This is a genomic window from Sinorhizobium sp. KGO-5, from assembly GCF_036245905.1.
GTDB lineage: Bacteria > Pseudomonadota > Alphaproteobacteria > Rhizobiales > Rhizobiaceae > Sinorhizobium > Sinorhizobium meliloti_A.
Genome location: NZ_BDIZ01000005.1, coordinates 223,900 through 278,545, shown reverse-complemented (window position 1 = coordinate 278,545; position 54,646 = coordinate 223,900). Strand labels below are relative to the sequence as shown.

The window sequence follows — 54,646 nt, the reverse complement described above, 5'->3', positions numbered from 1 at the left end:
TCCATCGTCTGATCACCGCACTCGAAGAGCGCGGGTTCATTCGCCGGCTACCGAATCGCGCTCGAGCCCTCGAAGTCATCAAGCTGCCGGAGGCCTATGCCGGTGTTTCGCAGGTCCGCCGCGGCTTTTCGCCGAGCGTGATCGAAGGCAGTCTGGGCAAGCCTGCGGCCCCGCCCCCCGCACCGAAACCGGCGCCCCCGGCCGAGATCGCATCGGTCGCTGTCCCGGTCATGGGCCGCATTGCCGCCGGCGTGCCGATTTCCGCAATCCAGAACAACATGCACGATATTTCCGTACCGGTCGAAATGATCGGCAGCGGCGAGCACTACGCTCTCGAGATCAAGGGTGATTCGATGATCGAGGCCGGCATCCTCGATGGCGATACGGTGATCATCCGGAACGGAAGCACTGCCACCCCCGGGGATATCGTCGTCGCCCTGATCGACGACGAGGAAGCAACTCTGAAGCGTTTCCGTCGCAAGGGCGCCTCTATTGCGCTCGAAGCCGCCAATCCGGCTTACGAGACACGGATATTCGGTCCGGATCGGGTCAAGATCCAAGGCAGGCTTGTCGGCCTCATCCGGCGGTACCACTAGCCTCCCGACGAGGTGTGCAGGCGTTTCCCACGGAAGTACGCAATTTCAAAGCGTTAGAAGTGGGCGCATTGCGCCTTGGGGCGCTATGGCCACGCCTCCACAGAACCGAAGCCATATTTATACAGAATAAAAAAGACCCTATTCCAAATGTACCCTCTTGCGGATTGCGGGCAATCATTCTAAATCCGCGCCACGATTTGAAAATCGCAGATCGTAGAGGCCTCGTGGCGGAGTGGTGACGCAGAGGACTGCAAATCCTTGTACCCCGGTTCAATTCCGGGCGAGGCCTCCAAAAAACCACCCCTATTCAGCTTTGTTACCGACAAATCTTACCTGCGTCAGACGAAGGCGAACTCCGCGCCCGCAAAGACGAAGTTGGCAGCGCTGAGGTCGGCAGCGTGGATGCCGATCAGAGTGACCTGATCGACCGTGCCATTCAACTGCAGGACAGCGTTCCCGTCAGCATCGTTGCCGATGTTGGGCAAAAAATCAGCGAAGTCGTCGTAGCCATAGCCAGCGATTTGGATGACGTCCTTGTCCAATTCGAAGTCGAAGATCTCATCCCGACCACTGTTTCGTGAAAACAGGAACTGATCGGCACCGGTCTCGACCGCGAAGCCTGCGGTCAGTCGACCATCACCCCAGAGCTGATCGTTACCGGTGCCGCCGATCAAGAGGTCGTTCCCACCCGCGGTGTCCACGCCGACCTCTGCATCGCCATACAGGACATCATTGCCTTTGCCTCCGTCGAGCAGGTCGTCGCCGCCACTGCCGCCACGTGAGAAAAGAACGTCTCCAACGAGAAAGTCATTGCCCGAACCACCATACAGGTGGTCGTTGCCGCCAATGCCGGATTCCACGACGCCCTGGTCGAGGCCATCCCCGTAGAGCTTGTCATGGCCCTCTCCGCCCTGGAGGCGATCGTTCCCGCCAACGAAAAAATCGCCCAGGGAGAAAGCGTCGCCCGAGAGAGTATCGTCTCCGGCGCCGCCGTCGAGCCAGTCGTCTCCACCACGTCCGCTGAGGCAATCGTAGCCATCGCCATAGAGTGTATCGTTGCCTTTGCCGCCCGAGAGACGATCATTCCCTCCGGCGACGGTAGCGGAATCAATCGCATCGATCTGGAAGGCATCGCCGTACAGCGTGTCGTCGCCGGCGCCGCCGTCGAGCTGGTCGTCGCCACCACGCCCCTGATTGGAGATCGTCCAAGCGTCGCCGAAGAGCGTGTCGTTGCCCCCAAGGCCGTCAAGGCTGTCGCGGCCACCCTGCCCCGAAGACAGGAAGCCGCCGATTTCGGAGACTCCTAGGCTATTGCCGGTCGTGAACGGGTCTCCGAAGATAATATCCGGATCGTTCGTTCCGAAGATGTGGTTGTCCAGCCCGAGCCAAGGGGCGATGCCACCGATCAGATGCGCCATTTTTCTCTCCACAGTGCTGTAAAGTAGGCGATGCTCGTCTTGGGAAACCCGGACGGCCTTCGCGGCGCCGACTTCGTCGGGCTCCGTCGGAGTGACGAGCTAACGCTATGAAAATACCGACTTCCTACGGAAGACCGTTACACCCTTTTCCTGAAAGCGCTCCAATGTTGCCGAACGTGATGTTCCTGTCTATTGACCACTTTGGATTAACTACAAGTTGTACTTTGCGACCACACTCAGCGTCCGGATACTGGAAGAAGGACGAGCTCGCCCACGCTCCCGAAGACGTCCGCGAAGGGCGAAACCTCGAGGATCGTGTGGTCTCGTGATCGGCGGTTGTGATATAGCGGTCCGTCGGCCGGCCTCATCGGGAGGGCGGCACTCGAAGCGCGACGTGATGGATATTCCTTGGGGCTACATTCAGCGCCACTTCGATTGGCTCGGGCATGTGGTCGAGGGCTTCTGTATTGCAGCAGTCGTCGCCCTCCTGTTCATGGCGATTGCACCGAGAAGGCTGGCGCTGATCATCGGCCTCGCCTTCGCCATCGGACACTTCCACGGCCGCGAGAAACGTGATTTCGAGATCAGCGCAAAGCTGCCGCCGCCTCACCTGGAGGGCTATGAAATGTGGAGGTGGAGTTGGGACCAGGCGACCGATTTCTGGCCGGTCGCTTTGGTCCTCGCCTGCGTCATTGTCGCCCTCCTGCCCAAACGACGTCGAAAGCCGCGCAATTCCGACGACTGAAATGCGTGCATCCGGATGCTGGCGGAACTCTTGGCAAGGCCCACCTCTCAGGATCTGCCGGACGAGTTCGGCTTGCTGCGCCATCGGGCCCACCATACGGCCAGCTTGCGCCGCCGTCGGCGCATCGAGGGAATATCGTGCGAAAGCACGAGCAGGCCCAGAGGAACCATCCAGAAGCCCAGGATGGGCAGAAAACCGAGCAGACCGCCGAAGACGAGCAGAACGCCGATGAGCACGCGCAATGCCGGCGAATTGGGCAGGCTCATCCGCCATTTGCCGAGTACGATCTCACGCGTCTTGGGATCGATGCCAAAATGCTTCTTCGCCATCACTCTTCTTCCGTACCAATGACCCCACAGTTGGTGCCTTCTCCACAGGGCGGCAACCGCCTGCCGACATTTTTTTTGAAAAACCGCTTGGCAAATCGGAAAAGCATTTGTATTAGCAGCCTCACTTCTGCGGCGCAGATGATCCCTGGTAGCTCAGCGGTAGAGCACTCGACTGTTAATCGATAGGTCGCCGGTTCGAATCCGGCCCGGGGAGCCAGTTTTCAAAGCCCTGCACCTCGCGGTGCGGGGCTTTTTCTTCGAGTATTTTCAAGCGCTTAACCGATCATGTAAATGCACCAAGCCTCTAAGGGTTCGGTGCTGGCGTGCTTTTTGGTTACATTTTGGCTGCTTTTCGGACCTCACAGGCCGGCAAACGGGGAATTCATAGGGTCCGAAGCTATTGCGCGTTACGCAATGAGAAACGCCGCAAGCGGCATCTATCGCTATCATCGCCGCGTGCCGAGCTGCACACGAACTATCACGCCGCATGGGAGAAGGCGCGGATCAGGAGACGAACGCCACGAAAGGCGGGACGCGACCGCCATTTGAGCCGGAGACAAAGGAGGTCCAGCAGGTGACGCTCTTTTGAGCGTTATTTCTTGCCGAGATATTCCATCACTTTTTCGCGGTTCGGCCCAGCTTCACGGATCGCCTTCAACGCCTTCTGCCGCGTCACCTTCGCCGTTCTCATGAGGTAGGCCACCTCGTGCTCCTGTTCGGAAACGAGCTCGCGGTCGCGGCCTTTCTTCTTCGGATTATCTGCCATGCTTTCCTCTCATCGACGGTCTACCACGAGCCGCCGGACAACCATCTATTGCTGAGATAGTCCTTCGCTTTCACCCCGGCAGGGTTTCCTTCACGGAGGGCCTCCTGCACCATCCTTCTCCTATAGGCCGCATTTTTCTCATCACTTGCGACCCCATGCCCCTCGGTGGAAACGAGATCGCGGTCACGATCCGGCTCCTTGTCCTTATCTGCCACTCTTTTCCTCCATGTACTTGGATGAAGAATAGGAGCGGATCACGCTTCGGCAAGGGCGGGCTTATGACGCGTCAATGGGTGATGTCGTTGTCCGGGACGCGCCGTCGACCGGTAAGGATTTCACCGTATCAGGGACGTCCACGGCTCAATCAGTGCCTCGATGTTCTCAGCTTCAGATTTCCTCTTTGCTCAATTCAACTCGAGGTCCGGCGCGGCATTCCTGCTGCGCCGGGCTTTTGCATTCGAAGAGCCCCGCATCAACGCCGCAACTGAGCGCGGTCTCGCCGGCTGGCCTCGTGCTGGCCGGACATGTCGCCGCTTACTTCAAGCGCTTGAGGAGTTCCTGCGCCACGGCGGGGGCCGAGGCCGGATTTTGGCCCGTGATCAGTTCCCGATCGGTGACGACATGCGCGCTGAAGGGCGCATCGGACTGACGATAGCGAGCACCTGCTTGCGTGAGGGCATCCTGCGGATAGAACTTCATCGCGCCGCCGCCGAGCAATCCCTTTGCCAGTTCCTCTTCCTCATTGCTGATCACAGTCAGGTTGTAGCCGGCATAGATCCATTCACGGTCTGCTTTCGCTGCGCCTTCGGTTTCCAGCTGTGTGGTGAAAGCCTTCGGGTCCCGCAGGGTCGAGATGAGCGCGATGGGGCCATGGCAGGCGAGCGCGGTCGCCTTGCCCTGTTCATGGAAATGCGTCAGCACCTTGCCGAGCTCCGGGCTGACAAGAAGATCCTGCATCGGGGCATGGCCGCCAGGGACATAGACCGCGTCGAAATGGTCGTAGCCGATCTGCTCGACCCGCGCGAGGCTGATTACGGGCGAGGCAGTGTCAGACAGCAAGCCGATTTCCTCAAGCTGCGCTTCGCTCGCCTTCATCGCAGCTTCGTCTCCGCCGAAATACATCTTGTCGATAGAGGTCTTGTCGATGGACGGCGCCGTGCCCTTGGGGGTGGCGAAGGTGATCTCGTGACCGGCATCGAGCAGCGCCTCGACCGGCTGCATCAGTTCGTTGAGGTAAAAGCCGGTCTGGAAGACCTTGCCGTCCTTCAGGTCGAGATGGTCTGAATCGGAAAGAACCACCAGCACGTTTGCTGCATGGGCGCTGGCGGCGCTGAAACCGAGGGCAAGGGTGATGGCGAGGCGACGCAGGTATTTCATCGTCTGTCTCCGGATGCTTGAAAATTGCGTGGTCAGGAGTGTGTTGCGGCTGTGTCAGCCGGCGATCTTCGCCAGCCGATGCAGCGAGAAATCGGCGAAATAGTCGCCGACGCCGCTGGCCAGAAACCGCTGCATGGCAGCGCCTTCCATGTGGGCACGCCATTGTGCTTCGCTCTCCCAGCTTTCGACGAAGATGCGAATGCGGCCGTCATCGAGGGACTGGTGCAGTTCGTAGCGCAGGCAGCCGTCCTCCATGAGAGTCTCGGCAACGAGCTTTTCCTGGGCAGCCCCAAGGGCCGCCTCCTTGCCGGCTTTGGCGGTAGTCATGGCAATGATGGTGAGCGGAGAATTTGACATCGAACGCGCTCTCTCAGGCAATCGTGTTGACGAGGCCGCCTTCGGCGCGCAGTGCTGCGCCGTTGGTGGCTGACGAACGCGGGCTGGCGAGATAGGTGATGAGGTTTGCCACTTCTTCTGCCTCCACCATCCGCTGCAGGATCGAAGCGGAGCGCGCAGTGGCGAAGAATTCGGCTTCGATCTCTTTGATCGGAGCGGAAGGATCGGTCGCCTGGCTGCGCAGGAAGGTCTCGATGCCTTCCGAACGGGTCGGCCCCGGCAGCACCGCGTTCACCGTGACGTTGGTGCCGCGCGTCAGTTGCGCCAGACCGCGCGAGACGGAGAGTTGCGCCGTCTTGGTGGTCGCGTAATGGATCATGTCGGGCGGGATGGCGAGGCCGGACTCGCTTGAGATGAAGATGATCCGACCCCAGTTCTGCTCCAGCATGCCAGGCAGGTAAGCGCGCGACAGGCGTACGCCGCTCATCACGTTCACCTCGAAGAGATGGTTCCAGTCAGCGTCGGTGATGGCGCCGAAGTCCTTGCTTTCGTAAATGCCAAGATTATTGACCAGGATGTCGACCGACGGCGCGGCCTTGGCGATGGTCGCTGCGCCATCAGCGGTGGCAGCGTCTGCGAGAACGCCGGCAACGGATTCCCCGCCGGACGTCTTGATGTCGGTGATGGCTATGTCGAGCTTCGGCCGGTCGCGGCCGGTGATGATCACATTCGCGCCTTCGCGGGCGAGCGCGCGGGCGATTTCGAGCCCGATACCAGCGGTGGCGCCGGTAACGAGCGCGGTTTTATCGGTCAGTTGCAAATCCATGACGTGGCTCCTGATTGTGTCCGAACGCAATCTATGATCTGAGAGCCCGAGGAACTATTGCCGCCACTGGATATGCACCTGTGAATGGAGATCATCAGTGCCGCGCATTTTGATGGAACGCTCTGGCGAGATGGAGGTGTTTGCGCGAGTGGTGCAGGAGGGCGGCTTCTCGGCGGCCGCGCGCAGCCTCGACATCACGCCATCGGCGGTCAGCAAGCTGATCGCGCGTCTGGAGGCAAGACTTGGCACGCGCCTTCTGATGCGCACGACCCGCGCGCTAACGCTGACCGAAGAAGGCGAGGCTTATCATCACGCCGCGCTCAAGATCTTGCAGGCTCTGAACGATGCTGATCGGGAAGCGTCGGGCGGCGCCGTTCGTGGCCGGCTTCGGGTGAACGCCACCATTCCGTTCGGCACCATGTTCGTGGCGCCTGCGATGCCCGCCTTCATCGCGCGGAACCCCGATTTGATCGTTGATCTCAGCTTCGCAGACGGTATCGTCGATCTCGTCGCGGAAAAGACCGACGTCGCCATTCGCATGGGCAACCTGCCGGACAGCGGCCTGATCGCGCGAAAGCTCGGTCAGAGCAGGCGAGTGGTGTGCGCCGCGCCTTCGTACCTGGAACGCAAAGGAAAGCCCCAAACGCCCGCCGACCTTGAGCGTCATGACTGCCTGACCTTCAACTTTCGCCGCGAGCGGCCCTCATGGCCCTTCCGGTGGGACGGCCGGGAGATCGCCCAGGCGGTCACCGGAAGCCTGGTCGTCAACAACGGTGAGACGATGAAGCAGATGGTGCTGGCCGGAGTCGGCGTTGCACGGCTCGGGCTGTTTCACGTCGCCGCCGACATCGCCGCCGGAAGGCTCGTGCCTCTGCTCGAGGACTGCAATCCAGGTGACCTCGAACTGATCCACGCCATTTACGTGGGCGGTGGGCCACTGCCGCATCGGGTTCGAGCCTTCATTGAATACATGATCGAGGCATTGGAAGAGTCACCCCTCCTCAAGGGCGGATCGTAACCATCTGAGCGGCCCACCATGCGGCCATGATGTCGCCTATCTGTGCGCGCTGCCGGACAAGTGCTCTTCTACGAAGGATGCCATAGCGCTCTGCGGCTGATGGTGTTCGATACCGAGCGATCGAAATATTCCGCCAATCTGTGAGCAGCACATCGCTGACCGTGAGCGGCATGACCCGAAGAATGCAGGATGGAAGGTTCGGCGACATGGGCCAGCCTCCAAGGCCCAACTTTCCACCCTGCTGCGACGTCATCTGAACTGGAATGAACGACCCGAAGCGGACTACTCAAAAGCGGAGTCTTATTGGCAGCCTTGCGCGCCCATGTCGGTCATACAGGTCGTCATCATGCCTCCCTGAAAGCAGACATCGTTCTTGGCGGCGACCTCATGTCGTTAGTGCGCCGGAAGCTGAAATCAGCTTTCGAACTGCCGCCGGGGCCGAGCATCACCTCCTCGCCGGCGCCCCGTTTGGCGTGTCAGCCGCGATCGGCGGACTGAGCGATCTCCTCTCGGAACCTGTCGACCTTCTCACGGGCCCACTGCTTGGCGTCGTCGCCAAAGATGAGACGCGCCGGCGCCTCGTCTTGGGAAGCGAGCTCCACAATTCGTGCGGCAAGCAGCCTCGGATCGTTCGGCTGGTTGCCGTTCGCCCCGTCCACGAACGATTGATACTGCGCGACCGCCTCAGCGTAGTCTGGAATGTCGATGCTGCCGAAGCTCGCCGACTTCCGATCCATAAAGTCGGTGCGCAGCATCCCCGGTTCGACCAGGAGCGAGCGGAGGCCAAACGGTGCAAGCTCCTGCGCAAAGCCCTCCATCCAGCCCTCGACCGCGAATTTCGACGCAGAGTACACCGACCCCCCGCCGTTGGAGACCAGTCCGCTGACCGATGAGATTGTGATGATGAGGCCTGAGCGACGCTTGCGCATATGGGGGACGACTGCGCGCGCGACGTTCATCGTGCCGAACAGGTTCACCTCGAACTGACGCCGCACAGCGCCATCCGTGAAGGTCTCGAAGAAACCCAGCTCGGCATATCCGGCATTGTTGACCAGCACGTCGATCGCACCAAACCGTTTAACGGCCTCGGCGGCGACCGACTTTGCGGCTTCGGCGTCGGTGATATCGAGCGCGAAGGCGTGCAGGCGATCCTGGTCGCCCCCAAAGGCGTTGCGCACTGCATCAGCGGACCGCGCCGTTGCCACAACCGTTTCGCCCGCATCCAGCGCCGCGCGCGTGATCTCGCGTCCCAGCCCGCGGCTTGCGCCCGTCACCAACCAAACCTTCGCCATAGTCTGTTCCTCGCGTTCTCGCTGACTTGGACTATGTAGCCATGGTAATGTATCGAAATAACCCTCTAATAGGTGATAGGCCCCAGTAGCAGGGATTATCAATGCGGCCGGATCAGTTCAGCGACCTTGCGGTTTTCGCGGCTATCGCCTCGGATCGCAGCTTCACGCGCGCCGCGAGGCGGCTCGGTGTCACGCAATCAGCGTTGAGCCAGACCATGAAGCGCCTGGAGGGCCAACTGGGTTTTCGCCTGCTCTCTCGCACGACACGCAGCGTCGCCCCGACTGCTGCTGGCGAGCGGCTGCTCGCGACCCTGTCGCCGGCCTTGGCGGGGTTGGATGACGAGATCAAGGAGCTGTCGCAGGCACGCGGAGCGGCGATCGGCACCGTGCGGATCACGACGGGCAAACACGCGGCCGACACAGTGCTGTGGCCGATGCTCCCGTCCTTCATGCGTAGCCACCCCGGCATCGAAGTTGAGGTGTGCGTGGAGAGCGGGATGATAGATATCGTTGCGGGCCGCTACGATGCAGGCATTCGGCTCGGCGAGCGATTGGAGAAGGACATGATCGCGCTGCCGATCGGGCCTCCACTTCGCGTCGCGGTGGTGGCCGCTCCCAGCTATCTGAGCGACTATCCGGCGCCGATGGAGCCTTCGGACCTCACGGCGCATCGCTGCATCGCCCATGGCGACCTGTCTCGCTGGTTGTTCGAGCGCGACGGCCATGCGGTGACGGTCGTGCCAGGCCGCGGGCCGGTGTTCAACGACGGCGACCTGCTGGTGGCCGCCGCCCTTGAGGGGTTCGGTATCCTCTACATCCTGGAAGATCTCGTGGCGGCGCCAATTGCCGATGGCCGTCTCATCCGCCTGATGGAGCCGTGGTGCGAGCCGTTCGCAGGCTACCACCTGTATTACCCCGATCGGCAAGGCACGACGGCATTCGAGTTGTTCAAGGAGACGCTTCGATCATGCCGGGGCAAATCAGGGCTTGGTTAGGAGTCGGCGTAGCTTTTCCAAATTTGGCCCCTGCTGAACGGTAGCCCCGCTATTGCCAGCCCCGCTCGTATTCGGATCTTCTAACGGTGCTGCGCAGATGGTGGCTCTCGCCGATGACGCCCCGGAAGCTTGCTAACCGATCTTTCCCCGTCCGCGTCTCAATTGGATGCCACCTGCGACGATTGCTGCAGCATGCCCGCTACCTGCGCACGGTTCTGATTGCCCCATTTGCAGAGCGGAACCAGCGCCTGAACGAGCGTCTCGCCGAACGGTGTCAGCGCATAGTCGACCACCGGAGGCACCTGTTGGTGATCGTGGCGTACAAGAACCTTCATTGCGACCAACTCCCGTAGCTGCTGGATCAGCACTTTTTCGCTGATGCCTCCCACGCGCCGTCTGATCTCGGAAAATCGCGTAGGGCCATCCTGGAGATGGTAAAGGACCAACGGCTTCCACTTGCCGCCGATGACTGACAGCGAAACGTCCAGGCCACATTGGTTTTTTGGTCTATCCATAAGAAAAGCTCACACTTACCTTTTTGTATGTTCTACCCATGGAGACAGTGAGCGTCTACATGTCTTCCATCCTTTGGCCGGAAGAGTCGGGATACCCGGAAGTTCGAACGAGGAGCTGTCAATGAGAGAAAACATCCATACGATCAAAGACCTGTATGCTGCAGCAGAGGGAGACGGACTGGATGTCGGCAAGTTCGTCTCCTTCTTCTCTGAAGATGCCTATGTGCGGGATGTCCCGACCGATATGGAGTTCCGCGGCAAGGACATCGCCATGGTTGCGGGCGGCATGGCTCAGGCCTTTCCGGATATCCACCGAGAACTCTTCAACATCTACGCGGTGGAAGATGTCATCGTTGTCGAGCTTGCCATTCGCGGCACCCATAGAGGAGCACTGGAGACGCCAGCGGGCACAGTCCCCCCGACCGGCAGGACCATCGATGTTCCTTGCTGCGATGTCTTTCACCTGCGGGATGGGAAGGTGGTCTCCTTTCACTGCTACAATGCGGCATCCATCCTGCAGCGCCAATTGGGTCTTGCCGGTAGCGTAACCGCTGCTTGACAGGCAGAGACCCCGAGCGGGTGACGCTCCCGGCCGCTTCAATTTGTTCGGCAGGGCGAGTCCTGGCGCAGCCGCGGTTCCCACGTCACGAACTGCTAAAGACTGTACGGTGCGATGCGAAAGACAAGATTGACGAGCCTGCCAGCCCCATACCTGAAGCGCCTCTGCATGCGGGAGGATGCGAGCTTGGACGAGCAGTATCCCTTCAACCTGCCATGGATGGACAAGGATTTCACTCTCGATTTCCCGACACCGGTGACAATCATCGTGGGTGAGAACGGCACGGGGAAATCCACTCTGATCGAAGCTGTGGCCGCCTTGTGCGGGTTCGATGAGGCCGGGGGCGGCAAGGGTTACATGCCGGTCGATCATTCCCGTGCCGTCGACCGCAGCGGTGCCCATCTCGCCAGCGCCTTGCGAGCATCCTGGTTGCCCAAGGTGACCGCTGGCTGGTTCTTTCGTGCCGAATCCTTCTTCTCGGTCGCACGCTTCCTCGACGAAGCCGCGCGGGACGCCAATGCTGCCCCTCCGGACTTTCTGTCCTGGAGCCATGGCGAAGGCTTCGTTCGCTTTTTCGAGGAGCGCATGTCCAGACAGGGGATATACCTTCTGGACGAGCCGGAAAGCGCGCTTTCTCCGAAGCGACAACTGGAACTGCTTCGCCTTCTTCATGCCATTCAGGGATCGGCCAATGCGCAGATCATCATGGCCACGCATTCGCCCATCCTGATGGGCGTTCCTGGTGCCCGGCTGCTGGAGATCACCCGCGCGGGCCTTGCCGAAATCGAGCTACGGGAGACGCGGCACTTCAAGCTCTATCAAGACTTTACGAGCGATCCAGACGATTTTGTGGATCGTGCCTTGCGCGCCGAGATGTAACCGCAGACGGGTGCGTCAGCAGTCCGGTTCCTGCGTGGGCGTGAGGACTACCGGCCTGGCACCGACGGCGGTGAGATCTCGCGTTCGAACGATGCCTCGTTCTCGCGCCAAAGCGACAGCTCGCTCTCTGAGTGCTGGTTTCGGGCGTCTTTGGCGTTGACACGGTTAGTGGAATCGAGAATTCGTAATTCGCGCTTTCATTCTGCCCGGTGAGCCAGCTTTCATCTTTTCGGGCTGATTTTTCTCGTAGGTTTCCTCATGCGTATCGCATGGCTTTTCCTGGTCCTTGCGATCGCGACCGAGGTCGTCGGCCTGACCGTGATGAAGGCGGCATCCGGCTCCGGCACCTATTGGGGGCATATCGTCATGTATGCCTCGATCGCGCTCTCCTACGTCTTCCTGGCGCGAGCGGTGAAGACCATTCCGGTCGGCGTCGCCTATGCGGTCTGGGAAGGATCGGGCGTCGCCGTGATCACGCTCGTCTCTGTTTTCGTTTTCGGCCATGCGCTTTCCGGTCGCGAGATGCTGGGCCTTGCGATGGCCGTCGCGGGAATACTTCTCCTCAATGCCGGCAGGAGCGATGCCGCGGAAACCGCCGCATGAGCGCGTCGGGTCTCTCCTTCGCATTCGCGGTCGCCGCCGGTGTGCTCGATGTGGCAGCGAATCTCGCCTCGACGAAGTCGAACGGCTTTGCCCGCCGCGGCTGGGGTGCCCTTTCGATCGTCCTGGTGCTTGCGGCCTTCGCGCTCCTGGCGGAAGCGATCAAGGACATGGACCTGGCGATCGCCTATGCCATTCTCGGCGCAACCGGAATCTTCGGTACGGCCATCTGCGGCCGCCTTTTCTTCGGTCAGAGGCTGAAACCGATCGGCTGGCTTGGACTGTCACTGATTTTCAGCGCGGTGCTGGTGCTTCACACCGCCTGACGCGGCTGTCCATCTGAGCCTGAGCGCTTCTTCCTCAGGGGCGAAGCGACGGGCTGCCTGCCCGGCACCAGCAGCTGGTCATCGCTTTACGAGGCGCACTCCGGCATGATCGGCTGCCGGCTTGTCGAAGGTCAGCGTTTCGGCGCAGCCTGCCAAGCGCCCGCCGTGGGCGATCAGCGCATCGGAGAAGTCCGCCTTCGTCGTGCGGTAGGTGGCAAGCGCCAGATAACCGGCATCCGCTCGATCAACCACGATCTCACGCGCTCGCAACAAAGTTTCTATAACGCGAGCAACGGCTTCGCGTGGCATCCTATATAAGCGCGTTAAGACCCGGACGGTTCGACAAGAACCACCTGCGAGATGTAGCCCGGCGCCTCGGATGTGAAGCCGTCAATGATTTGCGAAGCCAACGGTGACTGGATCGTATCGTCCTGCGCCAGGTAGCGCACGAGCAGGTTCGTATCGATGCCGATCATTCGCCGGTGGATCCAGCGGCTATCGCTTTCTGCATATCCTCGAGACTGACTGGCCTGTCCGGACGAGGAACGATCCCCTTGAGCGATCTGATCGAATGGGAAGCGGGCACAACGGCGTAGTGGCCGTCCTCCATACGGATGAAGTCCACACGATCCCCGGCGGAAAGACCCATATCGGCGCGGACCTTGGCCGGGCATGGGATGTCGGGTCAAGATTGCAGGGGTCGAGGGCGGTGCTGATGCTTGACAGCGCCTGACGGCTGTCCGTCGGATCCTGAGCGCTTGTTCTTCGGAGGCGCGGCGACGGCTGCCCTCCCCGGTACCAGCCGATCGAGAAGCGCGAAATAAAGCCCATAGGGCAGGATCCGCAGCAATTTGACCAAGTACGTAAATCGTTTCGGGAAGGTGATCTCGAAACGCGAAGACTTCAGCCCCGCGCATATCCGCTCTGCCGCCTCCTCCGTGCTCACCAGCGCGGGTCTCGGGAATCCGCCTTTCGGCACGGCCTTCGTATCCACGAAGCCGGGACAGATGACTTGCAGGCGGATGCCGATACGATCGAGATCGAATTTCAGGCTCTCCGCCATGTTGATGAGTGCCGCCTTGCTCGCACCATAGGCGGCGCCCATCGGCAGCCCCCCATAGCCGGCCACCGACGACATGATCGCGATTTGTCCATGCCCCTTGGCCTTCATATGTTCGACAAGCGGAACGAGGCAGTTGACGACCCCGTTGAGATTGACCGCGAAGCTTCTGTCGAAGGCGTCTCGCTGCAGGTCGTCGCCACGGACCGGCAGGACGACGCCGGCGTTGAGCACGGCGAGTGCCACCTGCCCGTGCTCGTATTCGATTTTTGCCAAGAGCCGCTCCATGTCCTTCGGATCGGTGACGTCTCCATCGAGAACGATCATCCGCCCTGCTCCGGCCGCTTCGTGCTGAAGGTCTACCAACTTCTCGTGACTTCGCGCCGTGACCACCACCGAATAGCCTTCCTCGGCCAATCGAAGCGCCACGGCTCGACCGATTCCGGAACTCGCGCCGGTGACCCATGCCAATCCATGTTCGGGGCGGGCGGTGAATACGGCTGTCATCTTTTCCTCGCTCGTCGACGGGGGTTCTCACCGGGGCCACCGCATAAGCGGCCGGTCCCATACCTCTCCGGACGGCAAGCGCCTGCCCCGCAATCTCCGCTTCCCGCCCGTCGATTGACGGCAGAGACGTTTTTTGCCCGGGACAGGAAAGCTGCGAAACGCTATTCCTTGCCTGTAAGACAGAGTGAGCCGAAAACACGCCAATATTTCGGCAATCCTACCCATGAAACCAAATGTTTATCGGCTTGCCGTCGACCGAGGTTAGTGCTTGGCTAAGGCCGGCACCCGTTCCGTCTAGCGCGAGGTTTTCAAAATGCCTGTTCTTCCGTCCGTGCTCGAAGCAATCGGCAACACGCCGCTGATCCGGCTAAAGGCCGTTTCCGAAGCGACCGGCTGCAACATTCTCGGCAAAGCGGAGTTCCTCAATCCCGGACAGTCCGTGAAGGACCGGGCGGCGCTCTGGATCATCCGCCAGGCCGAGAAGGCCGGGCAGTTGCGACCGGGCGGCGTGATTGTCGAAGGTACGGCCGGCAATACGGGGATCGGCCTTGCCGTTGTGGGCAGCGCACTCGGATACCGCACCGTCATCGTCATCCCCGAAACCCAGAGCCAGGAAAAGAAGGACGCGCTGCGCCTGCTTGGGGCCGAACTGGTCGAAGTTCCGGCTGTGCCTTACAAGAATCCCAACAACTACGTGAAGATCTCCGGCCGGTTGGCGGCCCAACTCGCCGAAACAGAGCCCAACGGCGCCATCTGGGCGAACCAGTTCGACAATGTCGCCAACCGGCAAGCGCATGTCGACACGACGGCGCCTGAAATCTGGCGGGACACCGACGGCAAGGTCGACGGCTTCATCTGCGCCGTCGGCTCCGGCGGCACGCTTGCCGGTGTGGCGGAAGGTCTGCGCGCCCGCAATGCGGCGATCAAGATCGGCATCGCCGACCCGGAAGGGGCGGCACTCTACAATTTTTATGCCCATGGCGAGCTCAAGTCGAGCGGCAGCTCGATCACCGAAGGCATCGGTCAGGGCCGAATCACCGCCAACCTCGAAGGCTTCACGCCGGACTTCGCCTACCAGATTCCCGATGCTGAAGCGGTACCCTACGTGTTCGATCTCATCGAACAGGAAGGTATCTGCGTCGGCGGCTCGACCGGCATCAACATCGCCGGAGCCGTGCGGCTTGCTCGTGACCTCGGGCCGGGACACACGGTCGTGACGATCCTTTGCGACTATGGTAACCGCTATCAGTCGAAGCTCTTCAATCCGGACTTCCTGACCTCCAAGGGTTTGCCGGTTCCGGACTGGCTGAAGACGACCTCGAACATAGCAGTGCCATACGAACCCGCTGGATAGGATTGCCATGACCGGAACCGTCACCGCCCTCTTCCGAGACGAGTTTTACCTCTCGACCTGCGAAGCACGTGTGACGGCAATCCTGGAAGGCGGCGGCATCCAGCTGGATCAGACCTGCTTTTATGCGACATCCGGCGGGCAGCCGGGAGACACGGGTTTCCTCGAGCGCGAAGACGGCAGCCGCATCGACATCGTCGAAACCCGGCACGGCGCGACCAAGGACGTCATCGCTCACATGCCTGCCGGCGGCGCGCCCACGCCGGCGGTCGGCGAGAAGCTCGTGCTGCACATCGACTGGCCGCGCCGCTACCGGCTGATGCGCATGCACACGGCCTGCCACCTGCTGTCGGTCGTCTGCCCCTTCCCGATCACCGGCGCAGCCGTGGGAGAGGAGGAAAGCCGCGTGGACTTCGACATGAGCGAAACGATCGACAAGGACGAGGTCACGGCAGCGCTGATGAAACTCGTCGAAGAGAACCATCCGGTCTACGTGCAGTGGATCACCGACGAGGAGCTGGCCGCCAATCCGGGCATTGTCAAGTCGAAGAACGTCCGCCCGCCGATGGGGCTTGGCCGGGTCAGTCTCGTCTGCATCGGCGAGAATTCATCGATCGACAGCCAGCCCTGCGGCGGAACGCATGTTTCCGAGACCCAGGAAGTGGGTGCGATCCACATCGCCAAGATCGAGAAGAAGGGCAAGGAAAACAGACGTTTCCGTATACGCTTCGCGACGCCCGAAGATGGGGTTGCGGTCTAGTGTGCGCAGGGAAATTGTTCTTTCGCATGAGAAAGCCAGTGGAGTGACGACGATGGATGGTGATAACGAAAACAAGAGCCGCTTTGTCGTTTCTGCGGATTGGCTTGAACAGCGCCTCGATGATCCGTCGGTCAAGATAATCGATGCCTCCTGGTATCTGCCGGCGCAGAACCGCGACGGGCAAGCCGAATACGCCGCCGCGCACATTCCCGGGGCGGTCTTCTTCGATCAGGACGCGATCGCCGATCGGTCGAGCGCGCTGCCGCACACCCTGCCCTCCCCCGTGGCATTCGCCAACGCCGTGGGCGCAATGGGAATCAGCGAGAACGACACGATCGTCGTCTACGACGGCCCGGGGATTTTCACCGCTCCGAGAGTCTGGTGGATGTTCCGAATCATGGGCGCCAAAAACGTCTTCGTTCTCGATGGCGGGATGGACGGCTGGAAAGCGGACGGCCGGCCGACGACGACCGAGGTTCCGAAATTCAGCCCGCAGGTTTTCAACGCAGTCTTCAACCCGAACGCCGTCACCTCGTTCGAGCGCATGAGAGATGTCGTCGAGCACCGGCTCTCGCAGATTGCCGATGCGCGCAGCGCCGGGCGCTTTGCCGGAGAGGAACCGGAACCGCGGGCCGGCATGCGGTCGGGCCATATGCCGGGCGCAAGGAGCCTGCCGTCGGGCGTATTCTCCGAAAAGGGCAGGTTCAAGGATCTCGATGCGCTGCGCCGGACTTTCGCGGATGCCGGCATCGATCTGACGAAGCCGGTCGTCACGAGCTGCGGCTCCGGCATTACCGCCGCCATCATCACGCTTGCGCTTCAATCCTTGGGACACGAGGAGAATACGCTTTATGATGGCTCCTGGTCGGAATGGGGTAGCCGGCCGGATACTCCGGTTGCAATCGGTAAAGAGTGAGAGCCATGCCAAGGTCAAAGCCTGCCGCGATCACGGCGCACGTGACCGAACTCGAAATGACGTCGCCGCCGAAGCAAAGTCTGCCGATGCCGATCAACATCCATACGGCGATCCTGCGCGTCTCGGATATTCCGCTCGCCTATTACCGCTTTCTGTATCTGCGTGTCGGAAAGCGCTGGCACTGGGCGGAGCGCCTGCGCATGAGCGACGACGATCTGGCGGCTATCCTCCACGACAAGCGAACGACGGTCATGGTCCTCTATGTGGACGGTGCGCCGGCCGGTTTCTTCGAATTCCGGCAACTCGACGATGACGTCATCGACCTCACCCATTTCGGGCTCATGGAGCACGCGCTCGGCCTGGGACTCGGTAAGTGGTTCTTGCTGCAGACATTGTTTGCGGCCTGGGCCATGAACCCGCGCAAGGTCACGGTCACGACGAACAATCTCGATCACCCCCGGGCGCTGCAGCTTTACCAGCAGTTCGGCTTTTCTCCGGTCGCGACGCGGGAGACGGTGGTCGAGCCGCTGAGCGACGAGGAACTTCTCACCTTCGCGAAGAAGCTCTGAACGGCTTCAGGATCTTAGATCTAAGTTCGGCAAGTATCGGGTGTCGTTCCCTGACGCCAGTGCGCATCTTTCTCCTGAATTCAGCCAAACGGGAGAAGCGCCATGAAACTCAATTACGTTGCAATGCCCGTCGAAGAGGCGGAACGGCTAAGGCAAGGCGGGCGGGATGCCTATGGCCACCGGCCCGAGCGGCGCATTTCGGACGGCGACGGCGTGCCGTGCCGGCACTGTCTTCGTAATGTCGATGAAGGCCAGCCTTATCTCGTTCTGGCCTACCGGCCGTTTTCGTCGGTCCAGGCCTATGCCGAAACGGGACCGATCTTCATGCATGCCGAAAATTGCGCGGTTCACGACGGAGCCTCCGTGCCGCCGATTCTCGCGTCCAGCAAGAGCTATCTTCTGCGTGGCTACGGGAGTGATGAGTGCATCGTCTACGGTACCGGCGGGGCCGTCGATGCCGAGTACCTCGAGCAGCGGGCCGAGGAATTGCTGGCACGGCCGGACGTCGCCTTCGTGCATGTTCGCTCGGGAAAATACAACTGCTACCAGTGCCGCATCGAAGCGGCCTGAGTGGGAGCCCGGCGCTTGACGGCGCCGGGCGATTCAGCGGGTCAGGCGACGTGAAGGACGGCCTCGGGAGCGTGGGCGTCATAGCCGAGCGCTTCGGCCACGGCCGCGTTCGTTACGCGGCCTCGGTGGACATTGAGGCCGGCGCGCAGATGCCGGTCCTCGGCGATCGCCTTGAGGCCGCGGTCGGCGAGCTGAAGTCCGTATTGGAGCGTCGCATTGTTGAGTGCGTGCGCCGACGTGATCGGCACGGCCCCCGGCATGTTCGCGACGCAGTAATGCACGATGCCGTCGACCTCGTAGGTTGGTTCGGAGTGCGTCGTCGCATGCGACGTCTCGAAGCAGCCGCCCTGGTCGATCGCGACATCGACAATGACAGCGCCTTTTTTCATGGCGGACAGCATTTCGCGCGTGACGAGCTTCGGCGCAGCAGCGCCGGGAATGAGCACGGCTCCGATGACCATGTCGGCGGAGAAGACTTCCTCTTCCAAGGCATCGATCGTCGAATAGCGCGTATGGACACGGCCGTTGAAGATATCGTCGAGTTGGCGCAGACGCGGCAGGGACCGGTCCAGGATCGAAACGTCGGCCCCGAGACCCGCAGCCATCTTGGCAGCATGCAGGCCGACGACGCCGCCACCGATGATCGCGACCTTGGCCGGAAGGACGCCCGGTACGCCGCCGAGCAGGATTCCGCGGCCTCCATTTGCCTTCTGGAGCGAGGTCGCGCCCGCCTGGATCGCCAGCCGTCCCGCGACCTCGGACATCGGCGCAAGCAGCGGCAACCCGCCGCGCTCATCCGTCACGGTCTCGTAGGCAATCGCCGTGACGCCGGACTTGAGAAGTCCCTGGGTCTGTTCCGGGTCCGGTGCGAGATGAAGATAGGTATAGAGAATTTGGCCTTCGCGCAGTTGCGCCCATTCGGAGGGCTGCGGCTCCTTGACCTTGACGATCATATCCGCCTTTTCGAAGACTTCCCTGGCTGTCGGTACGATCCTCGCACCGGCTGCGCGATAGGAGTCGTCATCCGCCCCGATCCCCGCCCCGGCCTTTGTTTCCACGATGACCTCGTGGCCGTGGGCTACATATTCCCGTACTGACCCGGGCGTAAGGCCGACACGGTATTCATGGTTTTTGATTTCCTTCGGGCAACCGACACGCATCTTTGCGTTCCTCTCCTATCTGTGGGCTTTTTTGCCGCGCTGATGAGGGGTCCAGCAAAGCAGATGGCATTCCGAATGTCCTTGCAAAGACGTGCTCATCCATGCATTGCTTTCGGGAGTTATTGCGCAAAACAACGACTATTCGAAAGAAGATGCGAATGGCTGGCTTGGATGCTATCGATCGTTCGATTCTGCGCATTCTGCAGCAGGATGGCCGAATCTCGAACGCCGACCTCGCAGTGAGGGTCGGCCTCTCGCCGTCCGCCTGTTCGCGGCGGGTCGATATCCTCGAAAAGTCCGGGACGATCGCCGGTTACCATGCGCGTATCGCCCACAAGGCGCTCGACTACAAGATCATGGTCATCGTGCATATTTCGCTCTCCGGGCAGTTCGCCAAGACGCTTGCGGAGTTCGAAGCCGCGGTGAAGCTCTGCCCCAATGTGCTCGTTTGTTACCTAATGTCCGGGGAATACGACTATATCCTGCGCGTGGCAGCGAAGGATCTGGAGGACTATGAACGCATCCACCGCGACTGGCTTTCGGCGCTGCCGCATGTGGTAAAGATCAATTCGAGTTTTTCGCTGCGCGAGGTCATCGACCGCCCCAATGTCGGCATCTGAGACCGTGATCCGCCGAGACGCGGCGGTAACCCCGTCTGCAAAAATCAGCCGCTTTGCGTAGCCGGGCCATTCCGCCATAGTTGCGCTTATCTGAACGCGCTTTCGAGGGGAGATCATCGATGACCGTTTTGCATCCCATTTCGCGCCGGACCCTGCTCGGCGGTCTTGCCGCCACGTCGGCATGTGTCGTGCTGCATCCCTTCGCGACCCGCGCGGCTGCGAACCAGGCGCATCTCAGGATCATGGAAACCACGGACCTGCACGTCCATGTCTTTCCCTACGATTACTATGCCGACAAGCCGAACGACACGCTCGGCCTGGCGCGCACCGCTTCGATCGTCGACGCCATCCGCGCCGAGGCGACGAACGCGATCCTCGTCGACAATGGCGATTTTCTTCAGGGCAATCCGATGGGCGATTACATCGCCTACAAGCGCGGCATGAAGGAAGGCGACATGCATCCGGTCATCGCCGCGATGAACGTACTCGGCTACGACTGCGGCACGCTGGGCAATCACGAGTTCAATTACGGCCTGGACTTCATGTTCAATGTGATCAACGGCGCGAACTTTCCGATCGTCTGCGCCAATCTGATCAATGGCGCCATGGCCGCCGCCCCGCGCCAGGACAAGCTCTTCCTGAAGCCCTACGTGATCCTCGACCGGAAAGTGAAGGACGGGGCCGGTGAGGAACACCCGATCCGCATCGGCCTCATCGGGTTCGTGCCGCCGCAGATCATGACCTGGGACGCCAAGAACCTGGAAGGCAAGGCGAATGCGCGCGACATCGTCAAGACCGCGCAAGCCTGGGTGCCGCAAATGCGCGAGGAAGGTGCCGACATCGTCATCGCTCTGTCCCATTCCGGCATAGGGCAGCAGGCCTATGCCGAAAATCTCGAAAACGCGTCCGTACCCCTGGCGGCAATCGAGGGTATCGACGCCATCGTCACCGGCCACAGCCACCTCGATTTTCCGGGGCCCAAGTTCGACGGAACTCCGGGCGTCGACAATGCCAAAGGGTTGATTTCCGGAAAGCCCGGCGTCATGGGCGGCTTCTGGGGATCGCATCTCGGCCTCATCGATCTCCTGCTCGAACGCGACGGGGGTGAGTGGCGTGTGATCGGTTCGACAAGCGAGGCGCGGCCCATCTTTCGCCGGGAAGAAAAGAAGGTGATCGCCGAGGTCGGCGACAAGCCGGAAGTGCTGGCAGCCGCGCAGAAGGACCACGAAGCGACGCTCGCCTATGTCCGCACCCCCGTCGGCAAAACGTCGGCCCCGCTCTACTCCTATTTCGCGCTCGTCGCGGACGATCCGTCGGTGCAGATCGTGAGCCAGGCCCAGACCTGGTATATCCGCGACATGCTCAAGGACACCGAGCACCGCGACCTGCCGGTCCTCTCCGCCGCGGCGCCGTTCAAGGCCGGCGGGCGCGGCGGCGCCGTGTACTATACGGACGTTCCAGCGGGCGACATCGCCATCAAGAACGTTGCCGACCTCTACCTCTATCCGAATACGGTGCAGGCGGTCGTCATCACCGGCGACGAGGTGCGCAACTGGCTCGAAATGTCCGCCGGCATCTTCAACCGGATTGCGCCGGGATCAGCCGATGCAAGCCTGATCAATGGCGACTTCCCTTCCTATAATTTCGACGTGATCGACGGGGTCACCTACCAGATCGACCTCTCGCAGCCCGCGAAATACGACAAGGACGGCAACGTGGCGAACCCGGCGGCCAGCCGAATCCGCGACCTGAAATTCGATGGCAAGCCGATAGATCCCAAGCAGAGATTTGTCGTAGCGACCAACAACTACCGTGCCGGCGGCGGCGGCAATTTTCCGGGCATCGCCGGCGACAAGGTCGTCTTCGTCGCGCCCGACACCAACCGTGACGTCATCGTGCGCTACATCGTCGAGCAGGGAACGATCAACCCCTCCGCGGACGCCAACTGGACATTCGCGCCGCAGAAGGACACGAGCGTGCTGTTCGATAGCGGCCCGAAGGCGCGTCGATTCCTGGCGGAGGTCAAGGCGGTGAAGATCGAGGATGCAGGCGACGGCAGCGACGGTTTCGCCCGGTTCAGGATCAAGCTTTGACTCCCGATGCGGGCGGAGAGCCGAACATGCTTTTCCGCATCCGGCTCGGCTTGTTTGATTGCCTGGTCCCTGTGCTCGTCACAGGTACCGGACGTCAGACTGGCCGGGACTGAGCGTCGTCGGCAAAAAGGGCCGCGCGCTGCTCGTCGATGATCTGCCGTCCCTTGCGCAACGCCGAGTCGATGGCGTCCTGCTCGGAGGTGAAGAGATCTGCCCGGATGAAGCTGCGGACTTTCGTTGCACCGTCAGGCATCGACTTTTCGATACTGCCGGCAAGCCGGTACTGCGACCCCTCCCGCTGAGGCGTCGCGCGGATTACGCAATCCGCATAGTTCTCGGACTTGCCTGCCGCAGGCTGCGCCTGCGTTTCAGAGCCGCCGGAGCGACCGAATAATTTCGAGAAAAACGATGCCATGTCTCACAGTTAGCTGTGCTCGCCGGCCCTGTCAAAGCGAAAATTGGTGAACCGGCGCCGGTCACGTGCCGCCTTCTCAAATGACGAAGTTGGCCAGCATCTCGTTCTCGGTGATATCCTGGTAGCGCAGTCCCGCTGCATCGAAACGCTGTTTGAGGACCGGAAAATTCTCGGCGTGCTTCGTCTCGATACCGATAAGCACGGAGCCGAAGTTTCGGGCCGATTTTTTCAGATATTCGAACCGGGCGATGTCGTCCTCCTCGCCTAGGAGACCGAGGAAATCCCGAAGCGCGCCCGGGCGCTGCGCCATCCGCAGGATAAAGTATTTCTTGAGCCCCGCATGGCGCATGGCCCGCTCCTTCACGTCCGGCAGACGCTCGAAGTCGAAATTGCCTCCGGAAACGACCGCTACGACGATCTTGCCTTCGAGACTGTCGCGGCCAAGCGCTTCCAGTGCGGTGACTGAAAGCGCGCCGGCGGGTTCGAGAACCACGCCCTCGACATTCAGCATTTCGGTGATCGTCAGGCAGATCGCATTCTCCGGCAGCAGCAACACCTGCTCCGGCGAAAATCTCCGGAGCGCAGCAAAGTTCAGGTCGCCGATCCGTGCGACTGCCGCGCCGTCGACGAAATTGTCCACCTGGTCGAGCGTAACGACGCTGCCGAGTTCCAGGCTGCGCCTGAAGCTCGGCGCCCCCTCCGGTTCACAGAACAGAAAGCGATCGGCCGAGAGGCTGTCGCCCAAATAGCCGGTCACGCCCGCGGCCAGGCCGCCCCCGCCGACGGGCAGGACGACGAGATCGGCGACGAGGCCGGCAGGCAATTGTTCGGCTATCTCCGCTGCAACCGTGGCCTGGCCTTCGATGATATCCTCATGGTCGAAGGGCGGCACCATGACGCCGCCGATCGCTTCCACATGCTCGCGCGCCGCCTTGTAGCATTGATCGAATATATCGCCGACGAGGCGGATCGTGATGAATTCGGCCCCGAACATTCGCGTCTTGTCGATCTTCTGCTGGGGCGTCGTCACGGGCATGAAGACGACGCCGGGAACGCCGAAGTGACGGCAGACGAAGGCAAAGCCCTGAGCGTGATTGCCTGCGGACGCGCAAACGAAGGTCTTCCCGGCCGCTCCGGAGCCGAGCGACTTGCGGAAGAAATTGAAGGCGCCGCGGATCTTGTAGGAGCGCACCGGCGAAAGGTCCTCGCGCTTCAGGAAGACGGTCGCCCCATAGCGCGCGCTCAGGTGCTCGTTGAGCTGAAGCGGCGTCGGCGGAAAGATTTCGCGCATTGCCGCTGCCGCTTTTTCAACATCCTGCTTCATCACGTGACTTCACCCGTTGAGTTTGCCGATTGCAGTCGCTATTGCACATTGCCGCGCCGGAGACCATCGATTTGACACGAATCAGTCACGCACGGCACTATCGCGCCCGCTTCGGGCGATCGCCGGCCCACCGACAAACCGCTTGCAGGAAATCAAGAGCTTGAACGCGAATCTGATCCGGCATGCTGTCCATCTCGCGGCGATCCTGGGGCTCTATCTCTCCGGCGCGATGCTGATTCCGGCTCTGGTCGATCTCTATTACGGCCACGCGGACTGGCAGGTCTTCGCCGTGACGGCCTTCATGACGGGCGCAATCTCGTCGACGACGTTCATGGCGACACGCGCAGGTCCTCCGCCCTTCTCGAAGAAATTCGGCTTCCTGGTGGTGAACATCCTGTGGATCGTGTTTTCGATCGTCGGCGCCATTCCACTCTGGCTTTCCTCGGTGAATCTGGATTTCGCCCAGGCCCTGTTCGAGTCCGTGTCGGCGGTAACGACGACCGGCTCGACCGTAATCGTCGGGCTCGATGACGCGCCGCCCGGCCTCCTGCTCTGGCGGTCGCTCCTGAGCTGGTTCGGCGGCATAGGCATCGTCGTTCTCGGCCTGTTCATCATTCCCTATCTGCGTGTCGGCGGCATGTCCTTCTTCAAGATGGAATCCTCCGACACCAGCGACAAACCCTTTGCCCGGCTCGCAAGCTTCGGCCGCGCCTTCCTCGTCGTGTACGTATCGATAACTCTGCTGTGCGCGATCAGCTACGCCATGCTCGGGATGAACAGGTTCGACGCGATCAACCACGCGATGACGACCGTCGCGACAGGCGGCTTTTCGACTCACGATGCGTCATTCGGCTACTTTTCCAGCATTCCCCTGCTCTGGGTCAGCACGTTCTTCATGACGCTCTGCAGCCTGCCCTTCTCCATCCTGATCGTGCTCGTCGTGCGCGGACGGCTGGACGCCCTCCGCGATCCTCAGATCATCGTATTTCTGGGCTATCTCACGGCATTCTCGGTTGCGGTTGCCGCCTATCACCGGCTCGCCAACGGTGTCGAGTTCCACCTGGCGCTTACCTATGCCTTCTTCAATATCACGTCGATACTGTCGACCACGGGCTATGCGAGCGAAGACTACAGCCTTTGGGGACCGTTCGCGGTGATGGTCGCGTTCATATGCACCTTCATCGGCGGTTGTTCGGGCTCGACGGCGGGCGGCATGAAGGCCTATAGGTTCGTCGTGCTCTTCAACGCCATTCGGTCTGCCCTGAACAAGCTCGTCTACCCGAATGCGATTTATGCGGTCCGGTACGGGAAGAATACGGTCGACGCGGACGTGCAGCGCGCCATCCTGCTGTTCTTCATCACCTATATCCTGCTCTGGGTCTTCGGCAGCCTGGTCATGGGCGCCCTCGGCTATGATCTCGTCACGGCCGTGTCGGCCGTGATCACGTGCCTCTCCAATGTCGGCCCCGGCCTCGGCAGCCTTATCGGCCCTGCGGGCAATTTCTCGACACTCCAGGATCCCGAGCTCTATCTGCTGTCGCTGATGATGCTGCTCGGGCGTCTGGAGGTCCTGACCGTCCTCGTCGTGCTCACTCCGATCTTCTGGAAGCAGTAACGGCCGCCGCCCGCTTCAGCCTTGCCTTGACTTGGGGTGCCAAATACCGAAAGCTCAGAGCGATCGGGCATTCTGGAAAAGCGCGATGCCGAAATACCTGCTCCTGCTGGCGGCCCTCACGAACGCCACCGTCATGCTTGCCGACACGCAGGCAGAGGCGGGTCCGCTTGCCGACGCTGCGGCGAAGGCCGAACAGCAGGCGAGCTCCGGCGATGCCGCCGGCGCGCAGGAAACCTTGCGCAAGGCCGTGGGCGACTTTTCGCAGACCCTTCCCTTCGCCATCGGCAAGGCGGTCTTCGTCACAGAAGCACCGGCGGGCTTTGCAATGTACGAGCCCCGGCCCGACCCGGTATTCGAAGCCGGCGAAACGCTCATATCCTATGTCGAGCCCGTGGGACTTACCTGGAAGGAAGCAAGCGACGAGGGCAAGCTCGAGACACGCTTCACGGTCGACTTCGACATCCTGAACCCGAAGGGAGAGGTGCTCGCCAGCCAGAAGGCGTTCGGCGACTTCACCTTCAAGGGCTATCAGCGCAACCAGGAAATCTATGCGACGCTGAGGATCGACGTCGCCGGGGCGCCATCCGGGAATTATGTGCTGCGCTACCGCTTCAACGACACCAACAGCGGCAGGAGCGCAAGCGTCGATCAGCCGTTCGAGATCTCCGGCTCTTGAGAGTTGCCGATCTCAGCCGGTAGCATGCCGGAATCGAAAGGCGGAGCACTTGGCTGGTGGGAGAATCTGGCGGTTCTGGTGCGGACGACGGTAATCGAACCCGTACGGTTTCGCGAGGGATTTTAAGTCAACCTAGATTATGCGACATAATGTTACTTGTCATGCTTCGCAACCCATTGAAATCGCGACACTATCCTCCTGACCAGTCCTGTTGAGACCTTTTGCGCCCGAGTCGGTGCCGGGTCCGAGGCCAGGTCTCGAATGAGAAATGCTCACTCGGGCCCCGATGGTGCTAACGGCTGGGCGACTATTATTTTGACCGAGAATCAGAAAAAACTTGCTATGGACGCGCATTTAGAACATAACAAGAACATCCTTAGGCAGGTGATATGGCGCATCAACGCATTCGCGACCCGCTGCTTGATCTCGTAGAGTTTTCCACCTCTGAGCTGGAACGTACGCTCTGGAAGGTTTTGCAGACCCGGCCGTTTCAAAGGCTCCGCCGTGTCAAGCAGTTGGGGTTTTCCGATTTGGTCTATCCGGGGGCTAGTCACTCTCGTTTCGCGCACAGCGTAGGCGTTTTTTATACTGCCCGCCAACTGATGGAGGTGGTCCACCGCCATGTGTCTGAGGATCAGTCCAGTAAAGAATGGAAAGCACTTGCGGCGTCACTAGTCCATGACCTTGGACACGGGCCATTCAGTCACGCCTTTGAAAAGGTGGGGAAGCGGCTTGGGCTGAAGCTTGCCGACCATGAGACGATGAGCGACACGCTGATCCGACAGGGCGAGGTCGCCGAAGTCTTCCAGGAACAGTTCGGCCGGGGATTTGCCGACGATGTCGCCGATATCATCAAAAAGGACGGGGTTAAGACGGTCCAGCACGCGGTTGTCTCCAGCCAGTTCGATGCTGATCGTCTCGATTACATGAGGCGGGATAGGCTGATGACCGGCACACAACACGCCGCAATCGACTTTCCATGGCTGATTGCCAACCTTGAGATTGGCTCTGTGGCCATCGGCGTGGACGATACGCCACTGGGAACGATCGAGACGTTTGTGTTGGGCCCTAAAGCGATCCATGCCGCCGAGGCGTTCATTCTCGGCTTATTTCAGCTGTATCCGACTGTCTACTTCCATAAGGCCACCCGCGGAGCAGAAAAGATTTTCACGGAGCTGTTAGTCAGGATAGTGACGCTCGTTCGTGAGGAAAATCTCGCGGCGACGGGGCTGCCTAGAAATCATCCGCTCGTACGCTTCGCGCAAAGTCCAGTAGATATTGATGTGGCTCTGACACTCGACGATACGGTGGTGTGGGGTGCGTTGACACAGATGTCCGAGGCCGGACCCCTTAGTTTCAGAGTTCTCGGCTCGGCTCAGAGATCGTAATCTCTACAAGTGTTGTGACATCCGGATGCAAGTAACTCATGTTTTCGATCCTAAAAGTAGCAATACAGATGAAGTTATCGAGAAAATAGACAGATGCTGCGCAAGTATAGAGATGAAGTTAATCGAGTGGACCGAGCGAAACTTCAAGGATCGGCCAAGGATTCTGGTCGATAATGATGAACGTTCGCCATACAAGTCCGTTAACGAATCGAAGGGTCCGCTTGATCGCATCAACATCCGGACGGAGGGGGGCGCGCTTGTCGACCTCAAGGAGCGGTCGAGCGTTGTTGCTGCATTGAAAGCGTACAAGCTGTTCCGTGCGTATTCCGATCGCTCGGACACGGAGGCGCAGGACGCCATGGTGCGCATCATCAAAGGGGAGATTGGAACATGTCATACGTAAACGCCATGAAAGTTGCGAGATTGGTGCGAGATGCTGGCGGTCGTATCGTGGGGCGAACAAAGCTCCAAAAGACCGCCTACCTGCTGTGTGTTGCGGGCCTTGAGGAAGGATTACCCTTTGCCTACAAGCATTACGGACCTTACAGCGAGGATCTAGCTGCCGCGGCCCGCGATGCTGACCTGTTGGGGCTTCTCAACGAGACTGAGCAGCAGACCACTTGGGGCGGTACTTACTCGACCTACGTCGTTAATGAGCAGCCTGATCCGGGCACTAATGCCGCTCGCCGCCGTTTGGCAGCGGAGGCAGCGTCGGCGGATGCCGTCGAGCTTGAACTTGCCGCAACGGCCGTATTTCTGGCGTTTGAGGGGCATACCGATCCATGGGCTGAGACTGCTCGGCGTAAGCCCGAGAAGGCAGAGAACGGCAGGGTCGATAGGGCTAAGGTGCTCTACCGCAGGCTCTCGGCCATTGATACGCCAGTGCGCTTGCCTGCGATCGTGTGAGCACCTCGCTACAAAAGGCGGCGCGAGATGCTGACGATGGTCAGTGTCTCGCGGGTGAACGGCGAGGCAAGAATGGTGGCCGCTGCGGGAATCGAACCCGCACGGGCGAAGCCCGAGGCATTTTAAGTGCCTTCCGTCTACCAATTTCGGCAAGCGGCCTGCTGCAATCCACCCTTCTATACGCGCTCACGACCCGTGTCAGCCACGCGCAACGGGCCTATATCAGGCTTTTTCTCGCGCGAACAGACCTAAGCGCATGATCCGGCTGCATCTTTCGGCAGGCTTGAGAGGATTTTAAATCCCTTGCGTCTACCAGTTTCGCCACGTCCGCCCGCAGCCTAAATCAAATACTTAGTCGATTCAGTCAAGGCAATGTTTTGCGAACGGCGTTTTCCGAACAATCCCAGCGAGATCGCTGAGCAACGCCAGAATTTCACATCATGCGAAAGCGCCGTGCGTCTGAAATGACGCACGGCGCAAGAAGCGACACCAATTTCATCGCGAAGCGCAAATGGACTGGCTTACCGACCTCGGCCGGTCTTCGAGCTTTCTTGTGATTGTCCAGCGCCCCGGCCGCCGCGAGCTACGCCCTTGCCATGGGAGCTGCCGGGGTTCCTTGGATCTGCGCCGTTACCCCAGCCGTTGTTGCCTTTAACCTTGCCGCCACCGCCGCCGCCGGACTTGGCGATTGCGTTTGATGTCAGGCTGGTGGAAAGCAACATTGTCACTGCAGGAGGTGTCACAACGGCGAAACGACCGCAATTTTTCAGAAACTCTCGCCGGTCTTCATCGCTCGTTGATAGTGATTCGTGTGGTACTTCGGGCATGAACGCCTCTCCTTCGGGTTGCATCGATTACACCCGTAGAGATTGCCATCGCAGCCCGGCGTTGAACATATGGGGTACGATATAGAACCAAAGAGAGCGGTTGGGGACCTGGCTCAATCCTGAGTTCTGCTTTCGAACGCATATACGCCGCACCGGCACGGCTCAGACGGCGCGTCGCGTAGCTTGCCGTTTCGGTCGAGGCACGCAGCGTGAGCAGAAGGTCGACGAAAACCGCCCCTTTCCACGGCTACCAACCATGCCGCGCGAAATCAGGCCGGACTCTCGTCGGGGGCCGAGAGCGCGGCACCGGGCAGATAGAGCGAAATCGGCCGAATCTCGTAGACGGCGGTCGGATTGACGCGGCGCAATTCGCGCGCCGTCTCGACGGCGGCTTCGAGGTTCGGGCAATCGACCACGTAGAGGCCGAGCAACTGCTCCTTGGTTTCGGCAAAGGGACCGTCGATGATCATGCCGGCACCCTCGCCCCGCAGCGTCACGGCTTCCCTGGTCGAGCCAAGCCGTGCGGCCGGCCCCAATCGCTTCTCCCGGACGAGGCGATCATTGACCTGCAGCAGATCGTCCATCAGCTTGGCATCTGCCTCGCTGGTCCAGGATTCGACCACCTCTTCCTCGTGATAGGCCAATATCGCGTAGAACATGGATCCCTCTACAATCTCCCATACGGTGCCCAGGTAAGGCACAACGACATGCATGAAACGCGGTTGCATAGTCACGCGGGATGCGAAGCGATCCCGATGAACCGGACCTCGTGAATCGAGGCGATTAGATCGTTTCCGGAGCGCGCGGGCAAGCCCAGCTGCGTCAGCCGCTCGACGTGCTCAAAGCTCGCCTTTGGTCACCTTTGGAGGAACACGGCCGGTGTGATGGATCGGATTGTCCGATCCTGCGCCTTCGGTCGGTTTCTCTTTCTTTGTGGTCTGGCCACTTCTGGCCGGCGGCTCGTCTGCCTCCTCGGTGCCGGACTCTGCCCCCTGGTCCGGGAGCGGCTGTTGCTCCATATCCAATTCTTTCGGTTCCGGTTTCCATGTGGGAGACGGCATCGGCTGGTCGGTCAGATCGTCATGTTTGGGATCGCTCATGGGCTTGCTCCTTTCGGTCTTACCAGATCAACCCCGGACATTTCTGAAGGTTCCTCATGGCCTGGCCGGTCCGTTCGAGGATCGCGGATGGCGTCTGCCCAAGAAATTTTGCAACCCTGATTCGCCAGGGGTTCAATCGCGGCATGTCAATGGCAAGATAATGCAGGGCTCAATGGCATCCCTGATGATGACTAGGAGGGTGGGGCGTGCGTTCACTGCAAGCGTTCGGCGGCATCGCCTTGCTTCCTGAAGACCTGGACACGCTGCAGCGCGTGTTCGACATTCTGTGTCGCGAACATCGATGGCCCCGGGAGAGCGCGCAGGCTCGACGGTTCGGGAGGATGCTGATCCGGGAATATCAGGCCGGCACGACAGATGAGGGACTTCTTCTGCGAGCCGGGCAAGCCTTCGTCAGCCAGGCCAATGCACAAAAGAGATTGGCCTGAACAGAAATCCCGGCCGTGCGGCGAGGAGCCGGTCAATGACCGGCTCAGTGATAGTAGAAACAATCGCAGTCGGCTCTCGTGGCGTCCTCTCCCTTCCACACCCTGACTGCCAGCTTTGACGACTCGCCAGTCTCCTCGAGCCGCAATCCCAACAGCGAAATCGCCGCCGCCTTGGGGTTCGGCGCGTCTATTTCGATGACCGATCCGACCTGGTGAACGCCCAGGCGTGCAGTCCAGGTAAAGATCTGAACATTGTAATGCATGGAAATTCTCCATTCAGTCGCCGGCTGTGCCGGTCACATAGCCAAGGACAACTGCCCCGCGTCACTTGCCCTCCAACGCAACATCGTCAGCCATCCTCTACGGTCGCTTCCGGTCGATCGCCGCCGTCGGCATGCTCGAAATGCCAGTTTCCCTTCTCATCCTGGAAGCTGATCTCCTCGTCGTCGCCACCGACCTGCTGTTCGGCTGCTGCAGCTTTGGCGGCCGCTAGCGCCATCTCGCGACTGGGAAAGGGCTCTGAATATGCATCGGCTGCCTTGTAGGCCCAGCCTCCATCGTGTGGAACGATGAAATATGTGATCTGCACCATCCTTCACTCCCATGGATGTTCAAGGACAGTCCCTGCCCTCGACGGGCCGCGCCGCGCGGGCCCCTTATGCTCCTCCTTGTTGCCGCATGCTTCCCTGAATCGGAGCCGGTTTGAGAAGCGCCGCAGCCATTCAAGTGCTGTAGCGACCGTGGCTACCTAAAAAGCGCACGTCGCCGTCGGGCATTTCTGATGCCGAATGCTGCGATGTTAACACAAAATTGCCCCATTGGGCCACATTTGCGAATGCTTCTCGGCCGATGTTCGGCGACCCCGCCGATGGGCGAGTTGTGATGCGAATCGCCCGCTAAAAAAAGCGCGCGGCTCGATCGGGAGCCGCGCACGAACGTTGAAGATCGTCAGTCTGCAAGCTTCGCTGCAATCCGCGCGACATGCGCACCCTGAAAGCGAGCCGCTTCGAGTTCGACCGCGGACGGCTGCCGCGAACCGTCGCCGCCGGTAATGGTCGAGGCGCCATAGGGCGATCCGCCCTTGACTTCCTCAATGCCCATCTGACCCTGGAAGGCATAGGGAAGTCCGACGACCACCATGCCGTGATGCATCATCGTGGGGATGAGGCCGAGAATCGTCGATTCCTGGCCGCCGTGCTGGGTCGCCGACGAGGTGAACGCGGAGCCTACCTTCCCGACGAGCTTGCCTTTTGCCCACAGGCCGCCGGTCTGGTCGATAAAGTTGCGCAATTGCGAAGCGACAGTCCCGTAGCGGGTGCCCGCGCCGAAGATGATCGCATCGTAATCCGCCAGTTCCTCGACGGTCGCGACCGGTGCCGGCTGGTCGAGCTTGAAATGCGAAGCCTTCGCCACGTCCTCCGCCACGAGTTCCGGAACACGCTTGACGACCACTTCGGCGCCGGCCGATCTTGCACCTTCCGCGACCGCATAGGCCATCGTCTCGATATGCCCATAGGCCGAATAGTAAAGAACCAGTACTCTAGCCAAAACGATACTCCTTGTTGTCCGGCAATTCCGCTTGATCGCCGCGGCCGGCAGGATTTATCAAAACACATACCACTGCCAGTGCAGGGATGGTCGACAGACTGTTCAGCTTTTTTCAACACCGACGAGATCGCGTTCGCGATCCGAATACGCCCGGAGCGCCAATGACCAGCCCCACGATCGTCACCGCCGCCATGCTCGCCATTGGCGACGAGCTTCTCTCCGGCCGGACCAAGGACAAGAACATCGGCCACCTTGCCGATATGCTGACGATGGTCGGAATCGATCTGCGCGAGGTGCGCATCGTCGCCGACGACCAGGACGCGATTGTGGAGGCGGTCAATGCGTTGCGCAGCCGCTACCGCCACGTGTTTACTTCCGGCGGCATCGGTCCGACCCATGACGACATCACTGCCGATGCGATTTCGAAGGCCTTCGGGGTCGAGTGCATTCACGAGCCGAAGGCAATGGAGCTGCTTGGCGCGATGTACGAGCGCCGCGGCATGGAGTTCACCGAAGCGCGCAAGCGGATGGCCCGCATGCCTGATGGCGCGACCCACATTCCCAATCCGGTATCGACCGCGCCCGGCTTCGCCATCGAGAACGTCTATGTCATGGCCGGCGTGCCCCAGGTGTTCCAGGCGATGCTTGACGCGCTGTTGCCGAGCCTCGAGGCCGGCACGCCCGTCCTGTCCCGTACGGTTCGCTCCCCCTATGGCGAGGGCGACATCGGAGCGCCGCTGACCGAGGTGCAGAAGAACCATCCCGAAACGAGCATCGGCTCCTATCCGAAATTCGACGGCAAGAGCTTCTCGACGGATATCGTGATCCGGGCCCGCGATGCCGCGGTCCTTGGCGCCGCCGAAGCCGGGGTGATCGCGATGATCGAGGCGATCGGCAGCTCGCGCGAGAAAAACCAGCCCTGAACTCCGCGGCCGCGAAAACATTGCAGATCGCGGTGCTCGCGGCCGCACTGGCTCTTGCACTTTCGGCTTCATTGCCGCTATTGCATCAGGCATGAACAAGTGTCGGCGGCGTGGCCGTCGAACTGCAGCAACGCTTATCGCCGACAGCGCAAAAGAGCCGGAGTCCGCCATGTCTCTTCCCGAGAAAGCCTTTCCTGTATCCTGGGATCAGTTCCACCGTGACGCCCGCGCCCTGGCCTGGCGGTTGGCCGACAACGGACAGGAATGGCGCGCGATGGTCTGCATCACGCGCGGCGGCCTTGTTCCGGCGGCTATCGTCAGCCGGGAACTCAACATCCGGATGATCGAAACGGTCTGTATCGCCTCCTATCACGACTACGACACGCAGGGTCAGATGAAGGTGCTCAAGAGCATCTCACCTGAGATCGCGAAGGATGGGGGCGAAGGCGTTCTCATCGTCGACGATCTGACCGATACCGGCAAGACTGCCGCCGAGGTTCGTGCGATGCTGCCGAAGGCGCATTTCGCCGCGGTCTACGCAAAGCCGAAAGGTCGCCCCCTCGTCGATACTTTCGTGACCGAGGTCAGCCAGGATACCTGGATCTACTTCCCCTGGGACCTCGGTTTCACCTACCAGGAACCGATCGCCAAGGGCACGCGCGGCTAGCGCAGATCGTTCCACTGTTCATCGGCGTAGTGAAGCACTTTAGCCCTTTGAAAGTGCGCACTTCCGGACGGAAAAACCGTTACACGCTTTCCCTGGAAGTGTGCAGAACGCTCGGCGTTCTAAGCATTCTCTCCAAGCGGCGCTATGCACTCGACAAGGCTTTCGGCCGTTGCCGCGCGGCCGGCCCCGACGCCCGCCTCGCCATGGCGCCAGACTGCGGCCGCTGCCGCCTCGAAGGCAGGCATTCCCTGTGCCAGATGGGCGCCGATGATTCCCGCAAGCACGTCGCCCGAACCTGCGGTCGCGAGCCAGGGCGGCGCGTTGACATTGACTGCGGCCCGGCCGGACGGCGCGGCAACGACCGTATCCGCACCCTTATAGACGATCACGGCATGGCTGAGCCTTGCTGCGGCCTGCGCCTTCTCGATCTTGGACAGCGCCGCATCCTCGGCGATATCCGGGAAGAGCCGGGCGAACTCCCCTTCGTGCGGCGTCATCACCACCTCGCCGCCCTCTGCCGCGATCCTGTCGAAAAGCTGCTCCCTGCCCTCTCGAAACGAACTTATCCCGTCGGCATCGAGCACCAGCGCGCGACCGCAGAGCATGAGCACGAAATCCCGGGCCTTGTTACCGATCCCGAAGCCGGGTCCGAGAACGAAGGCATTCAGGCGTCTGTCCTTGAGCCAGTCGGCAAGGCCGGCAGTGTTGCTGATTTCCTTGAGCATGATGGCGGTGAGGTGCGACGCGTTGACGGCAAGCGCTTCCGTGGGAGAGGCAAGCGTCACCAGCCCCGCACCGGCGCGCAGGCCCGCGGCGGCCGTTAGCCGCGCGGCCCCGGTCGAAACCGGTCCGCCGCAAAGCACGGCGAGATGGCCGCGCTTGTATTTGTGGGTCGCGGGATCCAGCGCGCCGAGGTGTCGCTCCCATAGCGCGGGCGTGTTGACGGTGAGATCGCCGGCTCTGTCCGCAACGAGCCTTGCAGGAATGCCGATATCGAAGATTTCAAGCGTGCCGCAGCGGGCGCGGCCCGGCATCAGCAGATGGCCGGGCTTGGCCGCCATGAACGTCACCGTGTGAGCCGCAACGAAGCTCAAGCCCCGGATTTCGCCCGTACGCCCGTCAATGCCGGATGGCAGGTCCACGGCGAGGACCGGTACTCCGCTCGCATTCACTTGCTCGATTATGGTTCTCGCCTCCTCGGGCACGTCGCGCGCAAGCCCCGCCCCGAAAAGTGCGTCGATGACGACGTCACCCGATTGCGGTTCGTAGGCGTCGAGGGGTCCGGGCCCCAGCGCGCAGGCATCGCGCGCCTGCGCGGCGTCGCCCTTCAGAATTGCCGCGTCCCCGAGCGCGAAGACGGCGACGCTTGCGCCGGTTTCGGCGAGCGCGGCTGCGGCGACATAGCCATCGCCGCCGTTATTGCCGGGGCCGCAAAGCACGACAAAGCGCAGTGCTTCCGGGTAAAGCCGCAAGGCGGCGGCCGATACGGCCGTTCCCGCCGAACGCATGAGCGAGAAGCTGTCGATCCCCGAGCGCGCGGCATCCTTGTCGACCTCTGTCATTTCCGCCGGGGTCACGAGGATATTCGAAAGCGCGTGAAGCATGGAAACGATCTAAGCCCGACCGAAAGCGCAAGACAAGAGCAGCGTTGACGGAAAGTGACGTGACTAAAAAATATGCAATTGCACACTATAAGTGCTCAAATAACATGCTTCGACCACGAAACGCAGCGATCATCCGTCGCGCACCGGTGTCGAACACTCAAAACCTCATAAAAAATAGGCAGAATGCCGTTGCAGAAGCCACTGCCCCATCGGCACCCATCGCATTACCACTGGAAATTTCGCAATCTGCGCGTCATTCCGCTACAAAAGTGGCACGCTACGTGCATAGTGTGAGGCCAAGCGGGCAGAACCTGCTTTAAAGGGAGAAGCGGAGAGACATTTTCTCATGAAAAAGATCGAAGCGATCATTAAGCCTTTCAAGCTCGACGAAGTGAAGGAAGCCCTTCAGGAGGTCGGCCTGCAGGGGATCACCGTCACGGAAGCCAAGGGTTTCGGGCGGCAGAAGGGACATACGGAGCTCTACCGCGGCGCAGAATACGTCGTCGACTTCCTGCCGAAGGTGAAGGTCGAAGTGGTGCTGGCGGATGAAAATGCGGAGGCCGTGATCGAAGCCATTCGCAATGCCGCGCAAACCGGCCGCATCGGCGACGGCAAGATTTTCGTATCCAATGTGGAAGAAGTGATCCGCATCCGCACCGGCGAAACCGGTCTCGACGCCATCTGATCGCGTCCGGCGATCTCACCGATCCGGGGGCCGTCCGGCCCCGTTTTTCCAATCCTCGTCATCACACAGGGAATTGCAACAAATGACGACTGCGAATGAAGTTCTGAAGCAGATCAAGGAAAACGACGTCAAATTCGTAGACCTGCGCTTTACCGACCCCAAAGGCAAGCTGCAGCACGTGACGATGGATGTCGTCTGCGTCGACGAAGACATGTTCGCCGACGGCGTCATGTTCGACGGTTCCTCGATCGGCGGCTGGAAAGCTATCAACGAATCCGACATGGTGCTCATGCCCGATCCGGAAACGGCGCATATGGACCCGTTCTTCGCCCAGTCTACCATGGTCATCTTCTGCGACATTCTCGATCCGGTTTCGGGCGAAGCCTATAACCGCGATCCGCGCGGCACGGCCAAGAAGGCAGAAGCCTACCTCAAGGCCTCCGGCATCGGCGACACCGTCTTCGTAGGTCCGGAAGCGGAATTCTTCGTCTTCGACGACGTCAAGTACAAGGCCGATCCGTACAACACCGGGTTCAAGCTCGACAGCTCCGAACTTCCCTCCAACGACGACACGGACTACGAGACCGGCAACCTCGGTCACCGCCCCCGCGTCAAGGGCGGCTATTTCCCGGTTCCGCCGGTCGACAGCAGCCAGGACATGCGCTCCGAAATGCTGACCGTGCTGTCCGAAATGGGCGTGACGGTGGAAAAGCATCACCACGAAGTGGCAGCGGCGCAGCACGAGCTCGGCGTCAAGTTCGATGCCCTCGTGCGCAACGCCGACAAGATGCAGATCTACAAATATGTCGTGCACCAGGTCGCCAATGCCTATGGCAAGACCGCGACCTTCATGCCGAAGCCGATCTTCGGCGACAACGGCTCGGGCATGCACGTGCATCTGTCGATCTGGAAGGACGGCAAGCCTACCTTTGCCGGCGACGAATATGCCGGGCTTTCCGAATCCTGCCTCTACTTCATCGGTGGCATCATCAAGCATGCCAAGGCCCTGAACGCCTTCACCAACCCGTCGACGAACTCCTACAAGCGCCTCGTCCCGGGTTATGAAGCACCGGTTCTGCTTGCCTATTCGGCCCGCAACCGCTCGGCCTCCTGCCGCATCCCCTTCGGCACCAACCCGAAGGCGAAGCGCGTCGAAGTCCGCTTCCCCGATCCGACGGCGAACCCCTACCTCGCCTTTGCCGCCATGCTGATGGCCGGTCTCGACGGCATCAAGAACAAGCTTCACCCCGGCAAGGCCATGGACAAGGACCTCTACGACCTGCCGCCGAAGGAACTGAAGAAGATCCCGACCGTCTGCGGCAGCTTGCGCGAAGCGCTCGAGAGCCTCGACAAGGACCGCAAGTTCCTGACCGCCGGCGGCGTTTTCGACGACGACCAGATCGACTCCTTCATCGAACTGAAGATGCAGGAGGTCATGCGCTTCGAAATGACGCCGCATCCGGTCGAGTTCGACATGTACTATTCCGTCTGATGGCGGAGCGGACGGCCCTCACAGGTTCTGTCCATGCAAGATGAAACGAGGAAGGCGGGTTTCATCCGAAGCCCGCCTTTTCAGTTCGACGCCGATGGAAGCCTCGCGCCCGGGGCGCGGGCCTCTTGATGTTCCATATGCGACAACCCAGATAACTGTCTGAAAGGATGTGTTGCGTCATGAAACAAAGAAACGCCAAGTTTGAGATCGGACAGGTGGTTCGCCATCGGATGTTCCCGTTCCGCGGCGTCGTCTTCGACGTCGACCCGGAATATGCGAACACCGAAGAATGGTGGAATGCGATTCCGCAGGAGATCCGGCCCGAAAAGGACCAGCCCTTCTATCACCTGTTTGCGGAGAACGACGAAAGCGAATACGTCGCCTATGTTTCGGAACAGAACCTCGTTTCCGATGACAGCGACAGGCCGATCCGGCACCCCCAGGTGGACGCTCTGTTCGAAAAGGCCGACGCCGGACACTACAAGCCGAAGGCCACCTATCAGCATTAGAGCGGAATGAGGAAGAGGTGCGTGCGGGTTGCTGCCGCATCCGCTCAGCGCCGGGCTGAAACCACGCAGAGTCGCCGCAACTTCGCCGGCGGAAGCAGGTACGAAAAAACGCCCGGCTCGGTGTGAACCGACCCGGGCGTTTTACCTGTTCAGCGAAGCTGTCGATTACTGCTGCTTGGCAGCCTTCTGCGCCTCTTCGAGCTTCTTGCGGGCGTCTTCTGCCTTCTTCTGCATCTCTTCCTGCAGCAGGCGCTGACGCTCTTCAAGCTGGGACTGCTCGATCGGTTCGCCGTCGAAAACGCCGGTGAAGCCTTCGAGCGTCATCTTGATGGGGTTCGGAGCGCGCTGGAAGTTGACGGAGGTGAAGACGACCTCGTTGCCCTTCTTCAGCTGCGCGATAAGCGCGTCGGAGAGCGGCGCTTCGGCAACGCACTTGTCCGGCATGCAGATCGCGTAGTCGAGCTTGACGCCCTTGCCGCCGTCGATCTGCATTTGAACGCCGGGCGGGATCATGCGCGCGGACGGTACGGAAACCTGCATGACCTTGCGATTGACCTTGCCGGAGACGGTAATGAGGCCGACGGCCGTCACCAGCTGGCCGTTATTGGCGGTGAGCAGGTTCTGGACGATGCAGACATCGTTGTCTTCCTGCTTGGTGCAGACCTTGAACCAACCCTGCGGCGGCTTGCCTCCCGCCTGCTGCGCGGATGCGACGTTCGGCGCACCGGCTGCTGCGAAAGAAAGCGCCAGCGCTGCCAATCCCGCGCGTGTGGTGAAGTTCGACTTGAAGATCATTGTGATTCCGTCTCCTGAAATCCGGTCACGGAACAGAGTTCCGCAGAGTGAGTATCGTCAGCCGCCGTTGTCCTGTTGGCCAAATGAGGCATTTGAATGGCCCCGATTCCGGAACCACCTGTTACATTGGCTCGTGCGGTTTATCCAGTGTTTGTTGCGATTTTGTGCAATCATTTGCTTTGAGCGGCCCTTTCGAACCGGCGAGGGATGTGGCAGGAGCCTGCTTTGTTCTTTTCCCGACCCGGCGCCGGTTGGAAATGCGCTCCCGCATTGATACCTTGCGCGGAATCGGCCTGTTGAATCCCCACGGGAGGTGAAGTTGCGCGCAGTTGTTTCCGGCCTGGTGATGCTCCTGGCGGCCAGCATGTTTGCCAATGGCGCTCTGGCCGCGCCCGTGCATGCGATCGCCATGCATGGCGAACCCGCCTTGCCTGCCGATTTCAAGCACTTCCCTTACGTCAACCCGCAGGTGAAGAAGGGCGGGAAGGTCGCCTACGGGGTCGTCGGCACGTTCGACAGCCTCAATCCCTTCATTTTGAAGAGCATGCGCACGACCGCGCGCGGCATGTGGGACCCGGGCTTTGGCAACCTGGTCTACGAATCGCTCATGCAGCGCTCGCAGGACGAGCCATTCACGATGTACGGCCTGCTCGCCGAAACCGTCGAATGGGACGATGACCGCACCTTCATCCAGTTCAACCTCAATCCCAAGGCGCGCTGGGCCGACGGCCGGCCGGTGACCGCCGAAGACGTGATCTTCACCTTCGAATTGTTGCGCGACAAAGGGCGCGCACCCTTCAGCAACCGCCTCTCCAAGGTTGCGAAGATGGAGAAGGTCGGGGAACGAAGCGTGCGCTTCACCTTCACCGAGGAGGCCGATCGCGAGATTCCGCTGTTGCTGGGACTTTCGCCCGTGCTGCCGAAGCATGCGATCGACGTCGAGACGTTCGATCGGACGAGCCTGGAGCCACCGCTCGGCTCCGGTCCCTACCGGGTCGCGGAAGTCAGGCCCGGCGAACGGATCGTCTATCGCCGCAACCCCGACTATTGGGCCAAGGATCTGCCCTCGAAGGTGGGCCTCGACAATTACGATGAGATCTCCGTCGAATATTTCCTGCAGGAGAACACCCTGTTCGAAGCCTTCAAGAAGGGTGTGGTGGACATCTACGCCGAAGGCAGCGCAACGAAATGGGCCCGCGCCTACGATTTTCCCGCCGTTCGCAGCGGCGGCGTGATCAAGGAAACGTTCAAGCCGAAGACACCGTCCGGCATGCTCGGCTTCGTCTTCAATACGCGCAGGCCGATGTTCGACAACATCAAGCTCAGGCAGGGGCTCGCTCTCGTTTTCGACTTCGAGTGGGTCAACAAGAATCTCTTCGACGGCGCCTATACGCGTACGCAGAGTTATTGGCAGAATTCGTCGCTTTCCTTCCTCGGGGTGGCGGCTGACAATCGTGAACTGGACCTCATGGGAGACGTGAGGGAGCGCATCAATCCGGCGATCCTCGACGGCACCTACCGGCTCCCCGTGACGGACGGCTCGGGTCGCGATCGCAATGTGCTCCGGGAAGCGGTGACGCTTCTTCGCGAAGCGGGCTACTCCATCAAGGACGGCAAGATGGTCGACGCCAAGGGTACGCCGCTCGCTTTCGAGATCATGAGCCAGAATGCCGGCCAGGAGAAGGTTGCGCTTGCTTATCAGCGGTTTCTCGCGCCGCTCGGCATCGCAGCGAGGGTTCGCACCGTCGACGATTCACAATATCAGCTGCGCAGCCAATCCTTCGATTACGACGTCATCATCAAGTCCTTCCCCTCGTCGCTCTCCCCCGGTCTCGAACAGATCAATCGCTGGAGTTCGCAAACTCGGGACAGGCAAGGCAGCGACAACTTCGCCGGCGTCGCCGACAAGGACGTTGATAAACTGATCAACAACATCCTGCAGGCACGCAACCCCGAGGATTTCACCGCCGCCGTTCGTGCGCACGACCGGCTCCTCGTCAACAATTCCTATCTTGTTCCGCTTTACCATCTCGATGCGCAATGGATTGCCCGGTGGAAGCATATCGGCCGGCCGACGACGGTACCGCTTTACGGTTATCAGTTGCCGAGTTGGTGGGACGAGCGTGTTCAGTAGGCAGGCACCGTTCGCTGATGCATTGAAAGATGTTTCCAGCCGGCCTATGTCGCAGTTTTGGTAAAGCGAAAGGCCGGCACCATGGAAACCGTCAATATCGATATCGTCTCGGACGTCGTATGCCCCTGGTGCTATCTCGGCAAGAATCGCCTCGACCAGGCGATCGCCAATGTCGCCGGCGAGATCAACGTCGCTATCCAGTGGCGTCCCTACCAGCTCAATCCCGATCTGCCGCCGGAAGGCGTCGACCATAAAGAGCACCTGGCGGCCAAGCTCGGCGGTCAAGCGGCCGTCGACGAGGCGCACCGGATGCTCGAAGGCCTCGGTGTGGAAGACGGCATCGCCTTCGATTTCGATGCCGTCAGGGTCAGCCCGAATACGCTCGATGCGCACCGGCTGATCCGCTGGGCCGCGACCGGCGGCGAAGCGGCGCAGGACCAGGTGGTGAGCCTGCTGTTCAAGGCGAATTTCGAAGAGGGTCGCAACCTCGGCGACCACGCCGTCCTCCTCCACATCGCCGAACAGGCCGGCCTCGAAAGGCCGGTTATCGCGGCTCTCCTCGCCTCAGACGCCGATAAGGACGCCGTAAGGCAGGAAATCGGCATGGCCCGGGAAATCGGCGTGACCGGCGTTCCCTGCTTCATCATCGAGCAGCAGTATGCGGTGATGGGGGCGCAGTCGGTCGAGGTGCTGACCAGCGCTTTGCGCGAGATTGCGCAGATGAAGGCCGAGCATCCGGCCCACTGAGCTTAATTGGCCCGCCGCGGACGAATGATCGCAGCACGGTGTCGCCGTCCGGAACGGGTTTACGAAATTGGTGGTCGCGATCAACCGCGCACACCTTTCCTCATCCGGCTCTCGCGAGCGCTGCAAGCTGCGTCATCACCATCGCGGCGCCGGAAAGGCGTTTCTCCGGTGTTGCGAGGTCGCGCTGGAAGAAGATGCTCTGGTCCGGGCGGATCTTGGCGATTGTTCCCTGTTTCGCGATGTAGCCCACGAGTGCCGCGGGATTGGGAAATTCCTTGTTGCGGAACTGGACCACGACGCCCTTCGGTCCGGCATCGAGCTTTTCGACATTCGCCGTGCGGCAGAGCGACTTGACGTAGACGATCTTCAGGAGGTGCTGTACCTCCGTCGGCAGCGGCCCGAAACGGTCGATCAGCTCCGCACCGAAGCCGTCGATCTCCTTGAGGTCGGTCAGCTCGCCCAGGCGCCGATAAAGGCCGAGCCGCAGATTGAGGTCCGGCACATACTCTTCCGGGATCATCACCGGGGTTCCGACCGATATCTGCGGCGACCAGCCGGTATCGTGGATCTCCTCCTCGCCCTTGAGTTCGGCAACCGCCTCCTCGAGCATCTGCTGGTAGAGCTCGAAGCCGACCTCCTTGATGTGACCCGACTGTTCCTCGCCGAGCAGGTTGCCCGCTCCGCGGATGTCGAGGTCGTGGCTGGCGAGCTGGAACCCGGCTCCGAGCGTGTCAAGCGATTGAAGGACCTTCAGGCGTCGTTCCGCCGGCCCGGTCAACGTCTTGTTGACGGGAAGCGTGAAGAGCGCGAAGGCGCGGACCTTGGAGCGCCCCACCCGACCGCGCAGCTGATAGAGCTGGGCAAGGCCGAACATATCGGCACGATGCACGATCAGGGTGTTGGCGGTCGGCACGTCGAGACCAGACTCAACGATCGTCGTCGAGAGGAGCACATCGTAGCGCCCTTCGTAGAAGGCGTTCATGATGTCTTCGAGCTCGGTCGCCGGCATTTGCCCGTGTGCCACGGCAACTTTCAGTTCCGGCACGTCGGATTTCAGGAAATCATGGATTTCCGGAAGATCGCTCACCCGCGGACAGACATAGAAGCTCTGGCCGCCGCGGTAGTGCTCGCGCATCAAAGTTTCACGGATCACCAAAGCATCGAAGGGCGAAATGAAGGTGCGCACCGCCATGCGGTCGACCGGCGGCGTCGTGATCAGCGACAGTTCGCGCACTCCGGTGAGGGCAAGCTGCAGCGTCCGCGGAATGGGCGTCGCCGAGAGCGTGAGAACGTGCACGTCGCTCTTCAGCTCTTTCAGGCGTTCCTTGTGCTTGACACCGAAATGCTGCTCCTCATCGATGATGAGCAGGCCGAGATTGGCGAATTTGATCGACGAGCCGAGCAGCGCGTGCGTGCCGACCACGATGTCCGTCTTGCCATCGGCGACCTCTTTCTTCGTGAGCGCCAGATCCTTCGCGCTGACCAGCCGCGAGGCCTGCTGAATTCGGATCGGCAAGCCCCGGAAACGATCGGAAAAGGTCTTGAAGTGCTGCCGCGCAAGCAGGGTCGTCGGCACGACCACGGCGACCTGCACGCCGTTCATCGCCGCGATGAAAGCGGCCCGCAGCGCCACCTCCGTCTTGCCGAAGCCGACATCGCCGCACACGAGACGGTCCATGGGACGGCCGCGGCCGAGATCGTCGCGGACGGCATCGATCGAGTTCAATTGGTCCTCGGTCTCGTCATAGGGGAAGCGGGCGGCGAATTCGTCGTAGACCCCGTCCTGTGCCACAAGGACCGGCGCATGGCGCGTATGTCTTTCGGCAGCAATGCGGATGAGGCCGCCGGCCATATCGAGCAGCCGCCTTTTGAGCTTGGCCTTGCGCGCCTGCCAGGCGACACCGCCGAGCTTGTCGAGGACCGCATCGGTTCCTTCCGAGCCATAGCGCGACAGAAGCTCGATGTTTTCCACCGGGAGGAAAAGCTTGGCATCGTCCGCATAAACGAGCTCGAGGCAGTCATGCGGCGCGCCGGCGGCCTCGATCGTCCTGAGGCCGACGAAGCGCCCGATGCCGTGCTCGGCGTGCACGACATAACTGCCCTCGTCGAGACCGGTCACTTCCGCGATGAAATCCGCGCCTCGCTTGCGGCGCTTGGAGCGGCGAACCAGACGGTCGCCGAGAATGTCCTGCTCGCCGATGACGACGAGGTCACCCGTCTCAAATCCCGCTTCGAGGCTTAGAACCGCGGATGCGGCCTCGCCCGGCTTCAGCGAACCGATATCCGCGAGCGCCTTGACCGGACGGATATTGGCGAGACCATGCTCGGCCAGAACCTGAAGCAGCCGGTCCAGCGAGCCTTCGGTCCAGCCGGACACGATGACCTTGGCGCCTTTTGCACGCTTCTCGGCGATATGCTTCACGGCCTGATCGAAAACGTTGGTGCGGGTGCCATCGGTATCGGCCTCGCCCGCCGGCTTGGCCCAACGCAGGCCCTGACGCGCTTCGATGTTCACGACCTGGCGCGCTTCGCCCTCGTGTTCGGTGAAGGGCGAAAGGCGGATCGCATTGCGATCATTCAGGGCATCGCCGAAGCCTTTCGCAGTGAGATAGAGCATGTCCGGCGGCACGGGCTTGTAGGGCGTGCTCTGGGTGACCTGAGACTTGCCCGGCGACGCCGAAGCGAGGCGGGCGTCGTAATAGTCGAGAACGAGCTTCGAGCGCTCTGCCGCGGCCTCGCGCGCCAGGTGGTCGGTGACGATGCGAAAGCCGTCGAGATAGTCGAAGACCGTTTCGAGCCGATCGTAGAAAAGCGGCAGCCAATGCTCCATGCCGGCATAGCGCCGTCCCTCCGACACGGCCTGATAAAGCGCGTCGTCGCGCGTCGCCGCCCCGAAGAGAGAAAGATACTGCTTTCGGAAGTGGCTGATCGTCTCGGGCGTCAGGGACACCTCGCTCATCGGATTGAGGTCGAGGGACCGGACCTGCCCGATCGTGCGCTGGCTTGCGGGGTCGAAGGACCGGATCGCCTCGAGCGTGTCGCCGAAGAAGTCGAGGCGCAAAGGCTCGCCGCTGCCGGGTACATAGACATCCAGGATGCCTCCCCGTACGGCGAATTCGCCCATCTCGCGCACGGTCGGGACCCGCTCGAAGCCGTTTCGCTCGAGCCGGGCGGCAAGGTCGTCCATGCGGATCTGGTTGCCGGGCCGTGCCGTGAAGGCGAGACTTTCGATCACATCCTGCGGTGAGATCCTCTGCAGCGCTGCATTGATGGTGACGAGCACGATCGCCGGATGCGGTTTCCTGCGGTGGGCGATCAACGCGCTCAGCGCGGCGAGCCGGCGCGCCGAGGTGTCGGCGCTCGGCGAGACGCGGTCGTAAGGCAGACAGTCCCAACCGGGCAGCGTCAGGACCGGTATGTCTGGAGCAACGAAACCGAGCACCTGTTCGAGGTCGGCGACCTTCTGGCCATCGGAGAGGATATAGGCGACGGGTGCCCCGGCCCGGGCAAGTTCGGCGAGCACGAGCGCCTCGGCGCCCGTGGGAACCGGGCCGATCGTAATTTCCCGCGTCGCCGCAAGTATCTTCCTAGGGTCGAGGCCAGGTATCATCGTCATGTCTACTTCGTTTCGTGGCGAACCGGGGCGAAATCCGGGCGATAGGCAGCGATCCGGAAGAAGAGTTCGGTCGCATAACGCTCGGGCAGCGGTTTTTCTCCGGTGATCCAGCGGACGAGGTCGTTGTCCTCCTCCCCCATGATTGCTTCGAGTTCGTCGAGCTCCGCTTCGGACAAGGTGGCGAGCTCCGCCTCGGCGAACTGGCCGAGGATCAGGTCCATCTCGCGGATGCCGCGGTGCCACGCGCGGAAAAGAATCCTGCGCCGACGCGGGTCGAGATCGGCGCTCGTGCGCGAAATGCCGGTCATGGGATGTCCTTCCTGCCTCCGCCGCTCCGGCGGATCGAGATCATGGGCTCTATAAACGCTGGAAAGCGGGTTGTCAGCCTTGCCAAAGGCGGAATTATCGTCGCAATTTCATTGCTATGCGCCCTGCCCTGCTCGATCCGCTGTTTTCGCCCCTCGACACCTTGCCCGGCATCGGCCCGAAGACCGGCGAACTTTACGCGCGCCTGCTCGGGCGCGAGACGGTCGAAGACTGCCGCGTGGTCGATCTTGTCTTCCATATCCCTCATTCGCTGATCGATCGTCGCCGCCAACCCGGAATCGCCTATGCCCCCGATGGGTCGATCGTCACCATCACCGGACGTGTCGACCGGCACCAACCGGCTCCCGGCGGCAGATCGAACGCGCCCTATCGCGTCTTTCTCCACGACAAGACCGGCGAACTGGCGCTCACCTTCTTTCGCGTCAGGGGGAACTGGCTCGAGAAGGCCCTGCCCATCGATGAGACGGTGATCGTCAGCGGCAAGGTGGACTGGTTCAACGGGCGGGCTTCCATGGTCCACCCGGACTACATGGTCCGTGCGGCCGAATCGGAGAACATGCCGCTCGTCGAGCCTGTCTACGGGCTGACGGCGGGCCTGACCTCGCGGCCCCTTCGTAAGTCGATCGAGGCGGCAGTGGCACGCGTCCCGGACCTGCCGGAATGGCTGGATGAGGCACTTCTGCGCCAACAGGGCTTCAAGAGCGCCAAAGAAAGCTTCCAGCGCCTGCATGAACCGCGGGACGAAACCGATGTCGACGCACAGGCGCCCGCGCGCCGCCGGATCGCCTATGATGAGTTCCTGGCGGGGCAGCTTTCGCTCTCGCTGGTTCGCCAGCGATTGCGCAAAGTCGCCGGTACACCGATTCATCCGACCGGCCGGTTGAGCGGTCCGGTAATCGCCGCCCTGCCTTTCTCCTTGACGAAAAGCCAGTCGGCGGCCGTCGACGAGATCCTTGCCGACATGTCCGGAGCCGACCGCATGCTGCGGCTGCTGCAGGGAGACGTCGGCTCCGGCAAGACGGCCGTGGCCTTGATGGCGATGCTGGCGGCGGTGGAATCCGGCGGCCAGGCCGTGCTGATGGCGCCGACGGAAATTCTCGCGCGGCAGCACCACGCCACGCTTTCGCGGATGGCCGCGCCGGCGGGCATCACGATCGATATCCTCACCGGCAGGACGAAGGGCAAGGAACGGGACGCGATACTGGAACGCATTGCCTCCGGCGACACGCAGATGGTCATCGGCACACACGCACTCTTCCAGGACGCCGTGATCTATCGCCGGCTCGTCCTCGCCGTGGTCGACGAGCAGCATCGTTTCGGCGTGCATCAGAGGCTGCGGCTGACGGCCAAGGGGATATCTCCGCACATGCTCGTCATGACCGCGACGCCCATTCCGAGAACACTCGTGCTCGCCGCCTTCGGCGACATGGATGTATCCAAGCTCACCGAGAAGCCGGCAGGGCGCAAGCCGATCCAGACCGTCACGATACCGAACGAACGTACGGAGGAGATCGTGGAAAGGCTCGACGCAGCGCTCCGGCAGGGCAAGAAGGCCTATTGGATCTGCCCGCTCGTCGAGGAGTCCGAGGAGACCGACGCCATGTCCGCCGATGAGCGCTACCAGCGCCTTGCTCGACGGTTCGGCAAGGATGTCGGCCTGGTGCACGGGCGCATGGCAGGGCCGGACAAGGACGCCGTGATGCTCGCCTTCAAGAACGGTGAAATCCGTTTGCTCGTGGCCACGACGGTCGTCGAGGTGGGCGTGGACGTGCCGGATGCCACTATCATGGTCATCGAGCACGCCGAACGCTTCGGCCTTGCGCAGCTGCACCAGTTACGCGGCCGCGTAGGGCGCGGCGACGAAGCCTCGACCTGCATCCTTTTGTACAAGAGCCCGCTCAGCGAAGCAGGGCGCGCGCGTCTTTCGGTCCTGCGTGAAAGCGAAGACGGCTTCCTGATCGCCGAGGAGGACCTGAAGCTGCGCGGTGAAGGCGAGCTTCTCGGCACGCGGCAGTCCGGCACGCCGGGTTTCCTCATCGCAAGCCTCGAGTCGCATGCCGACCTCCTGGAGATGGCGCGCAAGGATGCCGCCTATGTCATAGACAGGGATCCGGAACTGACGTCGGAACGCGGTCAGGCGCTCAGGACGCTGCTCTATCTCTTCCGGCGCGACGAGGCGATCCGGTTCCTGCGGGCCGGTTGATCATCAACTCCCGGAACCTCATACGCTCTCCTGCTGTTTGATCGCACGCGGGGGCGCATTGGCCAGCGGGTTGTAATCCGGCGCGACGAGGCCTCCGGAGATCAGCAGCTTCGCAGCATCCTCGGCGCTCATCTGCAGAGGAATGATCTTGTCGCGCGGCACGAAGAGCAGGAAGCCAGCGGTGGGGATCGGCGTCGGAGGCAGGAAGACCGTCACCATGTCCATGCCGCGCTCGTCGAACCTGGCGGCGATCTCGCCCTTCACATCGGTGGCGATGAAGACCAGCGACCACAGCCCGGGGCTTGGATATTCGATCAGCCCCGCCCTCTTGAACGAGGACGACTGGTCCTGCAGCACGGTCTGGAAGATCTGCTTCAGCGACTTGTAGATGGAGCGGACGAGCGGCGTCCGGTTGAGGAGCGACTCACCGAAGTTGATGATCGAACGTCCGACGAGGTTTGCGGTCAGGAAACCGACCAGGGTGATGACTACTACGGCGACGAGCAGCCCGAAACCCGGGATCGCGATCGGCAGATAATTATCGGGGTTATAAAAACTCGGCAGATACGGTTTCACCCATCCGTCGGCCCACTCGATAAAGGAGCGGACCAGCCACACCGTGATCGCCAGCGGCGCGCAGATGATAAGCCCGGTGAGAAAGTAGTTGCGCAGCCGGGCCGCGATGATGCCGCTTTTGGAACTTTCCGTCATGCCGTTGCCATCGATCCGTCAGTCCGCTCCGAAGGCGGGATGATAAGTGACGGTGCCGGAAACCAGCCCTCCCGACAAGGGTAAAGCCATGAAATATTGCGGCGCACAACCCGGAAAAACAAGAGCAGGCTCGTTGCGGAACCCGAATCTCTCATAGAAGGCCGGATTGCCCGCGAGGACGCAGCCTGAAGCCCCGGCTTTGCGCAGCATGTCGAGCCCGCGCCGCACAAGTGCGCTCCCCGTGCCGCGTCCTTGCCGATCCGGTCGCACCGACACGGGGCCGAGCCCGTACCAGCCGACCGCGAACGGGGTGATCGTGACAGGCGAAAATGCGATGTGACCGATCACCTCGCCCGCTTCCTCGGCAACGAGGGAAAGCGTCATCGCGTCCTCGGCGCGCAGTCGGTCGATGATCCGGGCCTCCGTCTGGTCGCTATAGGGCTGCCCGGCGAAAGCCGCCTCGGTAATCTGCCGGATCGTCTCGGCATCGCCCGCGGTTTCCGGTCGGATGATCATTCGACCGTCACCGATTTGGCGAGGTTGCGCGGCTGGTCCACGTCGGTCCCCATGAAGACGGCCGTATGGTAGGCGAGTAGCTGGACCGGCAATGAGAAGATCATCGGCGCGATGATCTCGTCGACTTCCGGCAGCACGATCGTGTGCATCGTATCGAGCTTCGACGCGGCCGCACCTTTCTCATCGGTTATCAGGATGATGCGGCCGCCGCGCGCGGCCACCTCCTGCATGTTCGATACCGTCTTGTCGTAAAAGCGGTCATGCGGCGCGATGACGATGACGGGCATGTTTTCGTCGATCAAGGCGATCGGTCCGTGCTTCAGCTCGCCCGCGGCGTAACCTTCGGCGTGGATATACGAAATCTCCTTGAGCTTCAGCGCCCCTTCCATTGCCAGCGGGAAGCTGGTGCCGCGGCCGAGATAGAGCACGTCGTGGCATTTGGACAGTTCGCGCGACAGACTCTCGATCTTCGGCTGGATGCTGTTCAGCACCTGCCCCATGATGCGCGGCATTTCGGCAAGGCTCTTTACGAGCGCCTGCTCCTCTTCGTCGCTGATCGTCCCGCGGGCCTTGCCCGCGCCGACGGCGAGTGCGGCCAGAACCGCAAGCTGGCAGGTGAAGGCCTTGGTCGAGGCGACGCCGATCTCAGGGCCCGCAAGGATCGGAAAGACGGCGTCGGATTCCCGCGCGATGCTCGACTCGCGGGCATTGACGACCGCGCCGATCTTGAGGCCGTGCTGCTTGCAATATCTCAGGGACGCCAGAGTGTCGGCGGTCTCGCCTGACTGCGAGATGAAAAGAGCCGCCGACTGCGGCGACAGCGGTATCTCGCGGTAGCGGAATTCGGATGCGACGTCGATTTCGACTGGCAGGCGGGCATAGCGCTCGAACCAGTATTTGCCGATCAGGCCGGCGAGATAAGCGGTGCCGCAGGCAGAGATCGCCAGGCTCGGGATCTTGCCGAAATCGATGGCGTCGGAAATCGGAACGACACGATTCTCTATGAAATTGACATAGTGCCCGAGAGCATGGGCGATGACCTCCGGCTGCTCATAGATCTCCTTCTCCATGAAATGGCGATGGTTGCCCTTGTCCACCAGAAAGGCAGCAGCCGTCGAAATCTGGCGCGGACGCTCGACGACATTGCCGTCGAAATCGAAGATATGGACGCCGGTCTTGCCGATGACGGCCCAGTCACCATCGATGAGATAGGTGATTTCATTGGTGAAGGGCGCAAGCGCGATCGCGTCCGAACCCAGGAACATCTCGCCGTTGCCGTGGCCGATCGCCAGCGGCGGTCCGTTGCGCGCCGCCATGATGGTCGACCGATCGTCTTCGAAAAGGACGGCCAGTGCGTAGGCGCCCTTGACGCGCTTCAGCATGGCATGCATCGCCTCGCGCCGCCCAAGGCCGTCCCGGCGAAACTTTGCCAGAAGATGCGCGACGACCTCGGTGTCCGTCTCCGTTTGGAATTCGGCGCCCGCTGCCGCAAGCTCGTCCTTGAGCTCGGCGAAATTCTCGATGATGCCGTTGTGAACCACGGCGACGCCTTCGGTGAAATGCGGGTGGGCGTTGCGTTCCGTGGGTGCTCCATGGGTTGCCCAGCGCGTGTGGGCGATGCCGATGGTGCCGGCCAGAGGCTCCTCTCTCAACCTGCTCTCGAGGTTGACCAGCTTGCCCTCGGCCCGCCGGCGCTGCAGCTTTCCCCCGTCGATCGTCGCGACGCCGGCCGAATCATAGCCGCGATACTCCAGGCGCTTCAATGCTTCGACCAGCCGCTCCGATACCGGCTGATTCCCGACGATGCCAACAATCCCGCACATATCCCTCTCCGCGTCTCTTCACGCCCTGCGGCGCATCAGCTCAAAAGTAACGACCACTGCATGTTTCCTCGAGTCGTACCGGCTCAAGGACAGGAATATGCAGCAGCTCTAAAATGCCGTAGCGACCATTGCGCGTCTGACAAACGCGCGGCGCCGCAGGTTCCCCTTGAAAGCCTTGGTAGCGAAATTGCGTCGCGACGCAATCCGTTTTGATTTCACTTTCAGTTTCAATATTTAATGCGTCTACTCCGCGGCCTTTGCCCGCTTCCTGGCTGCCTTTTCCGCCTCGTAGCGCTCGCGCAATACGGGCGCCCTGCCGGGCTTGATGTCCTGGCGCGCACGGCCGAAAGCGACCGCATCCGCCGGCACGTCTTCCGTGATCACGCTTCCGGACGCCACGAGCGCCCCGTCGCCGATCGAAACCGGAGCGACGAGCGACGAATTGGAGCCTATGAAGGCGTTCGCGCCGATGCGGGTGACATGCTTGTTCACGCCATCGTAATTGCAGGTAATCGTTCCGGCGCCGATATTGGATCCGGCGCCGACGAAGGCGTCGCCGATATAGGTGAGGTGATTGACCTTGGCTCCGGCACCGATCTCCGCGTTCTTCACCTCGCAGAAATTGCCGACCTTCGACTTCGCTCCGAGGTCGGCACCCGGGCGCAGGCGCGCGAAAGGTCCGACCGTAGCGCCGGCACGGACGTGAGCGCCTTCCAGATGGGAGAAGGCGTGGATGACCGCACCGCTTTCCACGCGCACGCCGGGCCCGAAGACGACGTTCGGCTCGAGGAGAACGTCCTGGGCAAGCGTGGTGTCCCATGAGAGGAAGACGGTCTCGGGTGCGATCATCGACACGCCCGCCAGCATCAGTTCGTGACGACGGCGCTGCTGCCAGAGGCGCTCGATATAGGCAAGCTCGGCGCGGGTGTTGCAGCCGGTGAGTTCTTCTTCGGGCGCTTCGACAGCGATTGCACGGCCACCGAGGGACCGCACGATCTCGACGAGATCGGTCAGGTAGTATTCGCCTTTCGCATTGGCGTTGCCGATCCGGTCCAGGAGATCGAGGGCCTTGCGGCCGTCGATCGCCATCAGCCCGCCATTGCAATAGGTGATGCGGCGCTCCTCGTCGGAGGCGTCCCGGTGTTCTCGGATGGCGACCAGCGCTCCATCCTTCACGATGAGACGCCCGTATCCGGTCGGGTCCGCCGCCTGGAAGCCAATCACCACGACGTCATCTCCGGCCGCAAGCCCGTCGCGGGCAGCCTTCAAGGGTGCGGCGGTGATAAGCGGCGTGTCTCCGAATACAACGAGAACGTCGTCATAGCCTCTCGCGATCGCATCACGGGCAGCAAGCACGGCATGGGCGGTCCCAAGTCGCTCTTTCTGAAGAAAGGACGTGACGGCCACTTCGCCGGTAGCCGCCGCTGCAGATACGGCATCCGCATCGCGCCCGACGACCAGCGCCACATCGGAGATCGATGCACTCGCCAGGGCGTCGACGACGTGGGCGATCATCGGTCGCCCGGCAACCGGATGCAGCACCTTCGACATGGCCGATTTCATCCGCGTGCTCTCGCCAGCCGCCAGGATGATCGCCAGGCAAGTCCGTTCCATACTCTGATCTCCTTGATACCCTCTCGGGACATTTTTCCGACGCGGCGTCTCGCGCCTGCCCGCGCGCTTTTTGCGCGTTCCTATCAGCAACATATTGCGAGAACCATAATTCGCACAATCACGTCGCGTTAATCCGGTTCAAACCGTATGATATCAGCCCGGCGGCCGCAGGCGGCTTTCGGTGAGCAGGCCGCTCTCCTCCAGAATGGGATAGGCGACGGAGGCGATGTGCGCGTTGATGCGCTTCAGGTCCCGCAGCATGTCGAGGTGCAGCGAACTGGTTTGCAGGCTTTCCAGAAGGCCATCACGCAACCGCTCCAGATGGCGCTCTGCGGAGCGTTTCTCCATATGCCGCACGTCGACCTTGACCTCGATGAGATGACGCGCCAGGTCGGCATTGCGGGTGACGAAGATGGTCTGCGCGATGCGCAGATTGTCGATGGTGAGGTTGAAAAGGCCCTTCAGCTCCTGATAGCCATCCTCCGAGAACCGCAAGCCGCCCCTCACCTTCTTGGCGATCTGTTCACAGAGACCCTTTTCGATGATGTCGCCCATGTGCTCGAGATTGATGGCATAGTCGATGATCACGATCGAACGGCGCCCGTCCTCCTCGTTCAAGCCATCGCGGCCAAGCCGGGACAGAAAGATTTTCACTTCCTGCTGCAGGAGGTCGACCTGCCGCTCGATATTCTCGATATCGCCCAATTCGTTGACATCATTCTTGCTGAACGCCTCGGAGGCCCGCATCAGCATGACCTCGATCAGGTCGCCCACCCTCAGGACCTCTCGCGTAGCGCCGGAAAGAGCCATCACCGGCGTATCGAGCGCCGCCTCATCGAGGTAGCGCGGCCCGGTTTCGGCCGCTTCGTCGTCGGGGAAGAACCGGTTCATGGTGCGGGCGAGCAACCCCGCGAAGGGCCAGGCAACCATCGCCAGCACCAGATTGAACAGCAGGTGAACGTCGACGGGCAGGTTCTGCCGCGGCAACGGCAGGCTCTGCAGGAAGTCGGCGCTGGCGCCAACCGCCGGAAGGGCGATGAGACAGCCGATGCCGCGCACCACGAGGTTGCCCAGCGTGACCCGGCGGGCGGCCGGCGGCGAGCCGAGCGTGGTGATGACCGGCGGGATCGCGCCACCGAGATTGGCACCGAGCACCAGAGCGACCGTCAATAGGGGAGAAAGTACGCCGGCGGATGAAAGCGACAGCACCAGCATGACGACGGCGAGGCTGGACGATGACGCAAACGCAAGACCGGCCGCAATGATCATCGCCACGGGCAAGGCGTTGTCGAGCATGCCGAGAAACGCTCCCAAAGCCTGGGATTGGCGCATCGGCTCGGTCGCCGTGCCGAGCAGTTCGAGCGACAGAAGCATCAGACCGATGCCCACGAGCGCGTAGCCGGCGCCCTGGCGCGCGCTCGACCGGCTCATGCGGTGGGTGGCCACGCCTGCGAGGATGAGCAGCGGCGAAAGCCATCCGATGCCGAGTGCGACGATCCAAGCCGTCATCGCGGTGCCGACATTGGCCCCCAGCAGCACGATCTGCGCCATCTGCGAACGGATGAGCCCCTTCTCGACGAAAGAGGCCGTCATGAGTGCCGTGGCCGTCGAACTCTGGAGCCCGAGCGTTGCGACGAGCCCCGTCGCAAAAGCCCGGAAGGGACCGTTCGTTCCGCGCGCAAGACCTGCGCGCAGGCGCGCCCCGAAGGCTCGCGTCACCCCGTCCTTGACCAGCGACAGGCCGAAGAGCAGCAGCGCAACTGCACCAAAGAGATTGACCATCACGATCGTGGACTGCATGGAGGTGATTTCCCGTAATGGCCGACGGATCGAAAGTCCCGGTCGAGTATCG

Annotated in this window: 58 protein-coding genes, 3 tRNA genes and 1 pseudogene (1 of these 62 cut by a window edge); 31 read left to right on the top strand and 31 right to left on the bottom strand. The window is 61.4% G+C overall.

Features of this window, described 5'->3' with window-relative positions:
• On the top strand, positions 1–596 hold the 3' portion of the coding sequence (lexA, locus tag BHD07_RS21960; RefSeq protein WP_018094916.1) for a transcriptional repressor LexA. 121 nt of this gene lie to the left of the window's left edge; only the last 596 of its 717 coding nucleotides appear in the window; its start codon lies off the left edge, out of view; the stop codon is at positions 594–596.
• A gap of 218 nt (positions 597–814) precedes the next feature.
• Positions 815–888 (top strand) — tRNA-Cys (locus BHD07_RS21955).
• A gap of 46 nt (positions 889–934) precedes the next feature.
• On the opposite strand, the gene BHD07_RS21950 is transcribed toward BHD07_RS21955, so the two are convergent.
• Entirely contained in the window at positions 935–2,014 is a 1,080-nt protein-coding gene (locus tag BHD07_RS21950) for a calcium-binding protein (RefSeq protein WP_338283068.1), read from the bottom strand.
• Between the two features lie 397 nt (positions 2,015–2,411).
• Between BHD07_RS21950 and BHD07_RS21945 the strand changes: the two genes are divergently transcribed.
• The gene (locus BHD07_RS21945) at positions 2,412–2,759 is read left to right on the top strand and encodes a hypothetical protein (protein WP_100674321.1); all 348 of its coding nucleotides are present in this window, start codon (positions 2,412–2,414) and stop codon (positions 2,757–2,759) included.
• Positions 2,760–2,806: 47 nt separating this feature from the next.
• On the opposite strand, the gene BHD07_RS21940 is transcribed toward BHD07_RS21945, so the two are convergent.
• Positions 2,807–3,088: a hypothetical protein gene (locus BHD07_RS21940; RefSeq protein ID WP_100674270.1), complete on the bottom strand. Its 282-nt coding sequence runs from the start codon at positions 3,086–3,088 to the stop codon at positions 2,807–2,809.
• A gap of 142 nt (positions 3,089–3,230) precedes the next feature.
• Between BHD07_RS21940 and BHD07_RS21935 the strand changes: the two genes are divergently transcribed.
• Positions 3,231–3,305, top strand: a tRNA-Asn gene (locus BHD07_RS21935).
• Positions 3,306–3,680: 375 nt separating this feature from the next.
• On the opposite strand, the gene BHD07_RS21930 is transcribed toward BHD07_RS21935, so the two are convergent.
• The 5 genes from BHD07_RS21930 to BHD07_RS21910 all read right to left on the bottom strand — a co-directional run bounded on the left by BHD07_RS21930 (position 3,681) and on the right by BHD07_RS21910 (position 6,393).
• Positions 3,681–3,854: a DUF3606 domain-containing protein gene (locus BHD07_RS21930; protein WP_100674268.1), complete on the bottom strand. Its 174-nt coding sequence runs from the start codon at positions 3,852–3,854 to the stop codon at positions 3,681–3,683.
• A gap of 20 nt (positions 3,855–3,874) precedes the next feature.
• Positions 3,875–4,069, bottom strand: coding sequence for a hypothetical protein (locus BHD07_RS21925; protein ID WP_275597955.1), 195 nt, complete (start codon positions 4,067–4,069; stop codon positions 3,875–3,877).
• A gap of 319 nt (positions 4,070–4,388) precedes the next feature.
• Positions 4,389–5,231, bottom strand: a complete 843-nt coding sequence (locus BHD07_RS21920) for a type 1 glutamine amidotransferase domain-containing protein (RefSeq protein ID WP_100674267.1) — start codon at positions 5,229–5,231, stop codon at positions 4,389–4,391.
• 54 nt (positions 5,232–5,285) lie between these two features.
• Complete coding sequence (locus tag BHD07_RS21915) at positions 5,286–5,588, bottom strand: putative quinol monooxygenase (RefSeq protein WP_338283067.1); 303 nt, start codon at positions 5,586–5,588, stop codon at positions 5,286–5,288.
• A gap of 13 nt (positions 5,589–5,601) precedes the next feature.
• Positions 5,602–6,393 carry an SDR family NAD(P)-dependent oxidoreductase gene (locus BHD07_RS21910; protein ID WP_338283065.1) on the bottom strand — a complete coding sequence of 264 codons (792 nt, stop codon included), beginning with the start codon at positions 6,391–6,393 and terminating at the stop codon, positions 5,602–5,604.
• Between the two features lie 97 nt (positions 6,394–6,490).
• Here BHD07_RS21910 and BHD07_RS21905 point away from each other — a divergent pair, with 97 nt between their 5' ends.
• Positions 6,491–7,411, top strand: coding sequence for a LysR substrate-binding domain-containing protein (locus tag BHD07_RS21905; protein WP_338283064.1), 921 nt, complete (start codon positions 6,491–6,493; stop codon positions 7,409–7,411).
• A 476-nt stretch (positions 7,412–7,887) separates the two neighbouring features.
• On the opposite strand, the gene BHD07_RS21900 is transcribed toward BHD07_RS21905, so the two are convergent.
• A complete protein-coding gene (locus BHD07_RS21900; RefSeq protein ID WP_338283063.1) occupies positions 7,888–8,703 on the bottom strand; it encodes an SDR family NAD(P)-dependent oxidoreductase in 816 nt (271 codons plus the stop codon).
• Between the two features lie 101 nt (positions 8,704–8,804).
• Between BHD07_RS21900 and BHD07_RS21895 the strand changes: the two genes are divergently transcribed.
• Positions 8,805–9,698, top strand: a complete 894-nt coding sequence (locus BHD07_RS21895) for a LysR family transcriptional regulator (RefSeq protein ID WP_338283062.1) — start codon at positions 8,805–8,807, stop codon at positions 9,696–9,698.
• A 158-nt stretch (positions 9,699–9,856) separates the two neighbouring features.
• Here the strand turns inward: BHD07_RS21895 and BHD07_RS21890 are convergent, their stop codons facing one another.
• Positions 9,857–10,213 carry a winged helix-turn-helix transcriptional regulator gene (locus BHD07_RS21890; RefSeq protein ID WP_338283061.1) on the bottom strand — a complete coding sequence of 119 codons (357 nt, stop codon included), beginning with the start codon at positions 10,211–10,213 and terminating at the stop codon, positions 9,857–9,859.
• A 121-nt stretch (positions 10,214–10,334) separates the two neighbouring features.
• On the opposite strand from BHD07_RS21890, the gene BHD07_RS21885 reads away from it, so the two are divergent.
• The 4 genes from BHD07_RS21885 (at position 10,335) to BHD07_RS21870 (ending at position 12,577) form a co-directional block, all read left to right on the top strand.
• On the top strand, positions 10,335–10,772 hold the full coding sequence (locus tag BHD07_RS21885) for an ester cyclase (protein WP_338283060.1): 438 nt from the start codon (positions 10,335–10,337) through the stop codon (positions 10,770–10,772).
• A 114-nt stretch (positions 10,773–10,886) separates the two neighbouring features.
• Complete coding sequence (locus BHD07_RS21880; RefSeq protein WP_338283059.1) at positions 10,887–11,651, top strand: AAA family ATPase; 765 nt, start codon at positions 10,887–10,889, stop codon at positions 11,649–11,651.
• Between the two features lie 258 nt (positions 11,652–11,909).
• Positions 11,910–12,254, top strand: a complete 345-nt coding sequence (locus BHD07_RS21875) for an SMR family transporter (RefSeq protein WP_026168588.1) — start codon at positions 11,910–11,912, stop codon at positions 12,252–12,254.
• Complete coding sequence (locus BHD07_RS21870; protein ID WP_338283058.1) at positions 12,251–12,577, top strand: multidrug efflux SMR transporter; 327 nt, start codon at positions 12,251–12,253, stop codon at positions 12,575–12,577. Before BHD07_RS21875 ends, BHD07_RS21870 begins: the two co-directional genes overlap by 4 nt.
• Positions 12,578–12,655: 78 nt before the next feature.
• Here BHD07_RS21870 and BHD07_RS21865 read toward each other — a convergent pair.
• The 3 genes and pseudogenes from BHD07_RS21865 to BHD07_RS21855 all read right to left on the bottom strand — a co-directional run bounded on the left by BHD07_RS21865 (position 12,656) and on the right by BHD07_RS21855 (position 14,144).
• Positions 12,656–13,053: pseudogene (locus tag BHD07_RS21865) on the bottom strand (PIN domain-containing protein).
• Positions 13,050–13,256, bottom strand: a complete 207-nt coding sequence (locus BHD07_RS21860) for an AbrB/MazE/SpoVT family DNA-binding domain-containing protein (RefSeq protein WP_324763453.1) — start codon at positions 13,254–13,256, stop codon at positions 13,050–13,052. The pseudogene BHD07_RS21865 and the gene BHD07_RS21860 overlap by 4 nt, the downstream one beginning before the upstream one ends.
• A 6-nt stretch (positions 13,257–13,262) precedes the next feature.
• The gene (locus BHD07_RS21855) at positions 13,263–14,144 is read right to left on the bottom strand and encodes an SDR family NAD(P)-dependent oxidoreductase (protein WP_338283057.1); all 882 of its coding nucleotides are present in this window, start codon (positions 14,142–14,144) and stop codon (positions 13,263–13,265) included.
• Between the two features lie 313 nt (positions 14,145–14,457).
• Here BHD07_RS21855 and BHD07_RS21850 point away from each other — a divergent pair, with 313 nt between their 5' ends.
• The 5 genes from BHD07_RS21850 to BHD07_RS21830 all read left to right on the top strand — a co-directional run bounded on the left by BHD07_RS21850 (position 14,458) and on the right by BHD07_RS21830 (position 18,310).
• Positions 14,458–15,498, top strand: coding sequence for a cysteine synthase A (locus BHD07_RS21850; protein WP_026168589.1), 1,041 nt, complete (start codon positions 14,458–14,460; stop codon positions 15,496–15,498).
• Positions 15,499–15,505: 7 nt separating this feature from the next.
• Positions 15,506–16,255 carry an alanyl-tRNA editing protein gene (locus BHD07_RS21845; RefSeq protein WP_338283056.1) on the top strand — a complete coding sequence of 250 codons (750 nt, stop codon included), beginning with the start codon at positions 15,506–15,508 and terminating at the stop codon, positions 16,253–16,255.
• 52 nt (positions 16,256–16,307) lie between these two features.
• Positions 16,308–17,171 (top strand): 3-mercaptopyruvate sulfurtransferase, encoded by an 864-nt coding sequence (sseA, locus tag BHD07_RS21840; RefSeq protein ID WP_338283055.1) that lies wholly within the window; start codon positions 16,308–16,310, stop codon positions 17,169–17,171.
• 5 nt (positions 17,172–17,176) lie between these two features.
• Entirely contained in the window at positions 17,177–17,740 is a 564-nt protein-coding gene (locus tag BHD07_RS21835) for a GNAT family N-acetyltransferase (RefSeq protein WP_018094935.1), read from the top strand.
• Positions 17,741–17,842: 102 nt separating this feature from the next.
• On the top strand, positions 17,843–18,310 hold the full coding sequence (locus BHD07_RS21830; RefSeq protein WP_338283054.1) for a DUF1203 domain-containing protein: 468 nt from the start codon (positions 17,843–17,845) through the stop codon (positions 18,308–18,310).
• Positions 18,311–18,351: 41 nt separating this feature from the next.
• Here BHD07_RS21830 and ald read toward each other — a convergent pair whose 3' ends face one another.
• A complete protein-coding gene (gene ald / locus BHD07_RS21825; RefSeq protein ID WP_338283053.1) occupies positions 18,352–19,470 on the bottom strand; it encodes an alanine dehydrogenase in 1,119 nt (372 codons plus the stop codon).
• Positions 19,471–19,628: 158 nt separating this feature from the next.
• Between ald and BHD07_RS21820 the strand changes: the two genes are divergently transcribed.
• Together BHD07_RS21820 and BHD07_RS21815 are read left to right on the top strand one after the other, a co-directional pair.
• Positions 19,629–20,090: an Lrp/AsnC family transcriptional regulator gene (locus BHD07_RS21820; protein ID WP_338283052.1), complete on the top strand. Its 462-nt coding sequence runs from the start codon at positions 19,629–19,631 to the stop codon at positions 20,088–20,090.
• 119 nt (positions 20,091–20,209) lie between these two features.
• The gene (locus tag BHD07_RS21815) at positions 20,210–22,183 is read left to right on the top strand and encodes a bifunctional 2',3'-cyclic-nucleotide 2'-phosphodiesterase/3'-nucleotidase (protein ID WP_338283051.1); all 1,974 of its coding nucleotides are present in this window, start codon (positions 20,210–20,212) and stop codon (positions 22,181–22,183) included.
• Positions 22,184–22,277: 94 nt separating this feature from the next.
• Here the strand turns inward: BHD07_RS21815 and BHD07_RS21810 are convergent, their stop codons facing one another.
• Positions 22,278–22,598, bottom strand: a complete 321-nt coding sequence (locus tag BHD07_RS21810) for an HlyU family transcriptional regulator (protein ID WP_100674251.1) — start codon at positions 22,596–22,598, stop codon at positions 22,278–22,280.
• A gap of 76 nt (positions 22,599–22,674) precedes the next feature.
• The gene (gene ilvA, locus BHD07_RS21805) at positions 22,675–23,922 is read right to left on the bottom strand and encodes a threonine ammonia-lyase (RefSeq protein WP_100674250.1); all 1,248 of its coding nucleotides are present in this window, start codon (positions 23,920–23,922) and stop codon (positions 22,675–22,677) included.
• A gap of 160 nt (positions 23,923–24,082) precedes the next feature.
• On the opposite strand from ilvA, the gene BHD07_RS21800 reads away from it, so the two are divergent.
• The 5 genes from BHD07_RS21800 (at position 24,083) to BHD07_RS21780 (ending at position 28,507) form a co-directional block, all read left to right on the top strand.
• Positions 24,083–25,537, top strand: coding sequence for a TrkH family potassium uptake protein (locus BHD07_RS21800; RefSeq protein WP_100674319.1), 1,455 nt, complete (start codon positions 24,083–24,085; stop codon positions 25,535–25,537).
• Positions 25,538–25,622: 85 nt separating this feature from the next.
• Entirely contained in the window at positions 25,623–26,213 is a 591-nt protein-coding gene (locus BHD07_RS21795) for a hypothetical protein (RefSeq protein ID WP_100674249.1), read from the top strand.
• Positions 26,214–26,602: 389 nt separating this feature from the next.
• Positions 26,603–27,601, top strand: coding sequence for an HD domain-containing protein (locus BHD07_RS21790; RefSeq protein ID WP_338283050.1), 999 nt, complete (start codon positions 26,603–26,605; stop codon positions 27,599–27,601).
• Positions 27,602–27,713: 112 nt separating this feature from the next.
• Positions 27,714–28,004, top strand: a complete 291-nt coding sequence (locus tag BHD07_RS21785) for a hypothetical protein (protein WP_338283049.1) — start codon at positions 27,714–27,716, stop codon at positions 28,002–28,004.
• Complete coding sequence (locus BHD07_RS21780; protein ID WP_324763403.1) at positions 27,992–28,507, top strand: hypothetical protein; 516 nt, start codon at positions 27,992–27,994, stop codon at positions 28,505–28,507. The genes BHD07_RS21785 and BHD07_RS21780 overlap by 13 nt, the downstream gene beginning before the upstream one ends.
• 73 nt (positions 28,508–28,580) lie before the next feature.
• On the opposite strand, the gene BHD07_RS21775 is transcribed toward BHD07_RS21780, so the two are convergent.
• The 4 genes from BHD07_RS21775 to BHD07_RS21760 all read right to left on the bottom strand — a co-directional run bounded on the left by BHD07_RS21775 (position 28,581) and on the right by BHD07_RS21760 (position 30,434).
• Positions 28,581–28,666: transfer RNA gene (locus BHD07_RS21775), tRNA-Leu, on the bottom strand.
• A gap of 362 nt (positions 28,667–29,028) precedes the next feature.
• Positions 29,029–29,334, bottom strand: coding sequence for a hypothetical protein (locus BHD07_RS21770; protein WP_338283048.1), 306 nt, complete (start codon positions 29,332–29,334; stop codon positions 29,029–29,031).
• Between the two features lie 269 nt (positions 29,335–29,603).
• Positions 29,604–29,993 (bottom strand): YciI family protein, encoded by a 390-nt coding sequence (locus tag BHD07_RS21765; RefSeq protein ID WP_338283047.1) that lies wholly within the window; start codon positions 29,991–29,993, stop codon positions 29,604–29,606.
• Positions 29,994–30,173: 180 nt separating this feature from the next.
• Positions 30,174–30,434 carry a hypothetical protein gene (locus tag BHD07_RS21760; RefSeq protein WP_275600037.1) on the bottom strand — a complete coding sequence of 87 codons (261 nt, stop codon included), beginning with the start codon at positions 30,432–30,434 and terminating at the stop codon, positions 30,174–30,176.
• A 206-nt stretch (positions 30,435–30,640) separates the two neighbouring features.
• On the opposite strand from BHD07_RS21760, the gene BHD07_RS21755 reads away from it, so the two are divergent.
• Complete coding sequence (locus BHD07_RS21755) at positions 30,641–30,880, top strand: hypothetical protein (protein WP_338283046.1); 240 nt, start codon at positions 30,641–30,643, stop codon at positions 30,878–30,880.
• Between the two features lie 44 nt (positions 30,881–30,924).
• On the opposite strand, the gene BHD07_RS21750 is transcribed toward BHD07_RS21755, so the two are convergent.
• From BHD07_RS21750 to wrbA, 3 genes are all read right to left on the bottom strand, one after another.
• Entirely contained in the window at positions 30,925–31,143 is a 219-nt protein-coding gene (locus tag BHD07_RS21750) for a hypothetical protein (RefSeq protein WP_018094960.1), read from the bottom strand.
• 86 nt (positions 31,144–31,229) lie between these two features.
• The gene (locus tag BHD07_RS21745; protein WP_003528075.1) at positions 31,230–31,472 is read right to left on the bottom strand and encodes a DUF2188 domain-containing protein; all 243 of its coding nucleotides are present in this window, start codon (positions 31,470–31,472) and stop codon (positions 31,230–31,232) included.
• Positions 31,473–31,828: 356 nt separating this feature from the next.
• Positions 31,829–32,428 carry an NAD(P)H:quinone oxidoreductase type IV gene (gene wrbA, locus BHD07_RS21740; RefSeq protein ID WP_338283045.1) on the bottom strand — a complete coding sequence of 200 codons (600 nt, stop codon included), beginning with the start codon at positions 32,426–32,428 and terminating at the stop codon, positions 31,829–31,831.
• A gap of 161 nt (positions 32,429–32,589) precedes the next feature.
• Between wrbA and BHD07_RS21735 the strand changes: the two genes are divergently transcribed.
• The gene (locus BHD07_RS21735) at positions 32,590–33,351 is read left to right on the top strand and encodes a competence/damage-inducible protein A (RefSeq protein ID WP_018094962.1); all 762 of its coding nucleotides are present in this window, start codon (positions 32,590–32,592) and stop codon (positions 33,349–33,351) included.
• A gap of 169 nt (positions 33,352–33,520) precedes the next feature.
• The gene (gene gpt / locus BHD07_RS21730) at positions 33,521–34,018 is read left to right on the top strand and encodes a xanthine phosphoribosyltransferase (protein WP_015007526.1); all 498 of its coding nucleotides are present in this window, start codon (positions 33,521–33,523) and stop codon (positions 34,016–34,018) included.
• 119 nt (positions 34,019–34,137) lie between these two features.
• Here the strand turns inward: gpt and BHD07_RS21725 are convergent, their stop codons facing one another.
• Positions 34,138–35,622: an NAD(P)H-hydrate dehydratase gene (locus BHD07_RS21725; protein WP_100674229.1), complete on the bottom strand. Its 1,485-nt coding sequence runs from the start codon at positions 35,620–35,622 to the stop codon at positions 34,138–34,140.
• A 346-nt stretch (positions 35,623–35,968) separates the two neighbouring features.
• On the opposite strand from BHD07_RS21725, the gene BHD07_RS21720 reads away from it, so the two are divergent.
• The 3 genes from BHD07_RS21720 to hspQ all read left to right on the top strand — a co-directional run bounded on the left by BHD07_RS21720 (position 35,969) and on the right by hspQ (position 38,308).
• Entirely contained in the window at positions 35,969–36,307 is a 339-nt protein-coding gene (locus BHD07_RS21720) for a P-II family nitrogen regulator (protein ID WP_003528058.1), read from the top strand.
• A gap of 82 nt (positions 36,308–36,389) precedes the next feature.
• Complete coding sequence (gene glnA / locus BHD07_RS21715) at positions 36,390–37,799, top strand: type I glutamate--ammonia ligase (protein ID WP_003528053.1); 1,410 nt, start codon at positions 36,390–36,392, stop codon at positions 37,797–37,799.
• Positions 37,800–37,978: 179 nt separating this feature from the next.
• Positions 37,979–38,308 (top strand): heat shock protein HspQ, encoded by a 330-nt coding sequence (hspQ, locus tag BHD07_RS21710; protein ID WP_003528052.1) that lies wholly within the window; start codon positions 37,979–37,981, stop codon positions 38,306–38,308.
• Positions 38,309–38,473: 165 nt separating this feature from the next.
• On the opposite strand, the gene BHD07_RS21705 is transcribed toward hspQ, so the two are convergent.
• A complete protein-coding gene (locus BHD07_RS21705) occupies positions 38,474–39,103 on the bottom strand; it encodes an invasion associated locus B family protein (protein WP_100674227.1) in 630 nt (209 codons plus the stop codon).
• A 319-nt stretch (positions 39,104–39,422) separates the two neighbouring features.
• Here BHD07_RS21705 and BHD07_RS21700 point away from each other — a divergent pair, with 319 nt between their 5' ends.
• Both BHD07_RS21700 and BHD07_RS21695 read left to right on the top strand, forming a co-directional pair.
• Positions 39,423–41,237, top strand: a complete 1,815-nt coding sequence (locus tag BHD07_RS21700; protein WP_338283044.1) for an extracellular solute-binding protein — start codon at positions 39,423–39,425, stop codon at positions 41,235–41,237.
• Positions 41,238–41,318: 81 nt separating this feature from the next.
• Positions 41,319–41,984, top strand: a complete 666-nt coding sequence (locus BHD07_RS21695; protein ID WP_100674225.1) for a DsbA family oxidoreductase — start codon at positions 41,319–41,321, stop codon at positions 41,982–41,984.
• A 100-nt stretch (positions 41,985–42,084) separates the two neighbouring features.
• On the opposite strand, the gene mfd is transcribed toward BHD07_RS21695, so the two are convergent.
• The gene (gene mfd / locus BHD07_RS21690) at positions 42,085–45,600 is read right to left on the bottom strand and encodes a transcription-repair coupling factor (RefSeq protein ID WP_338283043.1); all 3,516 of its coding nucleotides are present in this window, start codon (positions 45,598–45,600) and stop codon (positions 42,085–42,087) included.
• A gap of 2 nt (positions 45,601–45,602) precedes the next feature.
• Entirely contained in the window at positions 45,603–45,908 is a 306-nt protein-coding gene (locus tag BHD07_RS21685; RefSeq protein ID WP_338283042.1) for an FAD assembly factor SdhE, read from the bottom strand.
• Positions 45,909–46,024: 116 nt separating this feature from the next.
• Here BHD07_RS21685 and recG point away from each other — a divergent pair, with 116 nt between their 5' ends.
• Complete coding sequence (gene recG, locus BHD07_RS21680; RefSeq protein ID WP_338283041.1) at positions 46,025–48,130, top strand: ATP-dependent DNA helicase RecG; 2,106 nt, start codon at positions 46,025–46,027, stop codon at positions 48,128–48,130.
• A gap of 18 nt (positions 48,131–48,148) precedes the next feature.
• On the opposite strand, the gene BHD07_RS21675 is transcribed toward recG, so the two are convergent.
• From BHD07_RS21675 to BHD07_RS21655, 5 genes are all read right to left on the bottom strand, one after another.
• Complete coding sequence (locus BHD07_RS21675; RefSeq protein ID WP_003537698.1) at positions 48,149–48,841, bottom strand: DUF502 domain-containing protein; 693 nt, start codon at positions 48,839–48,841, stop codon at positions 48,149–48,151.
• 18 nt (positions 48,842–48,859) lie between these two features.
• Positions 48,860–49,357, bottom strand: coding sequence for a GNAT family N-acetyltransferase (locus tag BHD07_RS21670; RefSeq protein WP_338283038.1), 498 nt, complete (start codon positions 49,355–49,357; stop codon positions 48,860–48,862).
• On the bottom strand, positions 49,354–51,180 hold the full coding sequence (gene glmS / locus BHD07_RS21665; protein WP_338283037.1) for a glutamine--fructose-6-phosphate transaminase (isomerizing): 1,827 nt from the start codon (positions 51,178–51,180) through the stop codon (positions 49,354–49,356). The genes BHD07_RS21670 and glmS overlap by 4 nt, the downstream gene beginning before the upstream one ends.
• Positions 51,181–51,423: 243 nt before the next feature.
• The gene (gene glmU, locus BHD07_RS21660; protein ID WP_338283036.1) at positions 51,424–52,794 is read right to left on the bottom strand and encodes a bifunctional UDP-N-acetylglucosamine diphosphorylase/glucosamine-1-phosphate N-acetyltransferase GlmU; all 1,371 of its coding nucleotides are present in this window, start codon (positions 52,792–52,794) and stop codon (positions 51,424–51,426) included.
• Between the two features lie 153 nt (positions 52,795–52,947).
• A complete protein-coding gene (locus tag BHD07_RS21655) occupies positions 52,948–54,594 on the bottom strand; it encodes a Na/Pi cotransporter family protein (RefSeq protein WP_338283035.1) in 1,647 nt (548 codons plus the stop codon).
• Between the last annotated feature and the right edge of the window lie 52 nt (positions 54,595–54,646).

Bases quoted from the DNA above. Each gene is read 5' to 3' on its own strand.
- BHD07_RS21900 (WP_338283063.1), bottom strand. From the start codon at position 8,703: ATGGCGAAGGTTTGGTTGGTGACGGGCGCAAGCCGCGGGCTGGGACGC.
- BHD07_RS21880 (WP_338283059.1), top strand. From the start codon at position 10,887: ATGCGAAAGACAAGATTGACGAGCCTGCCAGCCCCATACCTGAAGCGC.
- BHD07_RS21780 (WP_324763403.1), top strand. From the start codon at position 27,992: ATGTCATACGTAAACGCCATGAAAGTTGCGAGATTGGTGCGAGATGCT.
- BHD07_RS21815 (WP_338283051.1), top strand. From the start codon at position 20,210: ATGACCGTTTTGCATCCCATTTCGCGCCGGACCCTGCTCGGCGGTCTT.
- hspQ (WP_003528052.1), top strand. From the start codon at position 37,979: ATGAAACAAAGAAACGCCAAGTTTGAGATCGGACAGGTGGTTCGCCAT.
- BHD07_RS21915 (WP_338283067.1), bottom strand. From the start codon at position 5,588: ATGTCAAATTCTCCGCTCACCATCATTGCCATGACTACCGCCAAAGCC.
- BHD07_RS21795 (WP_100674249.1), top strand. From the start codon at position 25,623: ATGCCGAAATACCTGCTCCTGCTGGCGGCCCTCACGAACGCCACCGTC.
- BHD07_RS21670 (WP_338283038.1), bottom strand. From the start codon at position 49,357: ATGATCATCCGACCGGAAACCGCGGGCGATGCCGAGACGATCCGGCAG.
- BHD07_RS21950 (WP_338283068.1), bottom strand. From the start codon at position 2,014: ATGGCGCATCTGATCGGTGGCATCGCCCCTTGGCTCGGGCTGGACAAC.
- glnA (WP_003528053.1), top strand. From the start codon at position 36,390: ATGACGACTGCGAATGAAGTTCTGAAGCAGATCAAGGAAAACGACGTC.
- BHD07_RS21685 (WP_338283042.1), bottom strand. From the start codon at position 45,908: ATGACCGGCATTTCGCGCACGAGCGCCGATCTCGACCCGCGTCGGCGC.
- BHD07_RS21885 (WP_338283060.1), top strand. From the start codon at position 10,335: ATGAGAGAAAACATCCATACGATCAAAGACCTGTATGCTGCAGCAGAG.
- BHD07_RS21695 (WP_100674225.1), top strand. From the start codon at position 41,319: ATGGAAACCGTCAATATCGATATCGTCTCGGACGTCGTATGCCCCTGG.
- BHD07_RS21790 (WP_338283050.1), top strand. From the start codon at position 26,603: ATGGCGCATCAACGCATTCGCGACCCGCTGCTTGATCTCGTAGAGTTT.
- BHD07_RS21735 (WP_018094962.1), top strand. From the start codon at position 32,590: ATGACCAGCCCCACGATCGTCACCGCCGCCATGCTCGCCATTGGCGAC.
- recG (WP_338283041.1), top strand. From the start codon at position 46,025: ATGCGCCCTGCCCTGCTCGATCCGCTGTTTTCGCCCCTCGACACCTTG.
- BHD07_RS21760 (WP_275600037.1), bottom strand. From the start codon at position 30,434: ATGAGCGATCCCAAACATGACGATCTGACCGACCAGCCGATGCCGTCT.
- BHD07_RS21855 (WP_338283057.1), bottom strand. From the start codon at position 14,144: ATGACAGCCGTATTCACCGCCCGCCCCGAACATGGATTGGCATGGGTC.
- BHD07_RS21750 (WP_018094960.1), bottom strand. From the start codon at position 31,143: ATGCATTACAATGTTCAGATCTTTACCTGGACTGCACGCCTGGGCGTT.
- sseA (WP_338283055.1), top strand. From the start codon at position 16,308: ATGGATGGTGATAACGAAAACAAGAGCCGCTTTGTCGTTTCTGCGGAT.
- BHD07_RS21850 (WP_026168589.1), top strand. From the start codon at position 14,458: ATGCCTGTTCTTCCGTCCGTGCTCGAAGCAATCGGCAACACGCCGCTG.
- BHD07_RS21770 (WP_338283048.1), bottom strand. From the start codon at position 29,334: ATGCCCGAAGTACCACACGAATCACTATCAACGAGCGATGAAGACCGG.
- BHD07_RS21945 (WP_100674321.1), top strand. From the start codon at position 2,412: ATGGATATTCCTTGGGGCTACATTCAGCGCCACTTCGATTGGCTCGGG.
- BHD07_RS21875 (WP_026168588.1), top strand. From the start codon at position 11,910: ATGCGTATCGCATGGCTTTTCCTGGTCCTTGCGATCGCGACCGAGGTC.
- BHD07_RS21940 (WP_100674270.1), bottom strand. From the start codon at position 3,088: ATGGCGAAGAAGCATTTTGGCATCGATCCCAAGACGCGTGAGATCGTA.
- BHD07_RS21890 (WP_338283061.1), bottom strand. From the start codon at position 10,213: ATGGATAGACCAAAAAACCAATGTGGCCTGGACGTTTCGCTGTCAGTC.
- mfd (WP_338283043.1), bottom strand. From the start codon at position 45,600: ATGACGATGATACCTGGCCTCGACCCTAGGAAGATACTTGCGGCGACG.
- BHD07_RS21720 (WP_003528058.1), top strand. From the start codon at position 35,969: ATGAAAAAGATCGAAGCGATCATTAAGCCTTTCAAGCTCGACGAAGTG.
- ilvA (WP_100674250.1), bottom strand. From the start codon at position 23,922: ATGAAGCAGGATGTTGAAAAAGCGGCAGCGGCAATGCGCGAAATCTTT.
- BHD07_RS21785 (WP_338283049.1), top strand. From the start codon at position 27,714: ATGAAGTTAATCGAGTGGACCGAGCGAAACTTCAAGGATCGGCCAAGG.
- BHD07_RS21765 (WP_338283047.1), bottom strand. From the start codon at position 29,993: ATGTTCTACGCGATATTGGCCTATCACGAGGAAGAGGTGGTCGAATCC.
- BHD07_RS21745 (WP_003528075.1), bottom strand. From the start codon at position 31,472: ATGGTGCAGATCACATATTTCATCGTTCCACACGATGGAGGCTGGGCC.
- BHD07_RS21895 (WP_338283062.1), top strand. From the start codon at position 8,805: ATGCGGCCGGATCAGTTCAGCGACCTTGCGGTTTTCGCGGCTATCGCC.
- gpt (WP_015007526.1), top strand. From the start codon at position 33,521: ATGTCTCTTCCCGAGAAAGCCTTTCCTGTATCCTGGGATCAGTTCCAC.
- BHD07_RS21920 (WP_100674267.1), bottom strand. From the start codon at position 5,231: ATGAAATACCTGCGTCGCCTCGCCATCACCCTTGCCCTCGGTTTCAGC.
- BHD07_RS21845 (WP_338283056.1), top strand. From the start codon at position 15,506: ATGACCGGAACCGTCACCGCCCTCTTCCGAGACGAGTTTTACCTCTCG.
- glmS (WP_338283037.1), bottom strand. From the start codon at position 51,180: ATGTGCGGGATTGTTGGCATCGTCGGGAATCAGCCGGTATCGGAGCGG.
- BHD07_RS21930 (WP_100674268.1), bottom strand. From the start codon at position 3,854: ATGGCAGATAATCCGAAGAAGAAAGGCCGCGACCGCGAGCTCGTTTCC.
- glmU (WP_338283036.1), bottom strand. From the start codon at position 52,794: ATGGAACGGACTTGCCTGGCGATCATCCTGGCGGCTGGCGAGAGCACG.
- BHD07_RS21910 (WP_338283065.1), bottom strand. From the start codon at position 6,393: ATGGATTTGCAACTGACCGATAAAACCGCGCTCGTTACCGGCGCCACC.
- BHD07_RS21675 (WP_003537698.1), bottom strand. From the start codon at position 48,841: ATGACGGAAAGTTCCAAAAGCGGCATCATCGCGGCCCGGCTGCGCAAC.
- BHD07_RS21820 (WP_338283052.1), top strand. From the start codon at position 19,629: ATGGCTGGCTTGGATGCTATCGATCGTTCGATTCTGCGCATTCTGCAG.
- BHD07_RS21655 (WP_338283035.1), bottom strand. From the start codon at position 54,594: ATGCAGTCCACGATCGTGATGGTCAATCTCTTTGGTGCAGTTGCGCTG.
- ald (WP_338283053.1), bottom strand. From the start codon at position 19,470: ATGCGTGTCGGTTGCCCGAAGGAAATCAAAAACCATGAATACCGTGTC.
- BHD07_RS21725 (WP_100674229.1), bottom strand. From the start codon at position 35,622: ATGCTTCACGCGCTTTCGAATATCCTCGTGACCCCGGCGGAAATGACA.
- BHD07_RS21705 (WP_100674227.1), bottom strand. From the start codon at position 39,103: ATGATCTTCAAGTCGAACTTCACCACACGCGCGGGATTGGCAGCGCTG.
- BHD07_RS21835 (WP_018094935.1), top strand. From the start codon at position 17,177: ATGCCAAGGTCAAAGCCTGCCGCGATCACGGCGCACGTGACCGAACTC.
- BHD07_RS21870 (WP_338283058.1), top strand. From the start codon at position 12,251: ATGAGCGCGTCGGGTCTCTCCTTCGCATTCGCGGTCGCCGCCGGTGTG.
- BHD07_RS21830 (WP_338283054.1), top strand. From the start codon at position 17,843: ATGAAACTCAATTACGTTGCAATGCCCGTCGAAGAGGCGGAACGGCTA.
- BHD07_RS21810 (WP_100674251.1), bottom strand. From the start codon at position 22,598: ATGGCATCGTTTTTCTCGAAATTATTCGGTCGCTCCGGCGGCTCTGAA.